The sequence below is a fragment of the Dietzia sp. NPDC055343 genome, assembly GCF_053645265.1.
The window spans coordinates 1-42,452 of record NZ_JBSHMJ010000004.1 but is presented as its reverse complement, the minus strand read 5'-3'; the positions used below and the strand labels follow the sequence as shown (position 1 = coordinate 42,452).

Genomic DNA, 42,452 nt, shown 5'->3' with positions numbered 1-42,452 from the left:
GGGCACCTGATCGGTGCCCGCCCCTCATGGCATTCCTCGAGCCGCTGTCAGCGAAGGTCCCGGCGCTCCACCGTGGTGCGACGGTGGACCACTGTCGTTCCGTCCGCGTCGGTCGTGGTGACGGTCGTCCGGCGGATCTCCACCATCAGTCGCTCGCGCAGACCGCTGGGTGCCTTCTCACAGCACGACCGGGACAGCTTGGCCTTGAGCCTGCGCTCGGAGAGGAACTTCTCGCGGCAGTCGGGGCAGCCGGCCAGGTGGTGTTCCAGGCGGGACCTGCAGGCGTCGTCGCACTCCAGGTCCACCAGGAGGGACAGGTCCCGCAGGGCCGCTCCGCAGTCGATCTCGTCGAGGCGGGGATCGTGTTCCTTCATCAGTTCTCCCCCTCCTGGCGCTCGCGTCCGTACCCACGGTCGGCCGCGACGTCGCGAAGCAGCTCGCGGAGCTGCTTTCGGCCGCGGTGCAGGCGCGACATCACGGTCCCCAGCGGGGTGTCCATGATCTCGGCGATCTCCTTGTAGGGCAGATCCATGACGTCGGCGTAGTACACCGCCATCCGGAACTCCTCCGGCAACTCGGCCAGCGCCGCCCGGATCTCGTCATCCGGCAGCAACTCCATCGCTTCGACCTCGGCGGACCGCAGGCCCGTCGAGGTGTGCTCGGCCGCCGCCGCCAGCTGCCAGTCCGTGATCTCGTCCGTCGGATACTGCGCCGGCTGGCGCTGCCGCTTGCGGTAGTGGTTGATGTACGCGTTGGTGAGGATGCGGTGCATCCACGCGCGGAAGTTCGTCCCCTGTTTGAACGAGTGGAATCCTGCGAAGGCCTTCGCGTAGGCCTCCTGCACCAGGTCTTCGGCATCCGCCGGGTTCCGGGTCATCCGCAGCGCAGCACCGTAGAGCTGATCGAGCAGCGGCATCGCCAACTCCTCGAACTGCTCCGCACGCTGGTCTGCCTCGTCGGGCTGCAACTCGGTCGGCAACCGGAACTCCTCACCTGTTGGTCTCCCGGAGTCTAGTCGCACGCCGGGGGCGTCGAGGACCGCGGTCCGCATCGCACCCTCCTTCCCGATCCCGGGTGCCACCCCCGGGCTCTCGATCTAGATCAACGCCACCCCTCCACACGGTATTCCGCGCCGTTCGCGCACTAGTGTCGATCCGTGGCCAAGAACAGACGACGAGACGGTGCTGCCGCGACCCCCGCGATCGCGACACTGGGCGCAGCCGGGGTCGAGCACACCGTGCACACGTACGAGGCGACCGGCAGCGATTACGGCGACGAGGCGGCCCGCGTGATGGGCGAGCGCCTGGGCGTGGAGGCGAATCGGATCTTCAAGACCCTCGTGCTGGCGACAGCCCGCCCGCCCGCCGGGTCACGGCTGTCGCTGGCGGTGGCGATCCTGCCCGTGACGTCCTCGCTCGACCTGAAGGCCGCGGCCGCCGCGCTCGGGTGCGGCAAGGTCACGCTCGCGCCGGTCGACGTGGCGGAGAAGACCACCGGCTACGTGGTGGGCGGGGTGTCCCCGCTCGGCCAGAAGCGCGCTCTGGCCACCGTGGTGGACTCCTCGGCCCTCGAGCACCCGACCGTCCTGTGCAGCGCGGGTCGCCGCGGCTGGGAGATCGAACTGGCCGGAGCCGACCTGGTGGCACTCACCGACGCGGTCACCGCACCCGTGACCGCTGGCCGCACCGGATAGCGCCGACACCGCACCCGGTCAGCGCCGTCCTCGACGATCCCACTGGTCAGAAGAGCATGCCCTCGTCCGGGTCGACGCGCCGCACCAACTCGGGGCCGTCGTTACGGACGCCTGATACCGCCGGCGAGACGGGACGGATCTCCACCGCGTCCGCCCACTGCGCCAGGTCGTAACCGGCACCGTCCACCAGCGCTCGCGGATCGCCGATCACGCCCGGGTCCAGCCAGTCCGCCAGGATGTCCGGGGACACGACCAGCGGCATCCGCTCGTGCACCTGCCGCAACGGACCCACCGCCTCGGTGGTCAGGATCGTGCACGACAGCTGGGTGACGGACTCGTCATCAGGATCCCGCCGGGTCTCCCACAGCCCCGCCATGAGCAACCCCCGGTCACCGGGCATGCTCATGTGGAACGGCTGTTTGGACCCCGCCTTGCCACCGGGGGTCGCGGGTCCGCCCGGCACCCACTCGTACCAGCCGTCCATCGGGATGACGCAGTGCCGGCGTCTCACCGCCGCCCGGAACGCGGGCTTCTCGAACGCCGTCTCCACCCGCGCGTTGAACAGGTTGGGCAGCTTCTGCGAGTCACGCGCCCACGACGGAACCAGCCCCCAGCGCATCGCCCGCATCACCCTCGTCGGCGCCGCGGCGTCAGCCCCACCTGCAGCCCCGACCGCGGCACGGGCTCGTCCCTCGTCGTAGCGCTCCCGCGGGATATCCAGTGCGAGCACGGGGATCGTCGTGGTGGGGGCGATGTTGAACCGCGGTGCGAGCGGGCCCTCGGCCGGCGCCAGCCCGGGCGGCGGCGCGGAGGCCTCGTCGACCGCGTCCAGTTCCACCGCGAGCCGAGCCGGGTCGGAGGAGAGCGAGAAGCGTCCACACATACCGGACATCCTCGCACCCGGATCGGCCGGAGAACGAGATGATGGGCGACAATGGCCAGGTGAGTCATTGGAATGCCCCTGTCGCCGCCGCGCCCGTCGATGCCGACGTCGCGGTCCCCGGATCCAAGTCGCTGACCAACCGCGCGCTCGTGCTCGCGGCCCTAGCTGGCGGCCCCTCCCGGCTGTCCGGCACGCTGCGCAGCCGGGACACCGACCTGATGATCGCCGCGCTGCAGGCACTAGGCACCCGGATCGAGGGCCCGGACGGCCCGCTCGCCGCCGGCGACACCGAGCTGGTGATCACCCCGGGTGAGCTGCGGGGCGCCCCCGTCGACTGCGGTCTGGCCGGGACGGTCATGCGCTTCGTCCCGCCGGTGGCCGCACTGGCGACCGGCTCCTCTACCTTCGACGGCGACCCGGCCGCCCGGGTCCGCCCGCAATCCACCGTGCTCGACGCACTGCGCGCGCTCGGCGCGGACATCGAGGGCGACACCCTCCCGTTCACCGTCACCGGCACAGGGACGCTGAAGGGCGGGCGGGTCGAGATGGACGCCTCCGCCTCCTCCCAGTTCGTCTCCGGCGTCCTGCTGTCGGCGGCACGCTTCGACGAGGGAGTCGAGCTGGTCCACACCGCCCCCTCTCCCGTGCCGTCGGGTCCGCACATCGAGATGACGCTGGAGGTGCTCCGCGAGTCGGGGGTCGCCGTCGAGCAGCCCACCCCGTCCTCCTGGCGGGTCACCCCGGGCCCCATCTCCGCGGTCGACCGGGTGATCGAGCCGGACCTGTCGAACGCCACCCCGTTCCTGGCCGCCGCCGCGGTGACGGGCGGCACCGTACGCGTCCCCCATTGGCCGTCCACCACGACCCAGCCCGGCGATGCCATCCGCGGCATCCTGCAGGCCATGGGCGCGACCGTCACCCTCGAGGCCGCTGACGACGGCTCCGGAGAGACCGCCGACGAGGCCGGGCACGGCGCCCTCGTCGTCGTCGGTCCTGAACGCCTGTCCCCCGTCGAGATGGACCTGTCCGCCATCGGTGAGCTCACGCCCACCGTCGCCGCGCTCTGCGCGCTCGCCGACGGCCCCTCCCGCCTGACCGGGATCGCCCATCTGCGCGGCCACGAGACCGACCGCCTGGCGGCCCTGGCCGCCGAGCTCGGCGCCGTGGGCTGCGGGGTCACCGAACTGGCCGACGGCCTCGTGATCACGCCCGCCCCCCTGTGCGGAGCCCCGTGGCGCGCCTACGCCGACCACCGCATGGCCACCGCCGGCGCGATCATCGGCCTGGTCACCGCCGGCGTCGAGGTGGACGACATCGACTCCACCTCCAAAACCATGCCCGGTTTCACGCGAATGTGGTCCGACATGCTCGCCGGGCGGGGCTGACGCGCCGCCATGGCGGGCCGACGGGGCACCAGCGGCGCACGCGGATGGGACGAGTCCGACGTCCGGATCCGGCCCGGAAAGGGCTCACGGCCCCGCACCAAGCGGCGCCCGAGCCACGACGACGCGGCCGCCGCGATGGTCGTCAGCGTCGACCGCGGGCGGTGGGGGTGCGTGCTGCTCGACGACGGGCCCACCCACGCCGCCGGCACGCGCGTGGTGACGATGCGCGCCCGCGAGCTCGGGCGCACACCGATCGTCGTGGGTGACCACGTGGGCGTGGTCGGGGACCTGACCGGCGCGCGCGACACCCTGGCGCGGATCGTGCGCGTCGAGGAGCGTTCCACGGTGCTGCGCCGCACCGCCGACGACTCCGACCCGTACGAGCGGGTGGTGGTGGCCAACGCCGAGCGTCTGCTCATCGTGGTGGCCGTCGCCGATCCGCCGCCGCGCGCCGGCTTCGTCGCCCGCGCGCTGGTCGCCGCCTACACCGGCGGGTTGACGCCGGTGCTGTGCCTGACGAAGGGCGACCTCGACGATCCGTCGGTGTTCGCCGCCGAGTTCACCGCGCTCGACGTCCCGGTGTTGATGGTGGGGGTCGACGACGACCTCGCCGAGCTCCACGAGACCATCGACGGCCGGATCTCCGCACTGATCGGCCATTCAGGCGTCGGCAAGTCGACCCTGGTCAACCGCCTCGTCCCCGACGCCGGCCGGGCCACCGGCGTGGTCTCCGGGGTCGGCAAGGGCCGGCACACCTCCACCCAGTCGGTGGCGCTCGAGTTGGGCGCGGGCGGCTGGGTGGTGGACACCCCCGGGATCCGCAGCTTCGGACTCGCGCACGTCTCCCCGGACGACGTGGTGGCCGCCTTCTCGGACCTGCACGAGATCGCCGAGGACTGCCCGCGCGGCTGCACCCACCAGGGGCCGCCCGCCGATCCCGAGTGTGCGTTCGACGCGATCGAGGACCCGGCCACGCACCGGCGCGCGCTGGCCGTCCGCGAGCTCCTCGGCGCGCTGCAGTCCAACGACCCGTGGGAGCTGGGGCAGGACAGAAACGATCCGGCCTGAGCCGGCGACCGCCCTCAGAGGTTGAGTTCCACGTCCCCCAGCGCGACCGACACGCAGGTCTGGATGCGCTCCCCGGGGCCGTGATCGGTGCCGTTGCGCAGGTCGCGGACATGGCCGTCCTCCAGCGGGACCACGCACGTCTGGCAGATGCCCATCCGGCAACCGAACGGCATCTGCACGCCCACGCTCTCCCCGCCCTCGAGGATCGTGGTGGCGCCGTCCAACTCGACGGTCTTGCCGGTCGAGCCGTAGGTGACCGTGCCGCCCGAGGCGCCGGCGTCGCGGTTGACGGTGAACCGCTCGACGTACAGGTCCTCGCGGCCGGACGCACCGAAGTGCTCGTCCAGCTCGTCCAGCATCGCCGACGGACCACAGGCCCAGGTCGGCCGCTCCGACCAATCGGGGACCAGCGCCGACATCTGCGCGGCGTTGATGCGCCCCTCCTCCGCCGTGACCCGCAGGTGCAGGGTGTAGCCGGGCTGGGTGCGTTCGAGGGCGAGCAGCTCGTCGTAGAACAGTGCGTCCTCGCGGGTACGGACCGAGTGCACGTGCACCACGTCCGGGAAACGCTCGCCCCCGGAGCGGCGGTCCATCGACCGGAGCATGCCCATGACCGGTGTGACGCCGGAGCCGGCGCTGACGAACATGATCTTGTCCGGGGTGGGCGACGGCAGATGGAAGTCGCCCGCCGGGGCCTGTAGGCGCACGATCGTGCCCGGCTCGACCGTGCCGACGATGTGATTGCTCAGCAGTCCCTCGGGCATCGCCTTGACGGTCACCGAGTACTCGCCCCGCCCGCTGGTCGGTGCGGAGGTCAGCGAGTAGGAACGCCAGGTCCACCGGCCGTCGACGAGCACGCCGATCCCCAGGTACTGACCCGGGCGGTAGGTGGGGGTGGCACCCCAGCCCGGCTTGATCACGAGCGTCACCGCGTCGTCGGCCTCACGTCGCACGGAGACCACCTCGCCGCGCAGCTCGCGCGAGGACCACAGCGGGTAGACGAGCGACGAATAGTCATCCACGCGCAGCGGGTGGGTGAGCCGGTTGAGGAACCGGTGCGCGGTGCGCGGCTCGGGGACCCTCGCGGCGGCTGCCCGCAGGATCCGGCCTAGTCCACTCTTCGACTCCGACACTGGTGCCTCCCTCGACGTCCGGCCGCCCGCTCGCCCGAGGGTCGGGTCGGCGTTGACGAACACTAACCTACGGTAGCGTAGGTTAGGCCCGGACGGGAGACCACAGTGCTGTTCGCGACAGTCCGCTCGTCCTCGTCGTCGGCCCTGTACAACCGTTGCACCGCGCTCAGAGCAGCGTCAACAGAAACGGCAACTCCGCCGCGTCGTACCAGGCCAGATCCACATCGAGCGCGTCTCCCACGGTGAGCTCCGCGTCCTCGTCGCCGAGATCGGCCCGATCCACCGCGTCGATCGCGCCCCTGACCAGGTCCACCGCGCCCGCGAGATCCACGTGCACCGCCGCGATGTCCGACGACACCACGGTCCCGCCGCTGATCCGCACCACCGCGGTGTCCAGGTCCGGGCGCAGCGTGACCCGTTCGTCGGGCAGGTCCACGCTCACCACCACCCGCCGATGCGGGTGGGTGCCGTGCGCGGTGCCGGAGTCGATCTCGCCGCCGAGCAGCCGCAGCGAGGCGCGGGCGGCCTCCAGGAACGCGACGTGCTCGATCTCCTCGAGATCGCCCTCCGCGTACGACTCGATGAGCGCCGGCGTGGCCGCGAACGCGGTGCCGCTACGCACCGGCATCTCCCCGTCGGTGAGCAGGGTCTCGAGCATCGGCAACGTGGCGGGGATGAACAAGCGCATGGTGGGGCCTTCCTCGAAGTGCTGGTGGCGGTCAGCCGGCGTCATCGGTCGACCGGGACGGTCAGTGGGCGATGCCGACCGGGTCGGCGGCGCCGCGCGGGTACCGATCAGGTGGCGATGCCGACGAGCTCCTCCAGCGCGCCGGAGATGAGCTCACCGATCTCCTCGACATCCGGGACGGCCTGGCGATCGGAGGTGAAGCCGCAGTACACGATGCCGGAGTAGCTGCTCATCGACACTGCGAGCGCCTTGTGCTCGAGCAGCGCCGGGATCGGGTAGACCTCGACGAGCTCGCCGTCTCCCCAGAACATCTTGTGCTGGGGCCCCGGCGCGTTGGTCACCACGAGGTCGTAGCTGTCCGACGGCAGCATGATCGCCGCGCGCGAGCCCAGCGCGTGCAGGGTCGGCGGCGCGAACCCGGACAGCCGGGCCAGCGACTTGGCGCCAACGGCCTCGCGGGGATTGCGCTGGGTCGCCGTCTCGCGTGCGATCTGCGCCAGCCGCATACGCGGATTGGGCTCTCCCACCGGCATCGAGATTAGCGCCGAGGCGATCTCCGCGGAGGTCACGTCCCGGTGGTCCTCACCCGGGTCGCTCTCGGACGTCACCGCCATCGGGACTATCACCCGCAGGACGTCGGAGGTGATCAGCGGATGCCCGCACGACAGGATCCACGAACGCAGTGCCCCGCACAGCACGGCCAGCACCACGTCGTTGACCTTGCATCCGTGGGCCCGGGCGATCTCCCGGGCCGTGGACAGCGGGAACGACGCCAGGCCCACGCGGCTACCCCGGGCGCGTTCGGTGCGGAACATCTCCGACAGCCCGCCCCCCGACCGCAGCACCGCGAAGTTCGCCGCCCCCGCCAGGCCCCGGGTAGTCCGCTCGATCGCGTGGACGAGCCGCGCGGAGCGGCGGACCAGCTCCAGCGGGTCGGAGACGATGGTCATGAGGGCGTCGAGCACGAGCACCCCGTCCCCGGGGGACGGCATGGGCGTCCATGTGGCTACCTCGTCCGCGTCCGCCGAGGCCTGGAACTCGGCGGTCAGCACCTGGGCCAGGTCCACGGCGTTGGGGCCACCGAGAAGCACGTGGTGGGTCTTGGTGAGGATGGCCAGCTTGCCGTCCTCCACGCCCTCGATGAGGTACAGCTCCCACAGCGGGCGGTCGGGTTCCAGCGGCCGGTCGACGAGTCGTGCCACCAGGTCGGCGAGCTGGCGCATCCCGCCCGGGGCGGGCAGCGCGGAACGCCGCACATGGAAACTCAGGTCGAACTCCGGATCGTCCACCCAGACGGCTCGGGCGAGCCCAAACGGCACCTGCCGGATCCGCTGCCGGAACCGCGGCGCGTCAGCCAGGCGGGCGTCGACGAACTCCATCACCCGATCGATGTCCCACGGCCGGTCCCTCGAGACCAGCGCCAGGGAGCACGAGTGACGGCTTCGAGAACGCGCGGCATCCCCGAGCAGCAGATCCGCGTCCGCCGTCGCCAGCCTGGTCGCCACGGGTCAGACCACCTCATCCAATCCCAGCAGCCCGCGGATCTCCACGGCCGCCCGGTCGAACACCTGGTAGAACACGCCGATCATGCCGGTTTGCACGGCGCCGAGGACGTTCTCGATCGCATCGTCGACCATCACGCACTCGCGCGGCTCCAGCTCGAGCCGGCGTGCCGCCTCCAGGAACGCCTCGGACTCGGGCTTCTCGACACCGGTCACACCGCTGAGCACCACGTGCTCGATCCCGTAGGCGCGGGCGTCCTCGCGGACCCGCTCCGCCCCCGGCCCTTCGGGCTCGTTGCTGAGAACAGCGAGCCGGACATCATTCTCCCTGGCACCTGTCAGGATGGACCGCCAGTTCTCGCGGTCCTCCTCCGTGCCGTCCAGCACCCCGAAGTAGTCGACAATCAGTCCTCGCATGGGAACAGCCTAGGCAACGCGGGGCCATGACGCAGTAAGCGAGGTGGAACCACGCGCCGCTCCCGGCCCGTCATAGGGGTTAGACGACGCCGGACCGTCCCCGGTCCGGCGGTGGAGGGAGCAGAGCTGACATGTCCGCGACGCAGGTGACCCGGCCCGGAACGGGGCGGATCGACGCCCGGGAGCGCCGTGTCCGCCCCGGGGTCGACGAGGATTATGACGACGACGGGGTCCGCCCTCTCCCCTCCACGGAACCGTCGCCGGGAGCCCGTTCCGGTCGTCCGGTCGGGGGTCGGCCGAGGCGCCCGCGGCCGGCCCCGGAGCGCGGGGTGCCCGTCCCGGCCCGGCGGTCGGCCCACGCGCTGGTGGTCATGGCGCTCGAGGTGGTGGACCGCAAACGCTCACCGAACAACATGCGCGGGGCCTTCCCGGAGCACCTGGTGGAGATGTTGCGGACTCTGGCGCGCACGGGCGTCCCCGGCAGGCAGCTGGGCCCCGCCCGCATCCATCGCCTCCACATCCACCCGGCCGGGGTGGATCCCGCCCCGGCCGGGGACGGGGGCACCGGGGCGGGCCACACGGCCGACGCCGGTAGCGGTGCCGGAGGCGAAGCGGACCCCCGGTCCACCGACTACGAGGTCTGCGCCACATACGCGCGCGGGCCGCGACTGTTCGCAGTCGCGGCCCGCATCCGGGTGACCCCCACAGGGGCCTCGTGCGTCGCGCTCCGGATGGTCTGACCCGGAGCGCGATCAGGGGTCAGTCCTTGCGCCCCTTGCCGGCCGACCGGGCGGCACGCTCGCGTCGCTCGGCGCGCTCCTTCTTGTCCTGGGCGCGACGGTCGGCGCGGTTGCCCGCACCGGACTCGTCGACCAGCTCCGCGTCTCCGGACTCGGACGGCCCCGAGAACTGCATCTGCTCGTCCGAGACGTCACGGCCGGTACCTGCCGCCTGCAGGATCGGGTTGGCGCCGGCCAGGGCGGCCGCCTGCGTGGCGGACGGCGCCGCCACGGTGTTGCGCTGCTGGTTGGCCTCGACCTTGACGTTGAACAGGAACGCCACGGTCTCCTCGCGCACCCCGTCCATCATCCCGGAGAACATGTCGTAGCCCTCGCGCTGGTACTCGACGAGCGGATCGCGCTGGGCCATCGCCCGCAGGCCGATGCCCTCCTTGAGGTAGTCCATCTCGTACAGGTGCTCGCGCCACTTGCGGTCGAGAACCTGCAGCATGATCGAACGCTCGAGCTGACGCATCGCGCCCTCGCCGCCGATGCCCTCGATCTCGGCCTCGCGCTCGTCGTAGCGGGCGAACACGTCGTCCAGTACGGCGTCCCGGAGGTTCTTGGAGCTGAGGTCACCGGCGGCGCCGTACTCGTCGCCGTCGAGGACGTCCTCCGCACTGATGGACACCGGGTACAGCTGTCCGAGTGCGTCCCAGAGCTTCTCCAGGTCCCAGTCCTCGACGTAACCCTCGGCGGTCGCGCCGTCGACGTACGCGCTGACCACCTGGTAGATCATCGACTCGACCTGGTCGGTGATGTCCTCGCCCTCGAGGATCCGCTTGCGCTCCTTGTAGATCACGGTGCGCTGCTGGTTCATGACCTCGTCGTACTTCAGGACGTCCTTGCGGATCTCGAAGTTCTGCGACTCGACCTGGGTCTGGGCGTTCTTCACCGCGTTCGAGACCATCCGCGCCTCGATCGGGACATCGTCCGGCAGGTTCAGCCGGTTCATGATGGCCTCGACGGCCGCGCCGTTGAAGCGCCGCATGAGTTCGTCACCGAGGGACAGGTAGAAGCGGGACTCGCCAGGATCGCCCTGACGGCCGGAGCGGCCACGCAGCTGGTTGTCGATCCGTCGGGAGTCGTGCCGCTCGGTGCCCAGTACGTAGAGGCCACCGGCCTCGCGGACGGTTTCGGCTTCCTTCTTGGTGAGCGCGCGCATGCGCTCGATCTCCTCATCCCAGGCGGCCTCGTACTCCTCCGGGGTGTCCACCGGGTTGAGGCCGCGCTCGCGGAGGTTGAGGTCCGCGATGATGTCGGCGTTGCCGCCGAGCACGATGTCGGTACCGCGGCCGGCCATGTTGGTGGCGACGGTGACGGCACCGGGGCGACCGGCCTGCGCGACGATCTGCGCCTCCGAGGCGTGGAACTTCGCGTTGAGGACGTGGTGCTTGACCCCCTTGCGCGTGAGCAGCCGGGACAGGTGCTCACTGCGCTCGACCGAAGCGGTACCCACGAGCACCGGCTGCTTCTTCTCCACCCGCTCAGCGATGTCCTCGACGACGGCGCCGAACTTCGCCTCCTCGGTCTTGTAGATGAGGTCACCCTGATCCTGGCGGGCCATCGGGCGGTTGGTCGGGATCGGCATGACCTCGAGCTTGTAGATCGAGTACAGCTCGGCGGCCTCGGTCTCGGCGGTGCCGGTCATGCCGGACAGCTTCTCGTAGAGCCGGAAGTAGTTCTGGAGGGTGATCGTGGCCAGCGTCTGGTTCTCGGCCTTGATCTCGACCCGCTCCTTGGCCTCGATGGCCTGGTGCATGCCCTCGTTGTAGCGGCGACCGTCCAGGACGCGACCGGTGAACTCGTCGACGATGATCACGTCGCCGTCGCGGACGATGTAGTCCTTGTCCTTGGTGAACAGCTCCTTGGCCTTGATGGAGTTGTTCAGGTAACTCACCAGCGGCGAGTTGGCGGCCTCGTAGAGGTTGTCGATACCCAGCTGGTCCTCGACGAACTCGACGCCGGGCTCCGTCACACCGATGGTGCGCTTCTTGCGGTCGACCTCGTAGTGCGTGCCCTCTTCGAGCAGCGGCGCGATGCGGGCGAACTCGCCGTACCACTTGCTCGAACCGTCGGCGGGGCCGGAGATGATGAGCGGTGTCCGCGCCTCGTCGATGAGGATCGAGTCGACCTCGTCGACGATCGCGAAGTTGTGACCGCGCTGGACGAGCTCGGCGGTGTCGTGCGCCATGTTGTCGCGCAGGTAGTCGAAGCCGAACTCGTTGTTCGTGCCGTAGGTGATGTCCGCGTTGTAGGAATCGCGACGCTGGGCCGGGGTCATTCCGCTGAGGATCGCGCCGACGGACAGGCCCAGGAACCGGTGGACCCGCCCCATCCACTCCGCGTCACGCTTGGCCAGGTAGTCGTTGACCGTCACCACGTGCACACCGTCGTCGGACAGCGCGTTGAGGTAGGCGGGCAGCACACAGGTGAGCGTCTTGCCCTCACCGGTCTTCATCTCGGCGACGGCGCCGGTGTGTAGCACGATGCCGCCGATGATCTGCACCTTGTAGGGCCGCTGGCCCAGCACCCTGAAAGCCGCCTCACGGGCGACGGCGAACGCCTCGGGCAGTAGCGCGTCGAGCGTCTCACCCTCGGCCACCCGGCTCTTGAACTCGTCGGTCTTCGCACGGAGTTCGTCGTCGCTCAGCTTCTCCACGTCAGCGGAGAGCGAGTCCACGTAGTCGGCGAGAGCGGTGTACTTCTTGAGCTTTCGCCCCTCGCCGGCCCGGAGCAGCTTGGAAAGGATGGACACAGTCTCGAACGTCCTCGTGGTCGGGGATGTGGTCGGGGTTCTCACGAACCGGCGTGTTACCACACCGGTCCCTCGCACATCCTAGGTGTTCCGGGCCGTCCGTACACGCCGAGGGCGGTCCGGTCCCTTCGGATCGGACCGCCCCCGTGCGGTGCGGACAGCGGGTTGCCGGCCCTCTTACTCGGTCAGGGTGATCAGACCGTAGTCGAACGCATGGCGCCGGTAGACGACGGTGGCGCGGCCGGACTCGGAGTCACGGAACAGGTAGAAGTCGTGACCCACGAGTTCCATCCTCTCCAACGCCTCGTCGACGGTCATCGGCGAGCTGTCGTGCTCCTTGCGGCGCACGATCTGACCGGGTAGCTGCTCATCGTGCTCGATCGCGTCCGCGTATTCGTCGAGCACCTCGGCCGGCGCCGCGTCGGAGGCGAGCTCTGCGGTCGCCTCGGCCACCGACTGCGGACGGCGATGCCCCTGATGGCTGATCTTGCGCCGGGTCCGCGCCTTACGCATCTGGCGCTCGAGCTTGGCGACCGCCGACTCGAGAGCGCCGTAGAAGGTGTCCTCGGCCGCCTCCGCACGGGCGACACCGCTCTTGCCCTTGACGGTGATCTCGATGCGCTGACTCACCTTGGACAACCGCGGGTTGTTCTCGTGCAACAGGATCACGTCGAAACGCTGGATGTTCGTCGGCGAGATCTTCTCGATCTTCGCGAGCTTCGCGTTGATCCGGGCCCCGAAGTGTTCGGGTACCTCGACATTCCGGCCCCTGATCGTCACCGGGGCGTCCGGAGTGCCGGGATCGTCGGTCGTGGGACCGTCGAAGGTGGCGGGGTCAAGCAGGACTGCGGGGGTCTTCGCCATCGAAGCTCCTCCTCATCGGGCCTGCGGCGGACCACTCCGGCCGCTCCCGGACACCGCCCGGAATACCGGCCGAAGGGTCAACCCACATGGCTGAGTGGACACTCTCGGACGTGGCCCACCAACCACCAACAACAGTGAACGTGCTGGTGAACCGCGTCCGACACCCACCCTACCCGGTCATCTGGAGGTCGGCCGCGGGTCCCGCAGAAGTCGCGCACCGGAGGTGTCAGGCGGCCGTCAGCGCGAGCACCCCGGCCACCTTCAGCCCCCCGGATGCCAACGCCGCCGCGCACGCCGCCGCGGTCGCCCCGGTCGTCACCACGTCGTCCACGACGAGGATCGTCGCCGGGGTGGACAGCAGTGCGGCGACGGTCTCGGGCGCCCCGGGCGAGGCCCGGAGCGCCGTGTCGGCGGGACGGCGCCTGATCCGGCCGGCGAGGTTGTCCGTGCGCGCCTGCGCACCGAGCCCGGAGGCGTCACGCACCCGCCCCCGCACCTCGAGGAGGGGCGCCACCGCCACCGTGTCCGGGGGGACCGAACCGACGAGATCGGCGGCCACCGCGTCCGCCACCACACGCATGTGGTCGAACCCGCGCCGGCGGCGGGCCCGCGCGGACGCCGGTGCGGGGACCAGCACCACCGGACGTTCCCCGGCCTCCGCGATCTCCCCGGCTGCACGAAGGCGATCGATGCCGACAGCCAGCGCCGCACCGAACGTCCGCGCCAGGTCCGCCCGGCCCCGGTCCTTGTAGGCGGAGACCGCGTGGGCGGCCGCCCCGGTGTGCCGTGCCAGCGCCCAGGCCGGTGCCGTCAGATCGGCGCGGGTACGGATCCGCAGCAGCGGCCCCGCGAGGGTCTCCGCGCAGCCGGCGCACCACCGCTCCCCCGGCCTGCCGCAGCCGCCGCATTCCAGGGGGACGACGAGGTCCGCCAGGGCGGCGCCCCAGGAGAAGCCACGACGGCCCTGCCCGCCGCCCGCACCGCGGCGGATGGTGTCGGAGTGGGACCGTCCGGGGCGCGCGGGCTCCCCTGGAAGGCCGGGATCGGACACGACCGGATCAGCCCGCGACCACCGGCTCGGCGCGGATCGCGGCGAGCCCGTTGATCTCGCGCCAGTAGCGATCACTGGTCTCGGCGGCGGTGTCCAGGCGCAGGAGCGAGCGCTGGTCCACCGCATACACTTCGCGGCCGGCGGCGGCCACGTCGGTGACCGGGCCGGAGATGTTGCGCTGCGAGAGCGGCTCGGTGATCGCCCCGTCGACCGAGATCGTCACGACCGGCGCCTCCGCGGTATCGCGTCCCACCACGACGGTCGACCGGTCACGCCAGGCCACCGACGTCACGGTCTCGCCCAGAGTCCGACCGATCTGGCGGAACGAGCCGGCGAGCGGCTGCCCGGTCTCATCCGACAGTGCGCCGATGAACACCTTGCCGTCGGCGACCACGGCCATCCGGGCACCGGATCGGTCGATCCGCAGGTCCGACACCCCGGACCCGAGGTCCAGGATCGGTCGTGCGTCCATCTCCTGGATCGACGGATCGTCTCCGCCGACCCCGATCCGCACCAGGCGGGTGCCGTCGACCAGCGCCCAGACCCGTCCGTCGATGGGGTGGAAGGTCGGGCCGGCCACCGTGCGGGCGCTGATCGCCTCGACGGGCTGCGCGTCGAGCGCGCCCACCATGAGGCGGCGGGGTCCGGTCTGCACGTCCCCGGCCACCACGGCCACGGTGCGACCGTCATACGACATGGCGGCGCTCCGCCCCCCGCGGACCGCGGACCAGGGCCCGTCGGCCGGGCGGGCGCCGCCTGCGTCGAGTCGCACCAGGCCGTCGGCGGCGGTGAGGGCGTAGCGCATGGGCTCGACGGGTGGGTAGGGGTCGAAATCGCGGACGTCCTCGGTCGTCCAGCCTTCGGCGTAGCGCTCGTCGAGCGGGGCGCCGTCGCGTTCGAGCCGATAGGGCCCGGGAACGTCCGATCTGGCGAGGGTCCAGACCACCTGGGCCGCGAACTGGGTGGTGGCCTGGCTGCTAAGCACGGGAAGGCCGGTGAAATCGATAGTCGTGCCGGGCTGATCCTCATCGTCGGCGGACTCGGTCGGACGGACGGACACCGAGTCCGGGACCCGCGAGAGCACCGCCCCGTCCAACGCCGGCCGGGGCCCGGTGGCCAGCAGATTGACGAGCGAGTACCCCAGATCGGTGCGGTCGGCGGCGGTCCAGCGCGGGTCGGGGACGAGGGAGTCGGCGGAGCCGGAGAGGAAGAACAGTTCACGCTGGGCATAGGTGGAGAAGAACTCGGTGCGTTCGATCACCACGCCGGGCGGGAGCTCGTCGATGCGCCACTGCCCGTCGGTGCGGGTGAGCCCGATGGTCACCTCGACCTGCCCCGTGTCGTCGCGGAAGATCCCGCCCGGGTCGAGTGTGCCGACCTTCTCACCGCGCAGGGTGTACTCGGCGCGGTCGGCGGAGCGGCCGCCTTCGGCGCTGAGATCGGCGCGCAGCACGATGGTCGTCTCGGCAGAGTCGTCCCACTGCTCCGCTGCCTCCGGCGTGAGGAACTGGCGGGCGGCGGCGTGCCGCTGGTCGGCGATGGCCGCCGCCTTGATGAAGTCGCGGACCAACAGGTCGGGCTCCTGATCCGGCACCGGCGTGGGGACCGACAGGTCGGGCGAGGAGGGGGCGAAGGTGTCGATGACCTGGGGCGACGACGACGACGGCAGCGTCGCACAGCCCGTCGCCACCAACCCGGTCGCACTCACGAGCGCCACCAGGAGGGACAGCAGCCGGGCCCTGGTCATCCCTCACCGTCCGCGGTCCCGGGGACACGGTCGAGCGGGGTGGGCGAATCGGACCGGATCTGTCGCGCCTCGTCCTCCGGCGTCAGCGGCAGCGGGCTGGACGTCAGGGTTCCGCCGTGCTGCCTGGGGATGGTGAGTCGGAAGCAGGAGCCCTCGCCCGGGCTGCCCCAGCAGTCCAGTCGGCCACCGTGGAGCTTGGCGTCTTCGAGCGCGATGGCCAGGCCCAGACCGGTCCCGCCGGAGCGGCGTACCCGCGAGGGGTCGGCCCGCCAGAAACGGTTGAAGACCAAGGCCTCCTCCCCCGGCTTGAGTCCCACGCCCCGGTCGCGGACCGAGACCGCCAGCGCGGCGTCGGACATCCGCATCGTCACCTTGACCGGTTTCGATTCGGAGTGGTCCAGGGCGTTGGCGATGAGGTTACGCAGGATCCGCTCGACGCGTCGCGAGTCGACCTCGGCGATGACGGGATCGTCCGGCATGTCGACCTCGACCTCGACCCCCGCGGACTCGGCGATGTGGGCGACGGTCTCGACCGAGTCCTGGACGGCGTTACGCACGTCCATCTCGGCCACCGACAGCTCGGCCATGCCGGCGTCGTGGCGGGAGACCTCGAGCAGATCGGTGAGCAGGCTCTCGAAGCGATCGAGCTCCGACTCGAGCAACTCGACCGCTCGCTTGGTGGGCGCGTCGAGGTGTTCCGCCGAGTCGGAGATGATGCTGGCGGCCATGCGGACGGTGGTCAGCGGGGTGCGCAGCTCGTGGGAGACGTCGGAGGTGAACCGCTTCTGCAGGTCACCGAACTCCTCGAGTTGGGTGATCTGGTCGGACAGGCTCTGTGCCATGTCGTTGAACGCCATCGCCAGCCGCGCAACGTCGTCCTCGCCGCGGATCACCATCCGTTCCTTGAGGTGCCCGTTGGCGAAACGTTGGGCGATCGAGGCGGCCTGCCGCACCGGCAGGACGACCTGTCGGGCGACCATCCAGGCGATCGCCGCGGACAGCACGATGATGGCGAGCCCCGCGGTGGCGACGATGCCGCGCATGATCCCGAGCGTCTGTTCCTCGGCGATCAACGGATAGACGAGATACAGCTCGAGCCCCGGGATCGACGAGTCGGTGGGCGTGCCGATGATCAGCGCCTTCACCTGCTCGCCACGGAAGTCCATGGTGACGTACTGGGAGGCGATCCGGCCCCGCTGGACGAGGGACTGCAGTTCCGGCGGGACCTGGGCCCCGGCAGGGCTGACGACCTGCCCCCGGCCGGTCTGGTCGGGGATCACGAGTATCGGGTCGAAGGTGCCGGCGTGGACCGAGTCCCCGCCGGAGGCCAAGCCGCGCTCGCCGAGCGCGCTGCGGGCCTGGTCGAGCCTGGACTGTTCGCTGGTGCCCTCGTCGGTGGCCGCGATCTGCGCCTCCACCGTGAGCCGCAGACGGCCCGCCTGTTCGACGGCCGCGTCGAGTTTGGTCGACAGCAACTGCGCGGTCATCTGGCTCTGGAGCATGAACGCGATCGTCAGGATCACGCCCATCGACAACGCCAGGGTCGAGGTGACGACGCGCAACTGCAGTGAGCGCCGCCAGAGCCGCGCGATCCGCAGCCCCAGCGCCCCTGGGTCCAGGTCCGCCAGCCTCTCGCGGAGGGTCGGCGACGTGTCCGTCAGGTCGCGGGTGTCGCGCTCGTCCCCGGGGGACGCCGCCGCGTCGCCCGGGCGAGCGGCGGTCACGAGACCGCGCCCGCCTTGTAGCCGACTCCACGAACCGTGAGGACCACCTCGGGGTTCTCCGGATCCTTCTCGATCTTCGCGCGCAGACGCTGGACGTGGACGTTGACCAGGCGGGTGTCCGCCGAGTGGCGGTAGCCCCACACGTGCTCGAGGAGAACCTCTCGCGTGAACACCTGTCGGGGCTTACGTGCAAGCTCCACGAGCAGGTCGAACTCGAGCGGGGTGAGCGGGATCGGTGTCCCCTCGCGGGTGACGGTGTGCGCGGGCACGTCGATCGTCACGTCGCCGATGTGCAGTACCTCGCTCGGCTCGTCCTCGCCCCGCCGCAGCCGGGCCCGGATGCGGGCCACCAGCTCCTTGGGCTTGAACGGCTTCATTATGTAGTCGTCAGCGCCGGACTCCAGGCCCAGCACCACATCGACCGTGTCGGTCTTGGCGGTGAGCATGACGATCGGGACGCGGGACTCCGCGCGGATCTCCCGACACACGTCGATCCCGCTCTTGCCCGGCAACATGAGGTCCAGCAGCACCAGGTCGGGCTGTGCAGCGCGGAACGTCTCACTGGCCTGGACGCCGTCGCCGACGACCTCGGTCTCGAACCCCTCGCCCCGCAGGACGATGGTGAGCATCTCTGCCAGCGCGGCGTCGTCGTCGACGACGAGGATCTTGGGGGTCATTGTCACCACTTGTTGTCGGCGTATCGTGTCGGGGCGGCAGGCGCACGCGACCGTCGGAACGCTCCGCGGGTCGTGTTCCTGCTCATACAGACCTTACCCGCCCGGACCGACACCACGTGGGCACGGCTCGGCCTCCGAGACGAGCCCACTGCCGACCGGGGCGGCCGGTGTTCGCGCCGCCGGAGTACCCGCGGGGATCTAGAGTCCGACGACGACGTCGGCCAACTCGTGTACGTCGGGCTCGGCCCCGAGGATCGTCCAGGGCGAACGCCAGGAGGTCTCGGCGAGCCGCCGGTAGGCCCGGGACGTGTCGGCCTGGAGGGTCGAGTCGCGTTCGTACCGATCGCGGGCGCGGCCCGGATCGGACACTTCGCGGGAGCCCGCCCGTTCCGCGGCGACCTCGACCGGGGTGTCGAGCAGGATCTGGAGGTCCGGGACGGGCAGGCCGAGCCGCTCGAACTCCAACGCGCCGATCCATTCCACGGCCTCATCGGCCCGCTCCGCGCCCAGTCGGGCCGCGGTGTAGGCGGCGTTGGAGGCCACGTACCGGTCCAGCAGGACCACATCGTTGGCCTCGCCCAGGGCGGACAACTCCCCCGACGCGGCGTGGCGGTCCATCGCGAACAACAGCGCCATCGCGTGCGGGGAGTCCGCGGTGCCGGCCTGGCCTCCGTGCAGTGCATCGGCGGCCAGGTCGGCATGCAGGGTCCCGTAGCGGGGGAAGGCCAGGCGGCCGACCGTGAGTCCGCGGCCGGTCAGCTCCTCGGCGAGCGCGGTGGTCAGGGTGTTCTTCCCCGCACCGTCCAGCCCTTCGATCACGGCGAGCCTGCCGTTCACTGCCCTTGCCCCCCGGTCCGGAATCCGGTCGATCAGTAGCGGTAGTGCTCGGGCTTGTACGGGCCCTCGACGTCCACGCCGATGTACTCGGCCTGATCCTTGGCGAGGCGCGTGATCGTGCCGCCGAGCGCCTCGACGTGCAGCCGGGCGACCTTCTCGTCGAGGATCTTGGGCAGCAGGTGCACGCCGACCGGGTACTGATCGGCCTTGGTGAACAGCTCGATCTGGGCGATGACCTGATCGGAGAAGCTGTTGGACATCACGAACGACGGGTGTCCGGTGGCATTGCCGAGATTGAGCAGGCGCCCCTCGGACAGCACGATGATCGAACGGCCGTCCTCCTCGAAGACGAACTCGTCGACCTGCGGCTTGATGTTGATCCGGGTGACGTCGGCGGCGGACTCGAGGCCGGCCATGTCGATCTCGTTGTCGAAGTGGCCGATGTTGCCGAGGATGGCCTTGTTCTTCATCGCCTTCATGTGCTCGAAGGTGATGATGTCCTTGTTGCCGGTGGCGGTGATGACGATGTCGGCGTCGGCGATCGCCTGATCGACGGTGACCACGTCGAAGCCGTCCATGAGCGCCTGCAGGGCGTTGATCGGGTCGACCTCGGTGACCTGGACGCGCGCGCCCTGGCCGGCGAGCGCCTCGGCGCAGCCCTTGCCCACGTCACCGTAGCCACAGACCAGGGCCTTCTTGCCGCCGATCAGGGCGTCGGTGCCGCGGTTGATCCCGTCGAGCAGCGAGTGGCGGGTGCCGTACTTGTTGTCGAACTTGCTCTTGGTGACGGCGTCGTTGACGTTCATCGCCGGGAACGGCAGCACACCCTCGTTGTGGAAGTGGTACAGACGGTGCACGCCGGTGGTGGTCTCCTCGGTCACGCCCTGGACCGACTCGGCGATCGCCGTGAACTTGCCCGGGTGCGCCGGGACCGACTCGCGCAGCAGCGCGTGGAAGACCTTCTCCTCCGCGGACCACGCCTCGTCATCCGACGGCACGGCGCCGGCGGCCTCGAACTCGGTGCCCTTGATGACGAGCATCGTGGCGTCGCCACCGTCGTCGAGGATCATGTTGGGGGTCTCGCCCGGCCAGGTCATGATCTGCTCGGTGCACCACCAGTACTCCTCCAGCGTCTCGCCCTTCCAGGCGAAGACCGGCACACCGGCCGGCGCCTCGGGGGAGCCCTCCGGGCCCACCACGACGGCGGCGGCGGCCTCGTCCTGGGTGGAGAAGATGTTGCAGGACGCCCACCGCACCTCGGCACCGAGCGCGGTGAGGGTCTCGATGAGGACCGCGGTCTGGACGGTCATGTGGATCGATCCGGCGATCCGGGCGCCGGCCAGCGGCTGCTCGGTCGCGTACTCCTCGCGCAGCGCCATCAGACCCGGCATCTCGTGCTCCGCGAGACGGATCTGCTTGCGGCCCGCCTCCGCGAGCGAGAGATCCGCCACCTTGAACTCGATACCGTTGACGGACTGCACCTGCAGATCAGCGGACATGTGTGCGACCAGCTCCTTGTCGATCTCTGTGAAGACTTCCGCACCACACTAGCGGGAGTCCTCCCGCGCCGGTGGTCCGGTCACCGGTCCCCGACGCGGGTCCGGAACACCGTGGCCCCCTCCGCACCGGACAGCGTGACGGTGTTCGCCGACGCCGGCACCCAGCAGGCGCCCCCGGCGCCGAGGATCTCGGTCGAGTCACCGTCGTGGACCCGGACGGATCCGGAGGTGCACAACAGCACCTCAGGCCCTTCGGGCCGCCACCACACCGACTCGGTTCCGGCGGGAAGGTCGATACGCGACAGGGCGAAATCGGGTTCCGGCGTGGGGTAGTCGACCTCGCCGGGGATGCCGCGGTCCACGGGCGTCGGCTGCACCGTGGGGTCGGGCAGCGGGGTGAACTCGAGCACCCGCATGAGCTCGGGGACGTCCACGTGCTTGGGCGTCAGGCCACCACGCAGGACGTTATCCGAGTTGGCCATGACCTCCACGCCGACGCCGTTCAGATAGGCGTGAAGCTGGCCGGGGCCCAGGTAGACGGCCTCGCCGGGATGCAGGCTGACCCGGTTGAGCAGCATCGCCGCCAACACGCCGGGATCGCTGGGGTAGCGCTCCGCGAGCTCGGTGACCGTGGCGGCCACGGGCGACCAGGGACCGTCGACCCCGTGGGCGGACAGATAGCCGACAGCGCATCCGACCAGGTCCGACACGACATCGGCGAGGGCCGGGTGCGGCATCGTCACGAAGGTCGTGAACACAGCGCGCAGCCCCTCCGCATCCGGCTGACCCGCCAGCATGTCCCGATAGGGGCGGAGCAGAGCCACGTCCAGGGCGTCGAACAGGGCGATCGTGCGCTCGACGGGCCGGAAGCCGACGAGGGCGTGGAACTCGGTCAGCGCGACCAGGATCTCGGGCTTGTGGTTGACGTCCCGGTAGTTGCGGTTGTTCGCGTCCAGGGCGATCCCGCGTGCGTCCTCGGCCGCATAACCCTCACGTGCCCGCTCCGGCGACGGGTGCGCCTGCAGAGACAAGGCCTGCTCGGCGGAGAGCAGCTTGACGAGGAACGGCAGCCCCCCGCCGTACTCGTCGACGACCCTGTCCCCCAGTTCGCCCCGCGGATCGGCGGCGATCCTGGCGTCGAGACCGCGTCCGTCGGTGCAGAGCGAGGAGCCCGAGTCGTGGGCCCCGAACCAGTGCTCGGCGACGGGGTGCGGGGCCGGGGAGGCCGTCCCGCACAGCTCGGGGAGAGCGGTCCGGGAGCCCCAGGCGTATGCCTGGACCACCGGGCTGAGTGCCACCACTGGCCTACAGCCCCCCGACCAGGAGATATGCGGCCGACAGTTCGGTCCGGGCCATGAACGCGGCCACCTTTCCGCTCAACGGGGTCGGAGCATCGCCGACCGTGTCCTGACCACGGTCGGTGATCCACTCGACATCCGCGAGCGGGCCCGCGGCCAGCCGGACGAGGTCCTCGTCCGCGCTCAACACCATACCGAGGTGACGCGCCGGTAGGTCACCCCGCGGCCCGTCCAGCTCGTCGTCGTGGAAAAGGCTGGCCAGCGGATCCGCCGGCGGGCGGCCCTGGGCCCGCTCGGCCTGCGCTCGCACCGCATCGGCGACGGAGGTCGACGCGGTGACCCGGCCGGCGTCGCAGAACGCCGCGACCGCGCGGGCGCACACGGCCTCCGAGACCGCGTCGGCGTGGACCCACACCAGTGGGTCCCGTCCCGCGACCGTGGTGGCGAGAAGCTTCGCCGGGTTGACCGGGGTCGAGAGTTCGGGGCCGAGACTCTCGAGCTCGACGTCGATCGCGTCGGCGGCGGCGGTGACATCCAGGCCCCGGGCGCCCAGTGCGGTCAGCACCGCCATGCCGGCGGCGACATGGCGCAGGACCCCGCGATGCGGGGGCAGGTACGGCAGGGGCTCGAGCCACATGGCCTGCCCCCGGCCGGACTCCGCGACCGGCCCCTCCCGGGGCACGTCCACCACCACGGCGGCGCCACGACCGGCCGCGGTGTCGATCGCGGCGGCGAGCCCCGGATCCCCCGCGTCATCGCCGGAGACCAGGACCACGTCGAGCGCACCCACCCAGGCGGGCAAGCTGTGCGCCACCACGAGCGGCGGGACGGCAGAGCCGCCCACGGCCTCGGTCAGCGCGACGACCAGGTCGGCCGCCTGACGGGCGCGCGCGGACCGGCCACCGACCCAGACCATCGCCCTGGGCCGCACGCCGTCGAGCTCGTCGAGAAGCCCTGCCGCCACCGCGGTCGCGACGGTCCGGACCTGCGCGCCCCCCATCGAGGCGTGCAGAAGTGCCCCGGTCGCGTCCGCCGCGCGGAGCGCTTCGGCGTCGTCGAGATCGATCCGGCCGGATCCGGTATCGCTCGACAGGTCAGGCACGGACGATCGCGAGGACCTCGTCGACGATCGCGCCGACACCCTCGCTGGTCGGCGCCTCGGCGTTGAGTCGCAGGAGAGGCTCGGTGTTGGAGGCACGCAGGTTGAACCAGGTGCCCTCCCCCAGATCGACGGTCACGCCGTCGAGCCGGTCGATGGACACGGCCCGGTCGGTGAACGTCGCCACGACGGCCTCCATCCGCTCGGCCTGTGCCTCGGCGGAGTTCAGGGTCGAGTTGATCTCGCCCGAGGCGGCATAGGTCGTGTACTCGGCCATGAGGTCGGAGAGCGTGCCGTCCTGCCCGCCGAGCGCGGCAAGGACGTGCATCGCCGCCAACATCCCGGAGTCGGCGCCCCAGAAGTCACGGAAGTAGTAGTGCGCCGAGTGCTCGCCTCCGAACACCGCGCCGGTGTCGGCCATCTGTGCCTTGATGAAGCTGTGGCCCACCCTCGTACGGACTGCGACGCCACCCTGCCGCTCGACCAGTTCGGGCACCGCGTGGGAGGTGATGAGGTTGTAGATGATCGTGGCGCCGGGATCCTTGGCCAGCTCCCGCTCCGCGACGAGGGCGGTGATGGCCGACGGGGCGACGGGCTCACCGCGCTCGTCCACGACGAAGCACCGGTCCGCGTCCCCGTCGAACGCCAGCCCGATGTCGGCGCCGCTCTCGCGAACCAGGGCCTGCAGGTCCACGAGGTTGGCCGGCTCGAGCGGGTTGGCCTCGTGGTTGGGGAAGTTACCGTCGAGCTCGAAGTACAGGGGCACGATCTCCAGCGGGAGCCCGCCCAGGACGGCGGGGACGGTGTGCCCGCCCATGCCGTTACCCGCGTCCACGGCCACCTTGAGCGGCCGGATGTCCGAGAGGTCGACCAGCCCGCGCAGGTACTCCCCGTACCCGTCGAGGACATCGCGCTCGGACACGGTGCCGGCCGCTCCCTCGAAAGCGGGGACGCCGCTTGTCACCTCCTCGGAGATGACCTGCAACCCGGACTGCTGGCCCACCGGCTTGGCGCCCGCGCGGCACAGCTTGATGCCGTTGTACCGGGCGGGATTGTGGCTGGCGGTGAACATTGCGCCGGGGCAGTCGAGCAGTCCCGAGGCGTAGTAGAGCTGGTCGGTGGAGGCGAGACCGATGACCACCACGTCCAGGCCCTGGGCGGTGACGCCCTCGGCGAATGCGGCCGACAGCGACGGGGACGAGTCCCGCATGTCATGACCGACGACGACGGCGCCGGCCCCCTCCGAGCGCATGAGGCGCGCGAAGGAGCCGCCTACCTCGCGGACGAAATCCTCGTCGATCTGCTCACCGACGATCCCACGGACGTCGTAGGCCTTGATGACTGCTCGGACGGACTCGGCGCTGCGTGCCACGTGCTGCTCCAGGGATGAGGCGGGTGAATGTCACCCGCGACACTACCCGTGCGCATCCGCCGACGGATCCGCCTCGCGGGCGGGGATCAACCGATCCCCGGCCCCGGCTCCCCGGGGTCGTCGCCGGGCCCACCCGCCGCACTCCCCGCGGACTCCGGGGCGTCCGGAACCACGCGCAGGTGAGGACGTCCGGTCGGGAACTCGGGTGCGTCGTCCGGGAACAGCGGGCCCGGCTCGGACACCCCCAACCGCCGCAGGCGCTCGGCGTCGACGAGCGCGGCCCCGGTGCGACGACCACCGACGGGTCCGCCGGTGACGGCGTCGAGGAGAGCCGTGAGATCCGAGTCCTCGGCGGAGGTGTCGATGTCAGGGTGCCGGACCAGGTCCCAACCACGAGGCGCGGTGATGCGCAGGGCGTGGGCGGCGCACAGGTCCCACGCGTGTGGCTCCTCCACCGCGGGCAGCGGTCCGACCACCGCGGTGGAGTCCGCGTAGACGTAGGTGAGCGTGGCGACCGCACGATTCGGACATCCCGGGCGGCAGCAACGACGGTTCTCACTCACGAGATCCCAGCGTAGCCCCGACGAACGCCGACGCACCCCCCGACCCGCCCGACACGCCGAGGCGATCCACACGGTCCGCTCCGGCCGACAGGGAGCGGACGGCGCTATCCTCGCGCCATGACTCCCAGCGCCCATATTCCCGGACGGCCGCCGACCGGGACCGCCATCCCCGGCGCCGGCCAGACCGACGTGGCCGCGGGCAGCCGGATCTCGGTCCGGGACTTCCCCGGCGACCCGGGGCGTAGCGGCCCCCGCGTGGTGACCTCCCGCCGGGCCGAGCGTCGCGGCCACGGCCCCCGTGGCCCCATCCTGCCGCCGGAGGTCCCGCGGTGGCGCAGCCGCTCGGCCGAGTTCGACGCGGCGGCCCTCGAGGCCTTCGCCGAGATCGACCAGCACTGGCACAGCCAGCTGGTTCACCTCGACCTGGCCGTGGACATGGTGCCCCGTATGCGACTGCGCCCCGGGGAGACATGGCCCGAGGAGGTCGTGGCGGACGGCGACGTCCCCCTCGCCCGTCTGGTCCCCGCGGGGGTGGACCGCAGCGGGCAGCCGACCCGCGCCCGACTCGTGTTGTTCCGGAAGCCACTCACCCGGCGCGCGCCTGACGGCGACGACCTGCGCGACCTCGTGTACTCGGTCCTCGTCGAGCTGGTCTCGCAGCATCTGGAGATCTCGCCCGACGAGGTCGAGGCCGGCCCCGACCGCACCTAGGGCAGGCGCCGGGCTGCCCGTGGCCGATCGTCGGAGGGCCGGGCCGAAATGAATGGTGACCGCCCCGCGGGACGGTCAGGAACAGGCGGCTGCGACGCCGCCGGTCGGCGAGGACTCGCCGACGCGGATCACATCACGGCTTCGCGCTTGATCCGGCGCCGCTCGCGCTCGGACAGGCCGCCCCAGATGCCGAATCGCTCGTCGTTGGCCAGCGCGTACTCGAGGCATTCCGCCTTGACCTCGCAGCCGGTGCAGATCTTCTTGGCCTCCCGGGTGGAGCCGCCCTTCTCGGGGAAGAACGCCTCGGGATCCGTCTGGGCGCAGAGAGCGCGGTCCTGCCAGCTCTCCTCCTCGTCCTCAGCGAACAGGCCGGGGACGCCGAGGTCGACCAGGGCCAGGTCGGGTCCTGCCACGGTGCGTGCCTGTCGATCCACGGTCATCCCTTCGTTGTGAGCTGCATACGCATGGTGAACTGCTTGGGTGTTTGAATATTCGCTCTGACGCGAACGGAGCGTTCTTCGGGTCACCCACCAGGGAATGACACACCTGTGATTACACACATGCAAGCCGCCCGGGTCAAGCGAAATCCGAGATACCTAGCATTTCTCACATCCCCCGGTCCCCCCTGACACGCCGTCAGAAGTGTGGCGTGGGACACTTCCGGCATCCGATTCGATGGATTCTCGGACCGGGTTCGCCGTGCCGGCCCGCCCCGGCACCTCACGTCCCCCACGGCGCCGACCACCCCGTCGGGCCGGGTCACTACCCTTGGGCGCTGTGAGGATCTGTGTTCTGGCCGGTGGCGTCGGTGGCGCCCGTTTCCTGCTCGGCGCCCGCCGACTTCTCGGACTGGACGAGGTGGCCGCGCGTACGGACTCCCCGCACCGGATCGACGCGGTGGTGAACGTCGGGGACGACGCGTGGATGCACGGCGTCCGCATCTGCCCGGACCTCGACACCTGCATGTACACCCTCGGCGGCGGGATCGACACCGAGCGCGGCTGGGGCCACGCCGGCGAGACATGGAACTGCCGCGACGAGCTCGCCGCCTACGGTGTGCAGCCGGACTGGTTCGGCCTCGGCGACAAGGACCTGGCCACGCACCTCGTCCGCACCCAGATGCTCGGCGCCGGCTACCGGCTCACCGACGTGACCGAGGCCCTGTGCACACGCTGGTCCCCCGGGGTCGCCCTCCTGCCCGTGTCGGACGAGCGCTGCGAGACGCACGTCGTGGTCACCGACGGCCCGGAGGAAGCCGGAGCGGGATCCACGCCCGCGCATGACTCGACCGACGGGGCCGCCCCGGCCGCCGGCCCGCGCGCGATCCACTTCCAGGAGTGGTGGGTCAAGCACAGGGCGCAGCTGCCCGCGTCCGGCTTCGTCCACATCGGAGCCGACAAGGCCCGCCCCACCCCGGAGACGCTGGAGGCGATCGAGAGCGCGGACCTCGTCGTCGTCGCCCCCTCCAACCCCGTGGTCTCCGTCGGCGCGATCCTCGCGGTCCCCGGGATCCGCGCCGCGCTGCGCGCCACCTCGGCCCCGGTCGTCGGCGTGAGCCCCGTGATCGGCGGTGCGGTCCTGCGCGGCATGGGCGACGCGTGTCTGACCGCGATCGGCGTGGAGACCGATGCCCTGGCCGTGGCCCGCCACTTCGGCGCGCGCGCGGGCACGGGCCTCCTCGACGGCTGGCTGGTCGCCCCCGGCGACGGCCCCGAGGGTGCGGACACCGGGGTCGTGGACGTCGACGGCGTCCCCGTCACCGAGGCACCGCTCCTCATGACGGACCCCGAGGCCACCGCCGAGATGCTCGCCGCCGCGATCCGCCTGGCCGGCCTCGAGGTGCCCGGGCGGGCCGCACGGTGACCGACGACGCGATCCCCGAGATCCGACGCTGGACGGCGGAGCACGCCGCGCCCTCCGACGTCACGATGTGGGCCCCGGACGGGCTGCCCGAGTTCCGCCCCGGCGACGACCTCGCGCGGATCCTCGCCGAGTCCCTCACCGCGGACCCGCACGGACTGACCGACGGCGACGTGGTGGTCCTGACCTCCAAGGTCCTGTCCAAGACCGAGGGGCGGATCGTGGCCGCCCCCACCGACCCGGCTGAGCGCGACGCCCTCCGGCGGCGCCTCGTGGAGGACGAGTCCGTACGCGTGGTGGCCCGCGTCAACCGCACGCTCATCACCGAGAACAAGCTGGGGATCGTGCAGGCCGCCGCGGGCGTCGACGGCTCCAACGTCGAGGCCGGTGAACTGGCGCTCCTGCCCGAGGACCCCGACGCCTCCGCCCGCGCACTCGCCGCGGACCTGCGCCGCCTCACCGGCGCGCGCGTGGCGGTGATCGTCACCGACACCATGGGTCGCGCGTGGCGTACCGGCCAGATCGACCTGGCGATCGGCGCGGCGGGGATGCGGGTGTCGGTGGGCTACGACGGCGCCGTGGACCGCCAGGGCAACGAACTGCTGGTGACCGACGTGGCCGTGGCCGACGAGGTCGCGGCGGCCGCCGACCTGGTCAAGGGTAAGTTGGGCGGGCGGCCGGTCGCCGTGGTGCGCGGCCTTGCGCACCTCATGCTCGACGACGAGGGCGCCGGCGCCGCGCGTGGTGCCGACGGTGCCGATGTGGGCGGGAATGGTGCGGTCGGGAGCGGGGCGGTCGGAAGCGGTGCGGCCGGGAGCGGTGCCGGACCCCACGACGACGACAACGTCGACATCCCCCGGCGGGCGCGGGACCTCGTGCGTGACGGCGAGTTCGACCTGTTCCGGCTGGGCACCACCGAGGCGCTCGCGCAGGGGCGGCGAGAGGCCGTTCCCGCGCGCCGCTCGGTCCGCAGTTTCGCCGACGAGCCCGTCGACGCCGAGTTGCTCGCCGAGGCCGTGAGGGACGCGCTGACCGCGCCGGCGCCGCACCACAGCACGCCGATCCGGTTCGTGCGCGTGACCGGGCAGGCGCGCACGCGGCTGCTCGACGCGCTGCGCGAGGACTGGGAGCGCGATCTGCGGGCCGAGGGGCACACCGGCGAGGTGCTCGTCCGCCGGCTGGGGCGCGGCGACCTCCTGCGCACCTGTCCCGAGCTGATCGTGCCGTTCGTCGACGACGCCGCCGGCGCGCACGACTACCCCGACGAGCGCCGCAACGCCTGCGAGGAGACGATGTTCACCGTGGCCGGCGGCGCCGCGGTGCAGTCGCTGCTGGTGGCGCTGGCCGCCCGCGGTCTGGGCTCGTGCTGGATCGGGTCGACGATCTTCGCCGCCGACACCACCCGCCGCGAGTTGGCCGTCCCGGAGTCGTGGCGGCCGCTCGGCGCCGTTGCCGTGGGGGTGCCGGCCGAGCCGGTGACGCCCCGTGTGCCCAGGCCCGCCGGGGACGCGTATCTGACGATCGGGTGAGTCGGCAGCAGTACACGGGCCGGGCCGGACCTCCGCCCGGCTCGGCCCTAGCCACGGCCCTTACCCCAGACCTCGCCCTAGACCCACGCCGCCTATGCAATGTCTCGCCACCTGCGCAATCCGGTAGGTGGCGCGCTATCCGATAGGCGGCGTCGGCGGGGCTGGCCGGGCTGGCCGGGCAGACAGGGCTGGCCGGGCGGACAGGGTTGACTGGCGAGGCTGGCCGGACGGCTCGATCACATGTCGGTCGAGTACCGGATCCCGCCGTCCGGGATCTCCACACCCGGCCACACCCGGGCCCCGCGCAGGAGCTCGCAGCGGGCGCCCACCGAGGCGCCGTCACCGATCACTCCGTCGCGGACGAGCGCACGATGACCGATGCGTGCACCGAACCCGATGATCGAGCGCTCGACGGTCGCTCCGGCCTCGATCTTGGCGCCGTCGAACACGACCGCGCCGTCCAGCCGAGCTCCCGCGCCGATCTCCGCCCCACGGCCCACCACGGTCCCGCCGACGAGCACGGCCCCGGCACCGATCCCGGCGCCCTCGTGCACGAGCGCCTCACCCTCGTGGCCCTCGAGCGCCGGCGAGGGCGCGATGCCGCGCACCAGATCCGACGAGCCGCGGACGAAATCCTCGGGCGTGCCCATGTCGCGCCAGTAGGCCGAGTCGACGAAGCCGTACACGCGCTTGTCCTCGGCGAGCAGCTGCGGGAACGTCTCGCGCTCGACCGAGACCGGGATCCCCTCGGGGATCTGCTCGATGATCTCGCGACGGAAGACGTAGCAGCCGGCGTTGATCTGGTCGGTCGGCGGATCCTGGGTCTTCTCCAGGAACTCCTGGACCCGGCCGTCGTCGTCGGTGGTGACGCAACCGAACGCCCGTGGGTCGGAGACACGGACCAGGTGCATCGTCAGGTCGGCGTTCTTGGCGTGGTGCAGGTCGAGGACCTGCCGCAGGTCGGTGCCACCGAGGACGTCGCCGTTGAAGACCATGACGGTGGACGCGGAGAGCTCGGCCAGCACGTTGCGGATACCGCCGCCGGTGCCCAGCGGTTCGGTCTCCACCACGTACGAGATCTCCAGGTCGAGTTCCGAGCCGTCCCCGAAGTGCTCCTCGAAGACCTCTGCCTTGAACGAGGTGCCCAGCACCACGCGACGGATGCCGGCGGCCCGGATCCGCGAGAGCAGGTGCGTGAGGAACGGCAGGCCCGCGGTGGGCAGCATCGGCTTGGGCGCCGAGATGGTCAGGGGCCGCAGGCGGGTCCCCTTGCCGCCCACCAGCACCACCGCCTCGGTGTCCGCGATGAGGTCGTCGTCCGCGGCGCTCCCGGAGATCGTCGAGGTCACGTGTCTGCTCCCGCTGTCGTGGGCCCGGGGACGCGCAGCTGCGGTCCCGGCGGGCCGGTTCGTGTCGTTGAGGTCCGGCCCGCTAGCGCAGGGCGCGCTCGGCGGATCGGATCGCGAGGCGGCACCGGAGCTCCAGCCCCGCCTTGAGGGCCCAGCGTATCGGCGCCTGCCATGCATGTGGGTGCCGGTCCGCCTGGAACAGGTAGGCGCTGCGGTGATGGGCGCGGAGCGTGAACTCCGGCACGGACTTCGCCGCGTGCCCCTGGTCGTGGTGGATGACCGACGACGGCACGTACACGTTCTGCCAGCCCGCCTGCCCGAGCCGATCCCCCAGGACGACATCCTCCAGATACATGAAGTAGCGCTCGTCGAAACCGCCGAGGGCGTCGAAGGCGGACCGGCGAAGCAGCAGGCACGACCCGGACAGCCAGCCGGCGGCCCGCTCCGTCGACATGTCCTGATCGGCGAGATATCGCGCCGTCCACGGGTTGCCCGGCCACACCGGGCCGAGCACGGCGTGCCCGATCCCGGCGCCCAGAGTCGGCACCGACCGCGCCGACGGGTAGACCGAACCGTCGGTCTCGGCGATGCGCGGGCCGAACGCCGCCCCGCGCGGCCAACGCCGGACGGCGGCCAAAAGCTCGTCCACGCAGCCGGGCTCGAAGGTCACGTCCGGGTTGACGACGAGGACGAACTCCTGGTCGAACTCCTCGGGGCGCCGGGAGATCTCCGTCACCGCGCGGTTGATGGCTGTCCCGTATCCCAGGTTCCCACCGGTCGGGAAGAACTCGGCGAAGTCGTACTCGGCGGCCACCGCCTCGGGCACACCGTCCGTCGACCCGTTGTCGGCCATCACCAGCCCCACAGGGCGCCCGGTGGCAGCGGGCAACGTGTCGACGAAGGCGCGGAGATGGTCGCCGGGAGAATAGGTCACCGTCACGACGGGTAGTCGGCTCGTCACGCGAAACACCCTACGGCGAGCGCCTCCGATTCCGACGCCCGGCGCGCGGCGCGGTAACGTGGGGAAATCTTGAGCCGCCGACTTTCTGGCGCGCTCAGAATCTACGACCTCGACGACAAGGACGGTGGATGAGCGCCGAGCAGCCAGCGACGCCCCGTCGCGCCCCCGGCCGGGCGCAGGGCCGACGGCGGGCCACGCCCCCGAGCCCCGTGCCCGCGCGCATCGCCCGGGCGGTCGCCTCGATCGTCGCGGTCCTCTGCCTCGTGGTCACCGGTATCGGGTGGTCCCTGTTCAACGGCCTCAGCTCCGACCTGTCATCGGCCGGCGGGCTCGAGGTGGGAGACGGTGGTCTCGACGGCGCCGTCGACATCCTGCTGGTCGGCACCGACAACCGGACCGACGCTCAGGGCAACCCGCTGAGCCAGGAGGAGCTCGCCACGATCCGGACCGGCGAGGAGGACGGCGAGAACACCGACACCATCCTGCTCGTGCGCATCCCCGAGGACGGCAGCTCCGCCACCGCGATCTCCATCCCGCGCGATGTGTACGTGGAGACCAGCACGATCGGCCCGAGCAAGATCAACGGCGTTTACGGGGCCTCCAAGGAGGCCTCGCTCGCCGAAGCCGTGGCCTCGAACCCGGACGGCGCGCTCACCGAGGACGACCAGCGCGCCGCGGTCCAGGACGGCCGGAACGGCCTCATCAGCGCGGTCGAGGATCTCACCGGGGTACGGGCCGACCACTACGCCGAGATCGGGCTGCTGGGCTTCGTCCTGCTCACCGACGCGGTCGGCGGGGTCCCGGTATGCCTGAACACCGACGTCGACGAGCCGCTGTCCGGCGCGAACTTCCACGCCGGCGTCCAGACGATCTCGGGGTCGGATGCGCTGAGCTTCGTCCGCCAGCGCCACGACCTTCCCGCGGGCGACCTCGACCGGATCGTCCGCCAGCAGGCGTTCATGTCGCAGCTGGTCAAGAAGACCCTGTCCGCCGGTACGCTCGCCGACCCCACCAAGCTCGGCGCGCTCATCGATGCCGCCCGCCGCTCGTTCGTGATCGACGAGAACTGGGACTTCGTGGACTTCGCGCTCAAGCTCAAGGACATCAGCGGCGGCAGCGTCCGCTTCGAGACCATCCCGGTCACCAGCATCGATTCGGTCACCGAGTGGGGCGAGTCCATCGTCACCGCCGACCCGGAGCAGGTCACCGAGTTCGTGGCCGGATTCGCCAGCGGCGAGGGCGAGAACGATGCCGTGGAGGAGGAGACCTCCGCGGCCGTGCGCCCCGGCCTCGACCCCGCCGAGGTGTCCGTGGCCGTCGTCAACACCACCGCCATCGACGGTCTGGCCTCGCGCGTGTCCGGATCGCTGGCCGAGCTCGGCTACGCCCCGGGCGAGCTGCTGACCGACCCGGCCGCCGCCTACACCTCGCACGTCGCGGCCCCGTCCGCCGGCGACGCCGCCGCGTTCGCCGTCTCCGACGCACTCGGCGGACTGCCCGTCCAGGTCGACCCCGCCATCCCCGCGGGCGCGGTCCGGGTGGTCCTGGCAGAGGACTACAGCGGCCCCACCGGCGAGGCCGCGGGCATCGAGTCCGCCTCCCCCGCCACCACCACGTACGCCCCGCTGCCGCCGTCGATCGCACAGCGGCCCACCTTCGATGCAGGTGGAACGGACGTCCCCTGCGTCAACTGACCCGCCGAGCCCCGGAGGCCCCCGAGTGAACACCGCCGCAGACACCGTCTTCCAGCCGCTCCTCGCCGCCGATCCGGGGGCGCCGATGATCACGCACTACGACCTCGCGGCGCCCTCCCGGATCGAGCTGTCGGTCACGTCCACCGCCAACTGGGCGGCCAAGATCGCGGGACTGCTCCGCGACGAGATCGGTGTGATGCCGGGCGAACGGATCGTGTGCGACCTCCCGGCCCACTGGCTGACCGCCGGCGTCCTGCTCGGAGCGTGGTGGGCGGGTGCCGAGGTCTGCACGCGGGACGCCGACGACGCCGTCGTCGTCATCACCACCCCCGACCGCCTCGACCGCCACCCCGCGGACCTCGAGACTCTCCTCATGACCACCGACCCGATGGGGCGGCCGCTCGCGGCGGCCGGCGTCGACGTGCCGCCCGGCGTTACCGACATCGCCGAGGCGTGCCGCATCCACCCCGACGCGTTCGTCCCCTCCGGCGGTGGCGCTCTCGCACTCGACGGCGCCGCCCTGGCCGATCTGGTCGACACGGAGCTCGCTGCGCGCGTCCTCGTGCCCGGCCCGGACCGCACCGACATCGTGTCGGTGCTCGCCCGGGTCTTCGCCTCCGGTGGCACCGCCGTGCTGGTCACCGGTGCCGGGGCCGACGACGACGGCGTCGCCGACGTGGCCGCCACCGAACGCACCACGCTGACACTCTGAGGCCACCCGGCGGACGTCCGCGACCCTGATCCCCGCCCCAGCCGGGTGTTTCCACGCCGCTGAGGTCGCCCGCCGCGCTCGCACTGCCCCGAAATGCCGGAAGCCGCTACCCTGCGTCGCGATCCGCTACCCGAATGCGGTAGTTGTCAACCTGTTTTGGACAGGTGGTTGATTCCGGTTGTGGTGGGCAGTGGTGGTGCTTTTGGTGGTGTGCGGAAGCGTTCGGGGTGTTCGGCGGCGAGGGCGTCGAGCCGGGCCTGGCGGGCTTGTCGGATGGTGTGCGCGTGTCCGGTGAACACCTGCTCTGGGGTGTATCGGCCCAGTCCGCTGTGACGGTGCTCGGTGGCGTAGCGGTGCAGGAATTCTCCGGTCCATTGCCGGGCGTGGTCGATCGATTCAAATCGGCCCGGGTGTTCCAGGTCGTATTTGATGGTCTTGAACAGCGATTCGGAGAACGGGTTGTCGTCACTGACCCGGGGCCGAGAGTAGGACTTTCCCACGGGGTGCTTGCCCAGTTCCTTGAGCAGGTCATCTGATCGCATCGCGGAACCGTTGTCGGCATGCAGAGTCCGGGGAGCGCCGTACTTGGAGAATGCTTCGCGGAACATCGTGGCCGCCTTCTTGCCGCATTCGTCCCGGTCGATATGCCAGGCCACCGGGTAGCGCGAGTACACATCGATGGCCAGGTAAAGCTTGTACTGCGCACGGGCGGGCCCATGGAAGGTGGTGATGTCCCACGACCACAGGTCCCCTGGCCTGGCGGCCTGAGCGGTCGGCTTGGCTCGCGGTGATGCGGTGCCACTATGGCGACCCGGCCGACGATCACCGACCAGCCCCTGGGTGTGGGCGATGCGGTAAAACGAGCGCTGCGAGCAGGCGACCGTGCCGGCATCAAACGAAGTCCAGTAGGCCTGAACGATAGACCGGTCCACCATTTCCGGATCCGAGAGCACGTCCACGACCTGCGACTTCTCGGCCTCGGTTAGTGCAGCTGGTTGATGGCGGTCTTTCTGGGGGATCGGGTCGGCCACCGGCACGTAGCCACCTTCCTCGCGGGCGTAGTAGCTCGAGCGGGTTACCCCGGCCAGGCGGCAGGCCCGAGCCTTGGCCATAGACGCGTACTCGATCAGCTCGGTGGCCATGCCCCAGATCACCACTTTCTGCGCGCGAGCCAGCGCTCGTACTCCTGGGCACTGTTCAGCGATGGCGGGATCTGTGCTTTTGGGCCGGTCGAGCTCTCGGTGATCCCCTCCAAGAGCTCGAATGCTTTTCCCATGATCTCCTGCGCGGCCTCGGCCTCTTTGACCTTCTTCTGCAGGCGTTCGTTCTCCCGACGAAGCCGTAGTAGTTCCGACCGATCCTCGCTGTGGGTTCGACGCCGATTCCCACTCATCGCCGACGCCACCGACTCATCGAGCAGGCCTTCGTCCCGGGCCTGAAGCCATCGCTTGACAGTGCCCTGCGCCAGCCCGTTCGCCCGCAGCAGTCGTGCCTTGTCTCCATGTGCCACACACTCGTCCCAGGCAGCGAGGAACTCAAGGCGATACGCCAAGGAAAAGCTCCGTTTGCCCGTGGCTGTGGCACCGATTGGCGCACTAATTTTCATGCAAACTCCGATCCCCGAATCCGCGACCAACTGTCCAAGAACAGCTTGGCAACAAACGAATGCGGGTAGCGGATCCGGCGCTCGAGTAGCGGATTCCAGGGCGGGCGGGTGTGCGAGGCGCGTACGCCTCCGGGATCAGCTCAGGACCTGGCGGGCCATGACCATGCGGCAGACCTGGTTGGTGCCCTCGTAGATCTGGGTGATCTTCGCGTCGCGCATCATGCGCTCGACCGGGAAGTCCCGCGTGTAGCCGGCGCCGCCGAAGAGCTGCACGGCGTTGGTGGTGACCTCCATCGCCACGTCCGAGGCGAAGGTCTTGGAGGCGGCGGCCAGGAAGCCGAGCTTCTGACCACCGGGCGCGATGCCGCGCTCGGCGTTGGCGGCCGCGGTGTAGACCATCAGGCGGGCGGCCTCGACCTTCATCGCCATGTCGGCCAGCATGAACTGGGTGTTCTGGAAGTCCGAGATCGCGCGACCGAACTGCTTACGCTCCTGTGTGTAGGCGATCGCCGCATCCAGCGCGCCCTGGGCGATGCCGACGGCCTGCGCACCGATGGTGGGGCGCGTGTGATCGAGCGTCTGCAGGGCGGTCTTGAACCCGGAGCCCGGCTCACCGATGATGCGGTCACCGGGGATCCGGACGTTCTCGAAGTACAGCTCGGCGGTGGGCGAGCCCTTGATGCCGAGCTTCTTCTCGGTCTTGGAGACACCGAAGCCCTCGTCGGCCGCGTTGACCATGAACGCCGAGATCCCGCTGGCGCCCTTCTCCGGGTCCGTCACGGCCATGACCGTGTACCAGGTCGACTTGCCGCCGTTGGTGATCCACGCCTTGGAGCCGTTGAGGACCCAGTCGTCGCCGTCGGCCTTCGCGCGGGTGCGCATGGCGGCGGCGTCCGATCCGGCCTCACGCTCCGACAGCGCGTACGAGGCCATCTTGCCGCCGGCGATCTCGGGCAGGACCTGCTTCTTGAGGGCGTCGTCGCCGGCCAGGATCAGACCCATGGTGCCGAGCTTGTTGACCGCCGGGATGAGCGAGGACGAACCACAGACACGCGCGACCTCCTCGATCACGATGCAGGCGGCCACGGAATCGGCGCCCTGGCCGTCGTACTCCTCCGGAACGTGGACGGCGTTGAAGCCCGAGGCGTTGAGTGCGTCGAGCGCCTCCTGGGGGAACCGCTCCTGCTCGTCGACGTCCGCGGCGTGGGGCTCGATCTCCTTCTCTGCCAGAGCGCGGATCGCTGCCCGGAGCTCCTCGTGCTCCTCCGCCGGGCGGTACAGGTCGAAATCGGGGTTGCCGGACATGTGCGGGCCTCCATGAGGGAATCGTCGGTGCTGGTCGCGCAGCGGGCGTCGAGCCGAGCCGTCCGAGGTGTCCGTCGCTCGCCGGCACCGATGGCGACCCGGGGATCCCAGGCTGCACCCAGGCGCCCACGTTACCAGCGGTTAACTGTAGTTTCCGCCGGAGAAAGCCAGCTTGTTCCGCATCGCGGAACCGAGAGTGGGCGTCAGCCCAGGAGCCGGTCGCGCAGCGCCTGGTCCTTGCGCTCGACCATCGCCTCGAGGTCGGCCTGGAAGGCCTCCATGCGCCCGAGCAGAGCGGGGTCGGAGGCCCCGAGGATGCGCACGGCCAGCAGACCCGCGTTACGCGCCCCGCCGATCGACACCGTCGCGACCGGCACGCCCGCCGGCATCTGCACGATCGACAGCAGCGAGTCCATGCCGTCGAGGTACTTCAGCGGGACCGGGACGCCGATGACCGGCAGCGGCGTGGCCGAGGCCACCATGCCCGGCAGGTGCGCTGCTCCCCCGGCGCCGGCGATGATCACCCTGATGCCGCGGCCGGCGGCCGACTGCGCGTAGTCGAGCATCTTCTGCGGGGTGCGATGGGCGGAGACGACCCCCACCTCGAAGGGGATCCCGAACTCGGCCAGCGCCTCGGCAGCGGCCTCCATGGTGGGCCAGTCGGAGTCGCTGCCCATGATCAGACCGACCTGCGGCCCGCTCTGTCGCGCGGTCATGTCGTCGCCTTTCGTCGAGGTGGTGTCACCGTGGTGTTCCGCTGAGCGAGTGCAGGATCAGCGTTCGAAGTCCGCGACCGGCGCCCCCGTGTGGGGGTCCCACCCGTCGGCCCAACGCCCGTGGGAGAGCCAGTGCGCGGCGAGCTCGGCCACCGAGCGCACGGCCGCGACCTGATCCGCGTCGTCCGGGTCGACCCCCGGATCGCCCAGGACGTTGACGTGGCCGATCTTGCGGCCGGGTCGCTCGGACTTGCCGTAGAGGTGCACCTTGGCGTGCGGGAATCGGGCTCCGAGATGGTGGACGCGCTCGTCCATGCTCATCTCGGGCGTCTCGGCGGCGCCGAGCACGTTGGCCATTACCGTGACGGGCGCGGTGGGGACGGTGGAGCCGAGCGGGTAGTCGAGGACGGCCCGCAGGTGCTGCTCGAACTGGCTGGTCGTGGCGCCGTCCATGGTCCAGTGCCCGGAATTGTGCGGACGCATGGCCAGCTCGTTGATCAGCACGCCCGGTCGACCGTCGGACCCGACGACCTCGAACAACTCGACCGCCATCACCCCGGTCACGTCGAGGTGCTCGGCCAGGCGCAGCGCGGTGGCCTGCACCGCGGAGCGCAGGTCGTCGGGTAGCCCGGGGGCAGGCGCGACGACCACAGCGCAGATGCCGTCCCGCTGCACGGTCTCCACGACCGGCCACACGGCGCCCTGCCCGAACGGCGAGCGCGCCACCATCGCGGACAGCTCGCGGGTCCACGGCACGCGGGCTTCCGCCATCATCGGCACGCCGGCCTCGAGTTGCTCGGCGGCGATGCGCTCGGCTTCCTCGAGTGAGTCGGGCATCCACACCCCGCGACCGTCATATCCGCCGCGCGCCGCCTTGAGGACGATCCGCCCTTCCTGCTCGCCGTGGAACCGCCGCACGTCGTCGAGGGAGTCGATACCGGCGAAGGCGGGCACGGGCGCGCCGATCTCCGCGAGCGCGTTACGCATCACGAGCTTGTCCTGCGCGTGGATGAGCGCGGAGGCGCGGGGCCGAACGGCGATGCCGTCCGCCTCGAGCGCGAGCAGGATCTGCGGTGGGACGTGCTCGTGGTCGAAGGTCATCACGTCGGCGCCCTCGGCCGCGGTGCGCACCGCGTCCGGGTCGTCGTGGGCGCCGATCACCACGTCGGGGGTGACCTGGGCGGCCGGATCCAGCGGGTCCGCGGCGAGGACGCGCAGGGTCTGGCCGAGGGCCACGGCGGACTGATGGGTCATGCGGGCCAGCTGCCCGCCGCCGATCATCGCCACGACTGGGGTACCGAGCGGATTGCGGCGGATGCGCGAGTCGTCGTTCACGCCGTTCATCGTCTCACGTGGAGTAGGGCCCTCACCTACGCCCCGGGAGCCCCCAGCGAAACCGGGGCTCCGGGGCGAGCGGAGTGGGCGGCGGCGGGGGCGGGAGCCGGAGGAGTTCGTCGTACACGGCGGCGTGGACCCGGGCCACCTCGGGAACGTCCTCGATCTCCACCGGCGGCAGGTGTCCGAGCTCGAGGATCAGACAGCCGGTGCCCATCGCGCGGTCGCTGAGGGTGTGCCGGAACCGGACCGCGCTGATGCGCCGCAGGGGCACGTCGACGCACTTTCGCGACGAGCCGGCCGGCCGGTAGAGCACTCGTTCGTCGGTGACGATCAGGTCTGTGCGCGCCCAGCGGACCGCCGGCCACAGCGCCAGTCGCAGCACGACGAGCAGGTACATCACCGCGACCATGGCCCAGGTGACGCTGCGGTCGGACGGGTCCGGCATCTGCACTTCGATGAACCCGCCGGCGATCCCGGCCAGCCCGGCGGCGACGACGGCGACCAGCGCGGGTCGGATGAGCTGCCGCCAGTGGGGGTGGGTGTGGACGATCAGCGCCTCCCCCGGCGCGACGACCGTTCGGACGAACCCCACGGGTCAGCCGCCCCACCGACCGCCGGTGCCGCGGACGTGGGTGACGTCCCCGGCCGCGACGGCGAACTCCTCGCCGGAGGTCCCGCCCTCGTGTGGGACGACGACGAGCCGGCCCTCCCGGTCCACCCTCACCGCCCGTCCGGTCCTGACGATGTCCCCTGGCAGCTCGACGCGGACCTCGGCCCCGATGGTCGAGCAGGCCTCCGTGTAGGTCGACATGAGCTCGTCCGAGATGGTCGAACCGCTGCCCCGTTCGCACTCACGCCACTGCTGGTGACGCAGCGCGAGCGCCTCCAGCACGGCGCGGGCGATCGCGTCCCGGTCCGCCGAGCCCCCGGCGAGCGTGAGTGAGGTGGCGTGCGGGACCGGGAGCTGGTCCTGCGTGAGCGAGATGTTGATTCCGACGCCCACCACGACCGCGGGCAGCCGCACCCGGAAATCCCCGGCCGCGGGCACGGTGGTCATCTCCGCGAGGATGCCGGACAGCTTGCGCCCCTCGATCAGGACGTCGTTGGGCCACTTGAGCGTGGCGTCCACCCCGGCGGCCTCGCGCAGCCCGTCCCGGACGGCCAGGCCGGTGACCAACGGCAGCCATCCGAAGAGCGTGGGCGTGACGGCACCGGGCCGCAGCAGGATGCTCACGGCGACCTGGGTCCGGGGCGGGGCCGTCCACTCGCGACCGAGTCGACCGCGGCCCGAGGCCTGGTATTCGGCCAACAGCACACTCCGGTCCGGGGCCCCGTCCGCCGCACGCGCAAGCAGCTCGGCGTTGGTGGAACCGATCTCGTCCACCACCTCGAGAGAGGTGTACGGCGCACCGGCGACCTCCACCAGGGCGTGGCGGAGCGCGGCGGCGTCCAGCCTGGGCGGGGTGACGGTTGTGGGGTCGGCATGCACGTCTTCCAATGTAGGTCGCCGCTACGACATCCCGCGCCCGCGCGCGCCCCGTGCCCGGTCAGACGCTCCTCGCCGGGGCTGAAATGGCGCCCTCAGGAGGGCGGCGGGGTCGCCTGTCGGGGGATGTAGGCCGGGTCACGTCGCCACGGACGGGAATGACTCGTTAGAGTCTTGCAACATGACGACTGCCTCAGAACCGGACGTGAGCGCCGACGTCCCCACGGACGCCGCGACCCCCGACATCCACACCACCGCCGGGAAGCTGTCCGAGTTGCGGCGCCGCCTCGACGAGGCCCGCGCCCCGATGGGACAGGCCGCGATCGACAGGACCCACGACAAGGGCCTGCTGACGGCCCGCGAGCGGATCGAGAATCTCCTCGACCCGGGCTCCTTCGTGGAGATCGACGCGCTGGCCCGTCACCGCGCCACCACCTTCGGCCTGGCCGAGCGCCGCCCACTGGGCGACGGCGTGATCACCGGCTACGGCACCATCGACGGTCGCGCCGTGTGCATCTTCTCGCAGGACGCCACCGTCTTCGGCGGCTCGCTCGGCGAGGTCTACGGCGAGAAGATCGTCAAGGTCATGGACCTGGCGCTCAAGACCGGCCGCCCGATGATCGGCATCAACCACGGTGCCGGCGCCCGTATCCAGGAGGGCGTCGTCTCGCTCGGCCTGTACGGCGAGATCTTCCACCGCAACGTCCTGTCCTCCGGCGTCATCCCGCAGATCTCCCTGATCATGGGCCCGTCCGCCGGCGGCCACGTCTACTCCCCCGCCCTCACCGACTTCACCGTGATGGTCGACAAGACCTCGCAGATGTTCGTCACGGGCCCGGATGTCATCAAGACGGTCACCGGCGAGGAGGTCACGCAGGAGGAGCTCGGCGGTGCCAACACGCACATGACCAAGTCCGGCGTATCCCACTACACCGCCGCCGACGAGCAGGACGCCCTCGACTACGTCAAGGACCTGCTCTCGTACCTGCCGAGCAACAACCGGGCCGAGGCGCCGCGCTTCCCGTTCCCGGTCGCCGAGGGCGCGATCGAGGACAACCTCACCCCCGAGGACCTCGAGCTCGACACGATCATCCCGGACTCGTCGAACAGCCCGTACGACATGCACGAGGTCATCGGCCACATCGTGGACGACGCCGAGTTCCTCGAGGTCCAGGGCCAGTACGCGATGAACGTCATCGTCGGCTTCGGTCGCGTCGAGGGCCGCAGCGTCGGCATCGTCGCCAATCAGCCCACCCAGTTCGCGGGCTGCCTCGACATCAAGGCCTCCGAAAAGGCCGCGCGCTTCGTCCGCACCTGCGACGCCTTCAACGTCCCGATCCTCACCCTGGTCGACGTCCCGGGCTTCCTTCCCGGCACCGGCCAGGAGTTCGACGGCATCATCCGTCGCGGCGCCAAGCTGCTCTACGCCTACGGCGAGGCGACGGTCGGCAAGGTCACCGTCATCACCCGTAAGGCCTACGGCGGCGCGTACGACGTCATGGGCTCCAAGCACATGGGCGCGGACATCAACCTGGCCTGGCCCACCGCCGAGATCGCCGTCATGGGCGCCTCCGGCGCCGTCGGCTTCGTCTACCGCCCGCAGCTCAAGGAGGCCGCGGCGAACGGTGAGGACGTCGACGCACTGCGCCTGAAGCTGCAGGCCGAGTACGAGGACACCCTCGTCAACCCGTACGTCGCCGCCGAGCGCGGGTACGTCGACGCGGTCATCCCGCCGTCGCACACCCGCCTCCAGGTGGCCCAGGCGCTGCGCCTGCTCGACCGCAAGGTCGTCGAGGTGCCCGCCAAGAAGCACGGGAACATCCCGCTGTGACCGGCGAGCAGAGCACGGCCGACACGGGCGACGCCGCCAAACAGGAGAAGCCGTTCTTCGAGGTCGTCGGTGGCAACCCGTCCGCGGTCGAGGTGGGCATCCTCGCGGCGGTCTTCGCGACCGCCGAGGGCAACGCCGCGCACGCGGGCGAGAGCGACAACGGGATCAAGAACGACTGGGGCTCCTACGAGGACCGTCTCCGGCCACCGTTCGGCTACAACCCGAGCTCATTCCTCAACCGCCGGCAGTACTGACGGTCAGATGGTGAGATAGGACCCACCGGTCCACGTCGCGGCCCCGGCCTCCCCCACGAGGTA

40 protein-coding genes are annotated in these 42,452 nt (G+C 70.9%); 11 read left to right on the top strand and 29 right to left on the bottom strand.

Annotated elements, in window-relative coordinates:
* Window positions 1–47: 47 nt before the first annotated feature.
* Window positions 48–374, bottom strand: coding sequence for a mycothiol system anti-sigma-R factor (rsrA, locus tag ACWIE7_RS03005; RefSeq protein WP_230930269.1), 327 nt, complete (start codon window positions 372–374; stop codon window positions 48–50).
* Complete coding sequence (locus ACWIE7_RS03000; RefSeq protein WP_454068554.1) at window positions 374–1,051, bottom strand: sigma-70 family RNA polymerase sigma factor; 678 nt, start codon at window positions 1,049–1,051, stop codon at window positions 374–376. The genes rsrA and ACWIE7_RS03000 overlap by 1 nt, the downstream gene beginning before the upstream one ends.
* Window positions 1,052–1,237: 186 nt before the next feature.
* Here ACWIE7_RS03000 and ACWIE7_RS02995 point away from each other — a divergent pair, with 186 nt between their 5' ends.
* Window positions 1,238–1,693: an aminoacyl-tRNA deacylase gene (locus tag ACWIE7_RS02995; RefSeq protein ID WP_454068605.1), complete on the top strand. Its 456-nt coding sequence runs from the start codon at window positions 1,238–1,240 to the stop codon at window positions 1,691–1,693.
* 46 nt (window positions 1,694–1,739) lie between these two features.
* Here the strand turns inward: ACWIE7_RS02995 and ACWIE7_RS02990 are convergent, their stop codons facing one another.
* The gene (locus ACWIE7_RS02990) at window positions 1,740–2,576 is read right to left on the bottom strand and encodes an SOS response-associated peptidase (protein ID WP_454068553.1); all 837 of its coding nucleotides are present in this window, start codon (window positions 2,574–2,576) and stop codon (window positions 1,740–1,742) included.
* Window positions 2,577–2,617: 41 nt separating this feature from the next.
* On the opposite strand from ACWIE7_RS02990, the gene aroA reads away from it, so the two are divergent.
* Window positions 2,618–3,961, top strand: a complete 1,344-nt coding sequence (gene aroA / locus ACWIE7_RS02985) for a 3-phosphoshikimate 1-carboxyvinyltransferase (protein ID WP_454068604.1) — start codon at window positions 2,618–2,620, stop codon at window positions 3,959–3,961.
* A 9-nt stretch (window positions 3,962–3,970) separates the two neighbouring features.
* The gene (gene rsgA, locus ACWIE7_RS02980) at window positions 3,971–5,029 is read left to right on the top strand and encodes a ribosome small subunit-dependent GTPase A (RefSeq protein WP_454068552.1); all 1,059 of its coding nucleotides are present in this window, start codon (window positions 3,971–3,973) and stop codon (window positions 5,027–5,029) included.
* Window positions 5,030–5,043: 14 nt separating this feature from the next.
* Here the strand turns inward: rsgA and ACWIE7_RS02975 are convergent, their stop codons facing one another.
* From ACWIE7_RS02975 to ACWIE7_RS02960, 4 genes are all read right to left on the bottom strand, one after another.
* On the bottom strand, window positions 5,044–6,162 hold the full coding sequence (locus ACWIE7_RS02975) for a ferredoxin reductase (RefSeq protein ID WP_452099236.1): 1,119 nt from the start codon (window positions 6,160–6,162) through the stop codon (window positions 5,044–5,046).
* Between the two features lie 166 nt (window positions 6,163–6,328).
* A complete protein-coding gene (locus tag ACWIE7_RS02970; protein ID WP_452099328.1) occupies window positions 6,329–6,850 on the bottom strand; it encodes a DUF6912 family protein in 522 nt (173 codons plus the stop codon).
* A gap of 107 nt (window positions 6,851–6,957) precedes the next feature.
* Window positions 6,958–8,355 (bottom strand): wax ester/triacylglycerol synthase family O-acyltransferase, encoded by a 1,398-nt coding sequence (locus ACWIE7_RS02965; RefSeq protein ID WP_452099235.1) that lies wholly within the window; start codon window positions 8,353–8,355, stop codon window positions 6,958–6,960.
* 3 nt (window positions 8,356–8,358) lie between these two features.
* Window positions 8,359–8,769 carry an HAD family hydrolase gene (locus tag ACWIE7_RS02960; protein WP_230930263.1) on the bottom strand — a complete coding sequence of 137 codons (411 nt, stop codon included), beginning with the start codon at window positions 8,767–8,769 and terminating at the stop codon, window positions 8,359–8,361.
* 131 nt (window positions 8,770–8,900) lie between these two features.
* On the opposite strand from ACWIE7_RS02960, the gene ACWIE7_RS02955 reads away from it, so the two are divergent.
* Window positions 8,901–9,509, top strand: a complete 609-nt coding sequence (locus ACWIE7_RS02955; RefSeq protein WP_452099234.1) for a hypothetical protein — start codon at window positions 8,901–8,903, stop codon at window positions 9,507–9,509.
* A 19-nt stretch (window positions 9,510–9,528) separates the two neighbouring features.
* On the opposite strand, the gene secA is transcribed toward ACWIE7_RS02955, so the two are convergent.
* The 12 genes from secA to ACWIE7_RS02895 form a co-directional block, all read right to left on the bottom strand.
* Entirely contained in the window at window positions 9,529–12,306 is a 2,778-nt protein-coding gene (gene secA, locus ACWIE7_RS02950; RefSeq protein ID WP_454068551.1) for a preprotein translocase subunit SecA, read from the bottom strand.
* A 177-nt stretch (window positions 12,307–12,483) separates the two neighbouring features.
* Window positions 12,484–13,170: a ribosome hibernation-promoting factor, HPF/YfiA family gene (gene hpf, locus ACWIE7_RS02945; RefSeq protein WP_452099232.1), complete on the bottom strand. Its 687-nt coding sequence runs from the start codon at window positions 13,168–13,170 to the stop codon at window positions 12,484–12,486.
* A gap of 226 nt (window positions 13,171–13,396) precedes the next feature.
* Window positions 13,397–14,221: a ComF family protein gene (locus ACWIE7_RS02940; protein WP_452099231.1), complete on the bottom strand. Its 825-nt coding sequence runs from the start codon at window positions 14,219–14,221 to the stop codon at window positions 13,397–13,399.
* A gap of 7 nt (window positions 14,222–14,228) precedes the next feature.
* Entirely contained in the window at window positions 14,229–15,968 is a 1,740-nt protein-coding gene (locus tag ACWIE7_RS02935) for an LpqB family beta-propeller domain-containing protein (RefSeq protein ID WP_454068550.1), read from the bottom strand.
* Window positions 15,965–17,692, bottom strand: coding sequence for an MtrAB system histidine kinase MtrB (mtrB, locus tag ACWIE7_RS02930; RefSeq protein WP_454058768.1), 1,728 nt, complete (start codon window positions 17,690–17,692; stop codon window positions 15,965–15,967). The genes ACWIE7_RS02935 and mtrB overlap by 4 nt, the downstream gene beginning before the upstream one ends.
* Window positions 17,689–18,369, bottom strand: a complete 681-nt coding sequence (gene mtrA, locus ACWIE7_RS02925; RefSeq protein WP_269075066.1) for an MtrAB system response regulator MtrA — start codon at window positions 18,367–18,369, stop codon at window positions 17,689–17,691. Before mtrA ends, mtrB begins: the two co-directional genes overlap by 4 nt.
* A 198-nt stretch (window positions 18,370–18,567) precedes the next feature.
* Complete coding sequence (locus ACWIE7_RS02920) at window positions 18,568–19,206, bottom strand: dTMP kinase (RefSeq protein ID WP_452099228.1); 639 nt, start codon at window positions 19,204–19,206, stop codon at window positions 18,568–18,570.
* 32 nt (window positions 19,207–19,238) lie between these two features.
* Window positions 19,239–20,705: an adenosylhomocysteinase gene (gene ahcY / locus ACWIE7_RS02915; protein ID WP_452099227.1), complete on the bottom strand. Its 1,467-nt coding sequence runs from the start codon at window positions 20,703–20,705 to the stop codon at window positions 19,239–19,241.
* A gap of 80 nt (window positions 20,706–20,785) precedes the next feature.
* Entirely contained in the window at window positions 20,786–22,003 is a 1,218-nt protein-coding gene (gene manA, locus ACWIE7_RS02910; protein ID WP_454058769.1) for a mannose-6-phosphate isomerase, class I, read from the bottom strand.
* A gap of 7 nt (window positions 22,004–22,010) precedes the next feature.
* Window positions 22,011–23,105 carry a hypothetical protein gene (locus tag ACWIE7_RS02905; RefSeq protein ID WP_452099225.1) on the bottom strand — a complete coding sequence of 365 codons (1,095 nt, stop codon included), beginning with the start codon at window positions 23,103–23,105 and terminating at the stop codon, window positions 22,011–22,013.
* Window positions 23,098–24,474: a phosphomannomutase/phosphoglucomutase gene (locus ACWIE7_RS02900; RefSeq protein WP_454058770.1), complete on the bottom strand. Its 1,377-nt coding sequence runs from the start codon at window positions 24,472–24,474 to the stop codon at window positions 23,098–23,100. The genes ACWIE7_RS02905 and ACWIE7_RS02900 overlap by 8 nt, the downstream gene beginning before the upstream one ends.
* 86 nt (window positions 24,475–24,560) lie before the next feature.
* Entirely contained in the window at window positions 24,561–25,037 is a 477-nt protein-coding gene (locus ACWIE7_RS02895; protein ID WP_452099223.1) for a DUF3499 domain-containing protein, read from the bottom strand.
* Window positions 25,038–25,226: 189 nt separating this feature from the next.
* On the opposite strand from ACWIE7_RS02895, the gene ACWIE7_RS02890 reads away from it, so the two are divergent.
* On the top strand, window positions 25,227–25,748 hold the full coding sequence (locus ACWIE7_RS02890) for a metallopeptidase family protein (protein WP_372459564.1): 522 nt from the start codon (window positions 25,227–25,229) through the stop codon (window positions 25,746–25,748).
* Between the two features lie 128 nt (window positions 25,749–25,876).
* Here the strand turns inward: ACWIE7_RS02890 and ACWIE7_RS02885 are convergent, their stop codons facing one another.
* Window positions 25,877–26,188: a WhiB family transcriptional regulator gene (locus ACWIE7_RS02885; protein ID WP_230930249.1), complete on the bottom strand. Its 312-nt coding sequence runs from the start codon at window positions 26,186–26,188 to the stop codon at window positions 25,877–25,879.
* Window positions 26,189–26,525: 337 nt separating this feature from the next.
* Here ACWIE7_RS02885 and ACWIE7_RS02880 point away from each other — a divergent pair, with 337 nt between their 5' ends.
* Both ACWIE7_RS02880 and ACWIE7_RS02875 read left to right on the top strand, forming a co-directional pair.
* Window positions 26,526–27,611, top strand: coding sequence for a 2-phospho-L-lactate transferase CofD family protein (locus ACWIE7_RS02880; RefSeq protein WP_452099222.1), 1,086 nt, complete (start codon window positions 26,526–26,528; stop codon window positions 27,609–27,611).
* On the top strand, window positions 27,608–29,137 hold the full coding sequence (locus ACWIE7_RS02875) for a coenzyme F420-0:L-glutamate ligase (RefSeq protein WP_454068549.1): 1,530 nt from the start codon (window positions 27,608–27,610) through the stop codon (window positions 29,135–29,137). Before ACWIE7_RS02880 ends, ACWIE7_RS02875 begins: the two co-directional genes overlap by 4 nt.
* A 236-nt stretch (window positions 29,138–29,373) precedes the next feature.
* On the opposite strand, the gene ACWIE7_RS02870 is transcribed toward ACWIE7_RS02875, so the two are convergent.
* Window positions 29,374–30,486 carry a mannose-1-phosphate guanylyltransferase gene (locus ACWIE7_RS02870; protein WP_372459561.1) on the bottom strand — a complete coding sequence of 371 codons (1,113 nt, stop codon included), beginning with the start codon at window positions 30,484–30,486 and terminating at the stop codon, window positions 29,374–29,376.
* Between the two features lie 82 nt (window positions 30,487–30,568).
* Window positions 30,569–31,447 (bottom strand): glycosyltransferase family 2 protein, encoded by an 879-nt coding sequence (locus tag ACWIE7_RS02865; protein WP_454068548.1) that lies wholly within the window; start codon window positions 31,445–31,447, stop codon window positions 30,569–30,571.
* Between the two features lie 128 nt (window positions 31,448–31,575).
* Between ACWIE7_RS02865 and ACWIE7_RS02860 the strand changes: the two genes are divergently transcribed.
* Window positions 31,576–33,141 (top strand): LCP family protein, encoded by a 1,566-nt coding sequence (locus ACWIE7_RS02860; protein ID WP_454068547.1) that lies wholly within the window; start codon window positions 31,576–31,578, stop codon window positions 33,139–33,141.
* A gap of 25 nt (window positions 33,142–33,166) precedes the next feature.
* Window positions 33,167–33,853: a TIGR03089 family protein gene (locus ACWIE7_RS02855; RefSeq protein ID WP_454068546.1), complete on the top strand. Its 687-nt coding sequence runs from the start codon at window positions 33,167–33,169 to the stop codon at window positions 33,851–33,853.
* Window positions 33,854–33,999: 146 nt separating this feature from the next.
* On the opposite strand, the gene ACWIE7_RS02850 is transcribed toward ACWIE7_RS02855, so the two are convergent.
* The 7 genes from ACWIE7_RS02850 to ACWIE7_RS02820 form a co-directional block, all read right to left on the bottom strand.
* A complete protein-coding gene (locus ACWIE7_RS02850; RefSeq protein WP_454068545.1) occupies window positions 34,000–34,995 on the bottom strand; it encodes an IS3 family transposase in 996 nt (331 codons plus the stop codon).
* Between the two features lie 8 nt (window positions 34,996–35,003).
* Window positions 35,004–35,405, bottom strand: a complete 402-nt coding sequence (locus tag ACWIE7_RS02845) for a hypothetical protein (RefSeq protein WP_454068544.1) — start codon at window positions 35,403–35,405, stop codon at window positions 35,004–35,006.
* 189 nt (window positions 35,406–35,594) lie between these two features.
* Window positions 35,595–36,764 carry an acyl-CoA dehydrogenase family protein gene (locus ACWIE7_RS02840; RefSeq protein ID WP_452099215.1) on the bottom strand — a complete coding sequence of 390 codons (1,170 nt, stop codon included), beginning with the start codon at window positions 36,762–36,764 and terminating at the stop codon, window positions 35,595–35,597.
* Window positions 36,765–36,967: 203 nt separating this feature from the next.
* The gene (gene purE, locus ACWIE7_RS02835; protein ID WP_452099214.1) at window positions 36,968–37,480 is read right to left on the bottom strand and encodes a 5-(carboxyamino)imidazole ribonucleotide mutase; all 513 of its coding nucleotides are present in this window, start codon (window positions 37,478–37,480) and stop codon (window positions 36,968–36,970) included.
* 57 nt (window positions 37,481–37,537) lie between these two features.
* A complete protein-coding gene (locus ACWIE7_RS02830; protein WP_452099213.1) occupies window positions 37,538–38,824 on the bottom strand; it encodes a 5-(carboxyamino)imidazole ribonucleotide synthase in 1,287 nt (428 codons plus the stop codon).
* A 22-nt stretch (window positions 38,825–38,846) separates the two neighbouring features.
* Window positions 38,847–39,410 carry a PH domain-containing protein gene (locus ACWIE7_RS02825; RefSeq protein ID WP_452099212.1) on the bottom strand — a complete coding sequence of 188 codons (564 nt, stop codon included), beginning with the start codon at window positions 39,408–39,410 and terminating at the stop codon, window positions 38,847–38,849.
* 3 nt (window positions 39,411–39,413) lie between these two features.
* Complete coding sequence (locus ACWIE7_RS02820; RefSeq protein WP_452099211.1) at window positions 39,414–40,307, bottom strand: biotin--[acetyl-CoA-carboxylase] ligase; 894 nt, start codon at window positions 40,305–40,307, stop codon at window positions 39,414–39,416.
* Between the two features lie 178 nt (window positions 40,308–40,485).
* On the opposite strand from ACWIE7_RS02820, the gene ACWIE7_RS02815 reads away from it, so the two are divergent.
* Both ACWIE7_RS02815 and ACWIE7_RS02810 read left to right on the top strand, forming a co-directional pair.
* On the top strand, window positions 40,486–42,135 hold the full coding sequence (locus ACWIE7_RS02815; protein WP_230930239.1) for an acyl-CoA carboxylase subunit beta: 1,650 nt from the start codon (window positions 40,486–40,488) through the stop codon (window positions 42,133–42,135).
* Window positions 42,132–42,389 carry an acyl-CoA carboxylase subunit epsilon gene (locus ACWIE7_RS02810; protein ID WP_452099210.1) on the top strand — a complete coding sequence of 86 codons (258 nt, stop codon included), beginning with the start codon at window positions 42,132–42,134 and terminating at the stop codon, window positions 42,387–42,389. The genes ACWIE7_RS02815 and ACWIE7_RS02810 overlap by 4 nt, the downstream gene beginning before the upstream one ends.
* Window positions 42,390–42,452 lie beyond the last annotated feature (63 nt).

Excerpts from the sequence above, each read along its gene's own strand:
- rsgA (WP_454068552.1), top strand. The coding sequence starts at position 3,971 with ATGGCGGGCCGACGGGGCACCAGCGGCGCACGCGGATGGGACGAGTCC.
- ACWIE7_RS02840 (WP_452099215.1), bottom strand. The coding sequence starts at position 36,764 with ATGTCCGGCAACCCCGATTTCGACCTGTACCGCCCGGCGGAGGAGCAC.
- ACWIE7_RS02955 (WP_452099234.1), top strand. The coding sequence starts at position 8,901 with ATGTCCGCGACGCAGGTGACCCGGCCCGGAACGGGGCGGATCGACGCC.
- hpf (WP_452099232.1), bottom strand. The coding sequence starts at position 13,170 with ATGGCGAAGACCCCCGCAGTCCTGCTTGACCCCGCCACCTTCGACGGT.
- rsrA (WP_230930269.1), bottom strand. The coding sequence starts at position 374 with ATGAAGGAACACGATCCCCGCCTCGACGAGATCGACTGCGGAGCGGCC.
- ACWIE7_RS02830 (WP_452099213.1), bottom strand. The coding sequence starts at position 38,824 with ATGAACGGCGTGAACGACGACTCGCGCATCCGCCGCAATCCGCTCGGT.
- ACWIE7_RS02860 (WP_454068547.1), top strand. The coding sequence starts at position 31,576 with ATGAGCGCCGAGCAGCCAGCGACGCCCCGTCGCGCCCCCGGCCGGGCG.
- ACWIE7_RS02885 (WP_230930249.1), bottom strand. The coding sequence starts at position 26,188 with ATGACCGTGGATCGACAGGCACGCACCGTGGCAGGACCCGACCTGGCC.
- ACWIE7_RS02960 (WP_230930263.1), bottom strand. The coding sequence starts at position 8,769 with ATGCGAGGACTGATTGTCGACTACTTCGGGGTGCTGGACGGCACGGAG.
- ahcY (WP_452099227.1), bottom strand. The coding sequence starts at position 20,705 with ATGTCCGCTGATCTGCAGGTGCAGTCCGTCAACGGTATCGAGTTCAAG.
- aroA (WP_454068604.1), top strand. The coding sequence starts at position 2,618 with ATGGGCGACAATGGCCAGGTGAGTCATTGGAATGCCCCTGTCGCCGCC.
- ACWIE7_RS02815 (WP_230930239.1), top strand. The coding sequence starts at position 40,486 with ATGACGACTGCCTCAGAACCGGACGTGAGCGCCGACGTCCCCACGGAC.
- ACWIE7_RS02970 (WP_452099328.1), bottom strand. The coding sequence starts at position 6,850 with ATGCGCTTGTTCATCCCCGCCACGTTGCCGATGCTCGAGACCCTGCTC.
- mtrA (WP_269075066.1), bottom strand. The coding sequence starts at position 18,369 with ATGACCCCCAAGATCCTCGTCGTCGACGACGACGCCGCGCTGGCAGAG.
- ACWIE7_RS03000 (WP_454068554.1), bottom strand. The coding sequence starts at position 1,051 with ATGCGGACCGCGGTCCTCGACGCCCCCGGCGTGCGACTAGACTCCGGG.
- ACWIE7_RS02935 (WP_454068550.1), bottom strand. The coding sequence starts at position 15,968 with ATGACCAGGGCCCGGCTGCTGTCCCTCCTGGTGGCGCTCGTGAGTGCG.
- ACWIE7_RS02850 (WP_454068545.1), bottom strand. The coding sequence starts at position 34,995 with ATGGCCACCGAGCTGATCGAGTACGCGTCTATGGCCAAGGCTCGGGCC.
- purE (WP_452099214.1), bottom strand. The coding sequence starts at position 37,480 with ATGACCGCGCGACAGAGCGGGCCGCAGGTCGGTCTGATCATGGGCAGC.
- ACWIE7_RS02990 (WP_454068553.1), bottom strand. The coding sequence starts at position 2,576 with ATGTGTGGACGCTTCTCGCTCTCCTCCGACCCGGCTCGGCTCGCGGTG.